The 54343-nt window shown below is 71.0% G+C and carries 58 protein-coding genes and 1 tRNA gene (1 of these 59 cut by a window edge); 28 read left to right on the top strand and 31 right to left on the bottom strand.

Features of this window, described 5'->3' with window-relative positions:
• The 3 genes from ABZ342_RS26145 to ABZ342_RS26135 all read left to right on the top strand — a co-directional run.
• Positions 1-1385: the 3' portion of an NAD-dependent succinate-semialdehyde dehydrogenase gene (locus ABZ342_RS26145; RefSeq protein ID WP_360477931.1), read on the top strand. The gene continues 79 nt to the left of window position 1, outside the view; the window shows 1385 of its 1464 coding nt (coding positions 80-1464); its start codon lies off the left edge, out of view; the stop codon is at positions 1383-1385.
• Complete coding sequence (locus ABZ342_RS26140) at positions 1382-2440, top strand: tartrate dehydrogenase (RefSeq protein WP_360477928.1); 1059 nt, start codon at positions 1382-1384, stop codon at positions 2438-2440. The genes ABZ342_RS26145 and ABZ342_RS26140 overlap by 4 nt, the downstream gene beginning before the upstream one ends.
• Before the next feature lie 61 nt (positions 2441-2501).
• The gene (locus ABZ342_RS26135; RefSeq protein WP_360477925.1) at positions 2502-2966 is read left to right on the top strand and encodes a DUF4262 domain-containing protein; all 465 of its coding nucleotides are present in this window, start codon (positions 2502-2504) and stop codon (positions 2964-2966) included.
• 184 nt (positions 2967-3150) lie between these two features.
• Here the strand turns inward: ABZ342_RS26135 and ABZ342_RS26130 are convergent, their stop codons facing one another.
• The 3 genes from ABZ342_RS26130 to ABZ342_RS26120 are packed head-to-tail and all read right to left on the bottom strand — an operon-like array spanning position 3151 to position 5418.
• Complete coding sequence (locus tag ABZ342_RS26130; protein ID WP_155541206.1) at positions 3151-3870, bottom strand: GntR family transcriptional regulator; 720 nt, start codon at positions 3868-3870, stop codon at positions 3151-3153.
• Position 3871: 1 nt separating this feature from the next.
• Complete coding sequence (locus ABZ342_RS26125; protein WP_155541207.1) at positions 3872-4618, bottom strand: aspartate/glutamate racemase family protein; 747 nt, start codon at positions 4616-4618, stop codon at positions 3872-3874.
• A 59-nt stretch (positions 4619-4677) separates the two neighbouring features.
• Positions 4678-5418: an Asp/Glu/hydantoin racemase gene (locus ABZ342_RS26120; protein ID WP_155541208.1), complete on the bottom strand. Its 741-nt coding sequence runs from the start codon at positions 5416-5418 to the stop codon at positions 4678-4680.
• Positions 5419-5522: 104 nt separating this feature from the next.
• Between ABZ342_RS26120 and ABZ342_RS26115 the strand changes: the two genes are divergently transcribed.
• The 4 genes from ABZ342_RS26115 to ABZ342_RS26100 are packed head-to-tail and all read left to right on the top strand — an operon-like array spanning position 5523 to position 8712.
• Positions 5523-6521: a D-2-hydroxyacid dehydrogenase gene (locus ABZ342_RS26115; RefSeq protein WP_360477921.1), complete on the top strand. Its 999-nt coding sequence runs from the start codon at positions 5523-5525 to the stop codon at positions 6519-6521.
• On the top strand, positions 6518-7900 hold the full coding sequence (locus ABZ342_RS26110; protein ID WP_360477918.1) for an amidase: 1383 nt from the start codon (positions 6518-6520) through the stop codon (positions 7898-7900). The genes ABZ342_RS26115 and ABZ342_RS26110 overlap by 4 nt, the downstream gene beginning before the upstream one ends.
• A gap of 58 nt (positions 7901-7958) precedes the next feature.
• On the top strand, positions 7959-8216 hold the full coding sequence (locus ABZ342_RS26105) for a hypothetical protein (protein ID WP_360477915.1): 258 nt from the start codon (positions 7959-7961) through the stop codon (positions 8214-8216).
• Between the two features lie 46 nt (positions 8217-8262).
• Positions 8263-8712, top strand: coding sequence for a MaoC family dehydratase (locus tag ABZ342_RS26100; RefSeq protein WP_360477912.1), 450 nt, complete (start codon positions 8263-8265; stop codon positions 8710-8712).
• On the opposite strand, the gene ABZ342_RS26095 is transcribed toward ABZ342_RS26100, so the two are convergent.
• From ABZ342_RS26095 to ABZ342_RS26060, 8 genes are all read right to left on the bottom strand, one after another.
• On the bottom strand, positions 8690-9922 hold the full coding sequence (locus tag ABZ342_RS26095; protein ID WP_360477909.1) for an MFS transporter: 1233 nt from the start codon (positions 9920-9922) through the stop codon (positions 8690-8692). The genes ABZ342_RS26100 and ABZ342_RS26095 overlap by 23 nt on opposite strands.
• 144 nt (positions 9923-10066) lie before the next feature.
• Entirely contained in the window at positions 10067-10579 is a 513-nt protein-coding gene (locus ABZ342_RS26090; protein WP_360477906.1) for a helix-turn-helix domain-containing protein, read from the bottom strand.
• A 46-nt stretch (positions 10580-10625) separates the two neighbouring features.
• The gene (gene pqqB, locus ABZ342_RS26085) at positions 10626-11453 is read right to left on the bottom strand and encodes a pyrroloquinoline quinone biosynthesis protein PqqB (RefSeq protein ID WP_360477903.1); all 828 of its coding nucleotides are present in this window, start codon (positions 11451-11453) and stop codon (positions 10626-10628) included.
• Entirely contained in the window at positions 11450-12514 is a 1065-nt protein-coding gene (gene pqqE / locus ABZ342_RS26080; protein ID WP_360477900.1) for a pyrroloquinoline quinone biosynthesis protein PqqE, read from the bottom strand. The genes pqqB and pqqE overlap by 4 nt, the downstream gene beginning before the upstream one ends.
• The gene (gene pqqD, locus ABZ342_RS26075) at positions 12505-12771 is read right to left on the bottom strand and encodes a pyrroloquinoline quinone biosynthesis peptide chaperone PqqD (RefSeq protein ID WP_155541217.1); all 267 of its coding nucleotides are present in this window, start codon (positions 12769-12771) and stop codon (positions 12505-12507) included. The genes pqqE and pqqD overlap by 10 nt, the downstream gene beginning before the upstream one ends.
• The gene (gene pqqC, locus ABZ342_RS26070) at positions 12768-13451 is read right to left on the bottom strand and encodes a pyrroloquinoline-quinone synthase PqqC (RefSeq protein WP_155541218.1); all 684 of its coding nucleotides are present in this window, start codon (positions 13449-13451) and stop codon (positions 12768-12770) included. Before pqqC ends, pqqD begins: the two co-directional genes overlap by 4 nt.
• 3 nt (positions 13452-13454) lie before the next feature.
• Positions 13455-13541: a pyrroloquinoline quinone precursor peptide PqqA gene (pqqA, locus tag ABZ342_RS26065; protein ID WP_086864059.1), complete on the bottom strand. Its 87-nt coding sequence runs from the start codon at positions 13539-13541 to the stop codon at positions 13455-13457.
• Positions 13542-13650: 109 nt separating this feature from the next.
• Positions 13651-15015: a wax ester/triacylglycerol synthase family O-acyltransferase gene (locus tag ABZ342_RS26060; protein WP_360477896.1), complete on the bottom strand. Its 1365-nt coding sequence runs from the start codon at positions 15013-15015 to the stop codon at positions 13651-13653.
• An 80-nt stretch (positions 15016-15095) separates the two neighbouring features.
• On the opposite strand from ABZ342_RS26060, the gene ABZ342_RS26055 reads away from it, so the two are divergent.
• The 7 genes from ABZ342_RS26055 to ABZ342_RS26025 all read left to right on the top strand — a co-directional run bounded on the left by ABZ342_RS26055 (position 15096) and on the right by ABZ342_RS26025 (position 24404).
• Positions 15096-16274: an FAD-binding oxidoreductase gene (locus ABZ342_RS26055; protein WP_360477893.1), complete on the top strand. Its 1179-nt coding sequence runs from the start codon at positions 15096-15098 to the stop codon at positions 16272-16274.
• Between the two features lie 44 nt (positions 16275-16318).
• Positions 16319-17941 (top strand): thiamine pyrophosphate-binding protein, encoded by a 1623-nt coding sequence (locus tag ABZ342_RS26050; protein WP_360477890.1) that lies wholly within the window; start codon positions 16319-16321, stop codon positions 17939-17941.
• Positions 17938-19959, top strand: a complete 2022-nt coding sequence (locus tag ABZ342_RS26045; RefSeq protein WP_360477887.1) for a hydantoinase/oxoprolinase family protein — start codon at positions 17938-17940, stop codon at positions 19957-19959. The genes ABZ342_RS26050 and ABZ342_RS26045 overlap by 4 nt, the downstream gene beginning before the upstream one ends.
• On the top strand, positions 19956-21656 hold the full coding sequence (locus tag ABZ342_RS26040) for a hydantoinase B/oxoprolinase family protein (RefSeq protein WP_360477884.1): 1701 nt from the start codon (positions 19956-19958) through the stop codon (positions 21654-21656). The genes ABZ342_RS26045 and ABZ342_RS26040 overlap by 4 nt, the downstream gene beginning before the upstream one ends.
• A gap of 1 nt (position 21657) precedes the next feature.
• Complete coding sequence (locus ABZ342_RS26035) at positions 21658-22443, top strand: SDR family oxidoreductase (RefSeq protein WP_360477881.1); 786 nt, start codon at positions 21658-21660, stop codon at positions 22441-22443.
• Positions 22444-22447: 4 nt separating this feature from the next.
• Positions 22448-23170 carry a GntR family transcriptional regulator gene (locus tag ABZ342_RS26030; RefSeq protein ID WP_360477878.1) on the top strand — a complete coding sequence of 241 codons (723 nt, stop codon included), beginning with the start codon at positions 22448-22450 and terminating at the stop codon, positions 23168-23170.
• Between the two features lie 256 nt (positions 23171-23426).
• Entirely contained in the window at positions 23427-24404 is a 978-nt protein-coding gene (locus ABZ342_RS26025) for a DUF5937 family protein (RefSeq protein ID WP_360477875.1), read from the top strand.
• A gap of 283 nt (positions 24405-24687) precedes the next feature.
• On the opposite strand, the gene ABZ342_RS26020 is transcribed toward ABZ342_RS26025, so the two are convergent.
• A complete protein-coding gene (locus ABZ342_RS26020; RefSeq protein WP_360477872.1) occupies positions 24688-26646 on the bottom strand; it encodes an NPCBM/NEW2 domain-containing protein in 1959 nt (652 codons plus the stop codon).
• A 126-nt stretch (positions 26647-26772) separates the two neighbouring features.
• Here ABZ342_RS26020 and ABZ342_RS26015 point away from each other — a divergent pair, with 126 nt between their 5' ends.
• Both ABZ342_RS26015 and ABZ342_RS26010 read left to right on the top strand, forming a co-directional pair.
• Entirely contained in the window at positions 26773-27975 is a 1203-nt protein-coding gene (locus ABZ342_RS26015; protein ID WP_360477869.1) for a CoA transferase, read from the top strand.
• 265 nt (positions 27976-28240) lie between these two features.
• Complete coding sequence (locus ABZ342_RS26010; RefSeq protein ID WP_360477866.1) at positions 28241-29509, top strand: aspartate aminotransferase family protein; 1269 nt, start codon at positions 28241-28243, stop codon at positions 29507-29509.
• A gap of 60 nt (positions 29510-29569) precedes the next feature.
• Here ABZ342_RS26010 and ABZ342_RS26005 read toward each other — a convergent pair whose 3' ends face one another.
• From ABZ342_RS26005 to ABZ342_RS25975, 7 genes are all read right to left on the bottom strand, one after another.
• Positions 29570-30007 (bottom strand): VOC family protein, encoded by a 438-nt coding sequence (locus ABZ342_RS26005; protein WP_360477863.1) that lies wholly within the window; start codon positions 30005-30007, stop codon positions 29570-29572.
• Complete coding sequence (locus ABZ342_RS26000) at positions 29986-30183, bottom strand: hypothetical protein (protein WP_155541228.1); 198 nt, start codon at positions 30181-30183, stop codon at positions 29986-29988. The genes ABZ342_RS26005 and ABZ342_RS26000 overlap by 22 nt, the downstream gene beginning before the upstream one ends.
• 121 nt (positions 30184-30304) lie before the next feature.
• Positions 30305-30808, bottom strand: coding sequence for a GNAT family N-acetyltransferase (locus tag ABZ342_RS25995; RefSeq protein WP_360477860.1), 504 nt, complete (start codon positions 30806-30808; stop codon positions 30305-30307).
• 31 nt (positions 30809-30839) lie between these two features.
• Positions 30840-31634 carry a helix-turn-helix domain-containing protein gene (locus ABZ342_RS25990; protein WP_360478022.1) on the bottom strand — a complete coding sequence of 265 codons (795 nt, stop codon included), beginning with the start codon at positions 31632-31634 and terminating at the stop codon, positions 30840-30842.
• A 120-nt stretch (positions 31635-31754) separates the two neighbouring features.
• Complete coding sequence (locus tag ABZ342_RS25985; RefSeq protein WP_360477857.1) at positions 31755-32450, bottom strand: family 16 glycoside hydrolase; 696 nt, start codon at positions 32448-32450, stop codon at positions 31755-31757.
• Between the two features lie 81 nt (positions 32451-32531).
• The gene (locus tag ABZ342_RS25980) at positions 32532-33992 is read right to left on the bottom strand and encodes a PH domain-containing protein (RefSeq protein WP_360478019.1); all 1461 of its coding nucleotides are present in this window, start codon (positions 33990-33992) and stop codon (positions 32532-32534) included.
• A 74-nt stretch (positions 33993-34066) separates the two neighbouring features.
• Complete coding sequence (locus tag ABZ342_RS25975) at positions 34067-34579, bottom strand: PH domain-containing protein (protein ID WP_360477854.1); 513 nt, start codon at positions 34577-34579, stop codon at positions 34067-34069.
• Between the two features lie 174 nt (positions 34580-34753).
• Between ABZ342_RS25975 and ABZ342_RS25970 the strand changes: the two genes are divergently transcribed.
• The 3 genes from ABZ342_RS25970 to ABZ342_RS25960 are packed head-to-tail and all read left to right on the top strand — an operon-like array spanning position 34754 to position 37243.
• Positions 34754-35671 carry a PAC2 family protein gene (locus ABZ342_RS25970; protein ID WP_155541233.1) on the top strand — a complete coding sequence of 306 codons (918 nt, stop codon included), beginning with the start codon at positions 34754-34756 and terminating at the stop codon, positions 35669-35671.
• A complete protein-coding gene (locus ABZ342_RS25965; protein ID WP_360477851.1) occupies positions 35671-36402 on the top strand; it encodes a class I SAM-dependent methyltransferase in 732 nt (243 codons plus the stop codon). Before ABZ342_RS25970 ends, ABZ342_RS25965 begins: the two co-directional genes overlap by 1 nt.
• A gap of 19 nt (positions 36403-36421) precedes the next feature.
• Complete coding sequence (locus ABZ342_RS25960) at positions 36422-37243, top strand: class I SAM-dependent methyltransferase (RefSeq protein WP_360477848.1); 822 nt, start codon at positions 36422-36424, stop codon at positions 37241-37243.
• Here ABZ342_RS25960 and ABZ342_RS25955 read toward each other — a convergent pair.
• The 3 genes from ABZ342_RS25955 to ABZ342_RS25945 all read right to left on the bottom strand — a co-directional run bounded on the left by ABZ342_RS25955 (position 37230) and on the right by ABZ342_RS25945 (position 39849).
• A complete protein-coding gene (locus tag ABZ342_RS25955; protein ID WP_360477845.1) occupies positions 37230-37580 on the bottom strand; it encodes a YciI family protein in 351 nt (116 codons plus the stop codon). The two genes, ABZ342_RS25960 and ABZ342_RS25955, sit on opposite strands and share 14 nt — an antisense overlap.
• A gap of 22 nt (positions 37581-37602) precedes the next feature.
• Positions 37603-38589 (bottom strand): MCE family protein, encoded by a 987-nt coding sequence (locus tag ABZ342_RS25950; protein ID WP_360477842.1) that lies wholly within the window; start codon positions 38587-38589, stop codon positions 37603-37605.
• A gap of 69 nt (positions 38590-38658) precedes the next feature.
• Entirely contained in the window at positions 38659-39849 is a 1191-nt protein-coding gene (locus ABZ342_RS25945) for an FAD-dependent monooxygenase (protein WP_360477840.1), read from the bottom strand.
• A gap of 114 nt (positions 39850-39963) precedes the next feature.
• Between ABZ342_RS25945 and ABZ342_RS25940 the strand changes: the two genes are divergently transcribed.
• Positions 39964-40626 (top strand): TetR/AcrR family transcriptional regulator, encoded by a 663-nt coding sequence (locus ABZ342_RS25940; RefSeq protein WP_155541238.1) that lies wholly within the window; start codon positions 39964-39966, stop codon positions 40624-40626.
• Here ABZ342_RS25940 and ABZ342_RS25935 read toward each other — a convergent pair.
• Positions 40623-40898, bottom strand: coding sequence for a YggT family protein (locus ABZ342_RS25935; protein WP_360477836.1), 276 nt, complete (start codon positions 40896-40898; stop codon positions 40623-40625). The two genes, ABZ342_RS25940 and ABZ342_RS25935, sit on opposite strands and share 4 nt — an antisense overlap.
• Positions 40899-40959: 61 nt before the next feature.
• Positions 40960-41874 (bottom strand): MBL fold metallo-hydrolase, encoded by a 915-nt coding sequence (locus ABZ342_RS25930; RefSeq protein WP_360477833.1) that lies wholly within the window; start codon positions 41872-41874, stop codon positions 40960-40962.
• A gap of 81 nt (positions 41875-41955) precedes the next feature.
• On the opposite strand from ABZ342_RS25930, the gene ABZ342_RS25925 reads away from it, so the two are divergent.
• Both ABZ342_RS25925 and ABZ342_RS25920 read left to right on the top strand, forming a co-directional pair.
• Entirely contained in the window at positions 41956-42834 is an 879-nt protein-coding gene (locus ABZ342_RS25925; protein ID WP_360477830.1) for an AraC family transcriptional regulator, read from the top strand.
• Complete coding sequence (locus ABZ342_RS25920) at positions 42831-43424, top strand: hypothetical protein (protein ID WP_360477827.1); 594 nt, start codon at positions 42831-42833, stop codon at positions 43422-43424. Before ABZ342_RS25925 ends, ABZ342_RS25920 begins: the two co-directional genes overlap by 4 nt.
• Before the next feature lie 30 nt (positions 43425-43454).
• Here the strand turns inward: ABZ342_RS25920 and ABZ342_RS25915 are convergent, their stop codons facing one another.
• The 3 genes from ABZ342_RS25915 to ABZ342_RS25905 are packed head-to-tail and all read right to left on the bottom strand — an operon-like array spanning position 43455 to position 45405.
• Positions 43455-43850 (bottom strand): putative quinol monooxygenase, encoded by a 396-nt coding sequence (locus ABZ342_RS25915; protein ID WP_360477824.1) that lies wholly within the window; start codon positions 43848-43850, stop codon positions 43455-43457.
• Positions 43847-44602, bottom strand: coding sequence for an MBL fold metallo-hydrolase (locus ABZ342_RS25910; RefSeq protein WP_360477821.1), 756 nt, complete (start codon positions 44600-44602; stop codon positions 43847-43849). Before ABZ342_RS25910 ends, ABZ342_RS25915 begins: the two co-directional genes overlap by 4 nt.
• Before the next feature lie 17 nt (positions 44603-44619).
• Entirely contained in the window at positions 44620-45405 is a 786-nt protein-coding gene (locus ABZ342_RS25905) for an alpha/beta hydrolase (RefSeq protein WP_360477818.1), read from the bottom strand.
• Between the two features lie 92 nt (positions 45406-45497).
• On the opposite strand from ABZ342_RS25905, the gene ABZ342_RS25900 reads away from it, so the two are divergent.
• Complete coding sequence (locus tag ABZ342_RS25900; protein ID WP_155541245.1) at positions 45498-45920, top strand: MarR family winged helix-turn-helix transcriptional regulator; 423 nt, start codon at positions 45498-45500, stop codon at positions 45918-45920.
• A gap of 230 nt (positions 45921-46150) precedes the next feature.
• On the opposite strand, the gene ABZ342_RS25895 is transcribed toward ABZ342_RS25900, so the two are convergent.
• Positions 46151-46223: transfer RNA gene (locus ABZ342_RS25895), tRNA-Arg, on the bottom strand.
• Between the two features lie 150 nt (positions 46224-46373).
• Here ABZ342_RS25895 and ABZ342_RS25890 point away from each other — a divergent pair.
• Positions 46374-47474: an epoxide hydrolase family protein gene (locus ABZ342_RS25890; protein ID WP_360477815.1), complete on the top strand. Its 1101-nt coding sequence runs from the start codon at positions 46374-46376 to the stop codon at positions 47472-47474.
• Here the strand turns inward: ABZ342_RS25890 and ABZ342_RS25885 are convergent.
• Positions 47471-48301 carry an SDR family oxidoreductase gene (locus ABZ342_RS25885; protein WP_360477812.1) on the bottom strand — a complete coding sequence of 277 codons (831 nt, stop codon included), beginning with the start codon at positions 48299-48301 and terminating at the stop codon, positions 47471-47473. The genes ABZ342_RS25890 and ABZ342_RS25885 overlap by 4 nt on opposite strands.
• Before the next feature lie 106 nt (positions 48302-48407).
• Here ABZ342_RS25885 and ABZ342_RS25880 point away from each other — a divergent pair, with 106 nt between their 5' ends.
• Positions 48408-48827, top strand: a complete 420-nt coding sequence (locus ABZ342_RS25880) for a MarR family transcriptional regulator (RefSeq protein WP_155541248.1) — start codon at positions 48408-48410, stop codon at positions 48825-48827.
• Between the two features lie 154 nt (positions 48828-48981).
• Positions 48982-49902, top strand: coding sequence for a cation diffusion facilitator family transporter (locus tag ABZ342_RS25875; RefSeq protein ID WP_155541249.1), 921 nt, complete (start codon positions 48982-48984; stop codon positions 49900-49902).
• Here the strand turns inward: ABZ342_RS25875 and ABZ342_RS25870 are convergent, their stop codons facing one another.
• Positions 49903-50613: a DUF305 domain-containing protein gene (locus ABZ342_RS25870; protein WP_360477807.1), complete on the bottom strand. Its 711-nt coding sequence runs from the start codon at positions 50611-50613 to the stop codon at positions 49903-49905.
• Positions 50610-51437 (bottom strand): DUF3105 domain-containing protein, encoded by an 828-nt coding sequence (locus ABZ342_RS25865; protein WP_360477804.1) that lies wholly within the window; start codon positions 51435-51437, stop codon positions 50610-50612. The genes ABZ342_RS25870 and ABZ342_RS25865 overlap by 4 nt, the downstream gene beginning before the upstream one ends.
• A gap of 196 nt (positions 51438-51633) precedes the next feature.
• Between ABZ342_RS25865 and argS the strand changes: the two genes are divergently transcribed.
• Together argS and lysA are read left to right on the top strand one after the other, a co-directional pair.
• Entirely contained in the window at positions 51634-53289 is a 1656-nt protein-coding gene (gene argS / locus ABZ342_RS25860) for an arginine--tRNA ligase (RefSeq protein WP_360477801.1), read from the top strand.
• Positions 53290-53292: 3 nt separating this feature from the next.
• A partial coding sequence (gene lysA, locus ABZ342_RS25855; RefSeq protein WP_360477798.1) for a diaminopimelate decarboxylase occupies positions 53293-54343 on the top strand: 1051 nt, incomplete at its 3' end.

Genomic DNA, 54343 nt, shown 5'->3' with positions numbered 1-54343 from the left:
AGTCGGGGAAGACGTTCCCGGTGGTGGACCCGGCCACCGGCAAGGAGCTGTGCCAGGTCGCCGACGCCTCGCCGGCGGACGGCGTCACCGCCCTGGACGCGGCCGTCGCCGCGCAGGCGGACTTCGCGAAGATGGCGCCCCGCGAACGCGGCGAGATCCTGCGCCGCGCGTTCGAGCTGTTGATGAAGCGCCAGGATGAGCTCGCCCTGCTCATGACGCTGGAGATGGGCAAGCCGCTCGCCGAGTCGAAGGGCGAGATCGCCTACGCCGCCGAGTTCTTCCGCTGGTTCGCCGAGGAGGCCGTCCGGATCGACGGCGGCTTCGCGACCGCGCCGAACGGCGTGGGCCGGTTCCTCATCACGAAGCAGCCGGTCGGGCCGACGATCCTGATCACGCCGTGGAACTTCCCGATGGCGATGGGCACCCGCAAGATCGGCCCGGCGGTCGCCGCCGGCTGCACGATGGTGATCAAGCCCGCCGCGCAGACGCCGCTGTCGATGCTCGCGCTCGCCGGCATCCTCGCCGAGGCCGGGCTGCCCGAGGGTGCGCTCAACGTCCTCACGACCAGCGATTCCGGCGGCGTGATGGAGCCCCTGATCCGCGACGGCCGCGCCCGCAAGCTCTCGTTCACCGGCTCCACCGGCGTCGGCCGCAAGCTCTTGGAGCAGTGCGCCGACAAGGTGCTGCGGACGTCGATGGAGCTGGGCGGCAACGCGCCGTTCCTGGTCTTCGACGACGCCGACATGGACGCGGCGATCGAGGGCGCGATGCAGGCGAAGATGCGCAACATCGGCGAGGCGTGCACCGCGGCCAACCGGTTCTACGTGCAGCGCGGCGTCGTCGAGGAGTTCTCGCGGCGGCTGACCGAGCGGATGCAGGCGCTGCCGATGGGCCGCGGTACCGAGAAGGACGTCGTGGTCGGCCCGTTGATCGACGACAAGGCTGTCGACAAGGTGAAGGAGCTGGTCAAGGACGCCACCGAGCGCGGCGCGAAGGTGCTCACCGGCGGTTCGGCCGTCGACGGGCCGGGTCACTTCTACCAGGCCACCGTGCTCACCGACGTCCCGCAGGAGGCGCGGCTGACGCACGAAGAGATCTTCGGCCCGGTCGCGCCGATCACGCCGTTCGACACCGAGGAAGAAGCGGTGGAGAAGGCGAACGACACCGAGTTCGGCCTGGTCTCCTACGTCTTCACCAGCGACCTCAAGCGGGCGCTGCGCGTCTCCGAAGCTCTGGAAGCCGGGATGATCGGGCTCAACCAGGGCATCGTGTCGAACCCCGCGGCGCCGTTCGGCGGGATCAAGCAGTCCGGGCTCGGCCGCGAAGGCGGCTCGGTCGGCATCGAGGAGTTCCTGGAGATCAAGTACATCGCGGTCGCCCTGTGACGGCCTACCGCATCGCGAGCATCCCCGGCGACGGGATCGGCGTGGACGTCACGGTCGAGGCCCGCAAGGTCCTCGACCGGGCGTCCTCGCAGTTCGGCTTTTCGCTGGAGTGGACGGAGTTCGACTGGAGCTGCGAGCGGTACGCGCAGGCCGGGTCGATGATGCCGGACGACGGCGTCGAGCAGCTCTCGGCGTTCGACGGGATCCTGCTCGGCGCGGTCGGCTTCCCCGGCGTCCCGGACCACGTTTCGTTGTGGGGCTTGCTGATCCCGCTGCGACGCGCGTTCCAGCAGTACGTCAACCTGCGCCCGGTGCGGCTGCTGCCGGGCACGACGTCCGTGCTGGCCGGGCGGAAGGCCGAGGAGCTGGAGCTGGTGATCGTCCGCGAGAACTCCGAAGGGGAGTACTCCGCGATCGGCGGCCGGCACAACGCCGGGCGGCCGGACGAGTTCGTGCTGCAGGAGTCGGTCTTCACGCGCGTCGGCGTTTCGCGGATCATCCGGTACGCCTTCGAGCTGGCGCGGACGCGGTCTTCGCGCGTGTGCTCGGCGACGAAGTCCAACGGGCTCATCCACTCGATGCCCTTCTGGGACGAGATCTTCGCCGAGGTCGCGGCCGAGTACCCCGATGTCCACAGTGAACAGATGCACGTGGATGCCTTGGCGGCGCGGATGGTCCAGGCGCCGGACCGGCTCGACGTCATCGTGGGGTCGAACCTCTTCGGCGACATCCTGAGCGATCTCGCGGCCGCGATCACCGGCGGGCTTGGCATGGCGCCGTCCGGCAACATCAACCCATCGGGTGAACATCCGTCGATGTTCGAGGCGGTCCACGGGAGCGCTCCGGACATCGCGGGGCAGGGCATCGCCAACCCCGTGGCGCAGATCCTGGCGGCCGCGATGCTGGTCGAACACCTGGGTGAAACCGTTGCCGCGCAAGCGATCCGAGCCGCGGTGGACCGGGTGCTCGACGAGGGCCGCGTGCGCACCCCGGACCTCGGCGGCACGGATACCACAGAACGGCTCGGCACGGCGGTGGCCGAAGCGCTGGGCTGAGTTTTTGTCGGTGCCCTCCGGCACGGTGGTCCCCAGTCCACCGAGGGGGAGGAGCCCACCGATGTGCGTCGAATGCGAGAACCCGGACAGATCCGGTTACCTGGAACGGCTTCGTGACGGAGTGGCCGACCGGGGCTGGCTCGTGCAGGGAGTCGAGAGCGGCGGGTCGTACCCGCCATGGGCCTACACGATCGGCCTGAGCGGGTACGGCCTGCCCGAGCTGGTCGTGACCGGCCTTCCGGTGCCGGAGGCCGCCGGGCTGCTGAACGACCTGGCCGCCCACTCCCTGCACGATTCGCCGCCGTCGCCGGGCGAACGCGTCCCGCTGCGAAGCGGCATGGTGATCGAGGCGGTCCCGCTGGCGGAGCCGTCGGCGCACCTGATCTTCGCGGTTGCGTTGTACGGCCCGGAAATCCGTGCGCTCCAACTGGTCCACGCGGACTCGCAGGGGCGCTTCCCGTGGTCCGCGGACTACCTCGACGGCCGCGGCGGCCAGCCGGTCCTGGGAGCTCGCCATGGCGATTAGCTGCGGGTGCTCTCCGCCGTCCAACTGCTTCCCGATACCCGTGCGGGCCGTCCACGTACGCCTGCCGGCCGACCCGGAACCCGAGCCGGTCGTCCAAGTGCGACTACCGCCCCGGCGGCGGGTGCACGCGCCTGTCTACCGGTCACGCGCGTGGGCCGTCAGGCCGCGGCTGCCGGACCTTCGCTCACGCGTTGCCCGGCACCGGCGGGACGTGCCCCTCGATGAGGCTCGTCCCCGGCGCGAGGCGCTGAACCGCGTCCTCCATGTGGGAGTCGAGAAGGGCAAGCGCCGTTTCCTCGTCGCCGTCGCGCAGGGCCTGGATGAGTTTCGTGTGCTCCTCGACTCGTTCCTCGACCCGCTGATAAGTGCTCTGCAGCGCGGTCAGGCACATCCGCGTCTCGATGAGGAGGGTCCGGGCCATCCGGACGAGCCGCTTGCTGCCGGATGCGTTGATGAGGGCCTCGTGGAACCTGAGGTCCGCGGTGGAGAGCGCGCTCGGGTCGTCTTCACTCGCGGCCGTCGCCATTTCCGCGACGGTCTGTTCGAGCAAGTCGGCGATCCGGGCGCGGTCCCCGCCGCGCACCGCACGGATCATCGCGGCCCGTTCGATCGCCGATCGAGCTGCATAGATGTCGTAGACGTCGCCGGGCTCGAGGTCGATCACGAAGAGCCCGCGGTGCCGTTCGCTGCGGAGGAGCCCTTCGGACACGAGATGCTGCATGGCCTCCCGGAGTGGCCCCCGTGACACCTGGAACCGGGACGCCAGCTCGGTCTCGCCGAGCTGGGTCCCGGGTGGGAGTGCGCCGGTCATGATCGCGTCGCGCAGCTGACGCGCGATGACCGCGGCCGTCGACTCGCGGCTGACCGGTTCGATCTCGGGCAGCATGCCCGGTGGCAGGGCCATGTCACGCGCTCCCGTCCGGCAGGTGCCGGAACAACGCGCCGAGGGAGCGGACGAGCCGGTGCCGTCCGGTCAGGCGCAGGCCTTCCCAGACGGTCACCTGGTTGGCGGTCAGCACGGGCTTCTTCAGGGCGGCTTCGACGATGTTGATCTCCTGGAGCGTCCGCATCGCGGTGTCGGGCACCAGCACCGCGTCGGCGTCCGGGTGGTCGTTGCGCACGGCGAGTTCGACGACGGCTTCCGACGTCATCGCGCCGACCTCGGCGGCCGTGACGATGTCGGCGCTGGCCATCGAGACGACCTCGATGCCGCCGGCCTTGAGGAAGTCCACGAACAGCCGGGCGATGTCGTCCGGGTAGCTGGCCGCGACGGCGACCCGCTTGACGTCCAGGGCACGTGCGGCGTGCACGAACGCGAAGGAGGTGCTGGAGGCCGGGACTCCGGCGACGGCGGCGAGACGGTCGGCCTGGTCGCGGGCGCCGTCCCAGCCGTAGACGAAGCTGCCGCTGGTGCAGGCCCAGACGACCGCGTCCGGCTCGTGCTTCTTGAGCAGGGCGGCGCCGTCGGCGAGGCGGGCCTCGCTGCCGAGGTCCAGCAGTTCGGCGACCGCGTGCTTGTCGGTGCCGTAGATGTGCTCGACCGCGAGGCGGATGTCGCCCTCGTCAGCGGCCGCGCCGCCGAGCAGCTGCTCGGCCAGCGGGTAGTCGTCTTCGGCCGCGTGGTCGGGGTAGATGAAGCCGATGGTGGTCACGAAACCTCCGGAGGGGCGCAAATTGTCGACAATCCTAGAGGCAAGGTCAAGGAAAACCTTCACGACACGTCACGAAGCCACTTCCCGGGTCCGACGATCGGCAGGTTCATCCGGCGCAGGCAGGCCCACATGGTCAGCTGGTTGGCGGTGAGCACCGGCTTGCCGAGTGCGGCTTCCAGCGGCTCGATCAGGTCGTACGTCGGCAAGTTGGTGCAGCTGACGAAGATCGCTTCGGCTTCGCCGTGGTCGGCGGCGAGGATGCGTTCGGCGATGGTGCGGTAGCTGACCTTCCAGATGCCGCCGCCCAGCCCGAGGTGGTCGCTGGCGACCGTCTCGACGTTCAGCTCGCCGAGGAAGTCGTGCAGCGCGCCGGTGAGGTCGGCGTCGTACGGCGTAAGCACCGAGACGCGGTGCAGGTCGAGCTGGTGCAGCACCTCGGCCAGTGCGCCCGAGGTGGTCACGGCGTCCGGCGCGCCGGCGTCACAGATCGCCTTGGTCAGCGAGCGCTCGTAGTCGACGCCGTTGACGAAGCTGCCCGACGTGCAGAGGTAGGCGACGACCTCGGGCTCCACGTGCAGCACGTCGCGAGTCGCGCTGGCGAGGTGGTGGCTGTCGCTGACGAGGCGGGCCATCTCCATGCTGACCGGCACCGGCTCGTACGGCGTCCGGGCGAGGTGCAGCGACACCTCCATCGGCACCCAGCGCCAGAGCTCGCGCTCCAGCGCGAGGTCGAAGGGGGCGATCACCCCGATGCCGCGTTGCGCCAGCGGGCCGTCGAACGCCAGGAAGTCGAAATCCAAGGCTCAGCCTCCGGAATACGTCTGAACTTGATGACACGTCCGGTGCTCCGGGGGTCGTTCCTCGGATTGTTGACAATCATACGAGTGACTTTTACCGTGTCAACGTGATCGCCTCGGAAACCCAGGAAACCCCGGTCCTGGCGGTGCTCTGCGGCGAGTCCCGCCTACCGGACATGCGTGCTGTCGAATCCGGTGCCGTGGTGCGTTACACGGACGCGGCGGGCCTGCCCGAAGCGTTGTCCGGAGCCGACGCGCTCTTCGTCTACGACTTCCTCTCCACGGCCGTGCCGGACGCCTGGTACGCGGCCGATCGGCTGCGCTGGCTGCACATCGCGAGCGCGGGCGTCGACCCGGTGCTGTTCCCCGGGCTGGTCGAGAGCGACGTCGTCTTGACCAACTCGCGGGGTGTCTTCGACGACGCCATCGCGGAGTACGTGCTGGGTGTCGTCCTCGCTTTCGCGAAGGACTTCGCGCGGTCGCACGATCTGCAGCGCGAGGGTCGCTGGCTGCACCGCGAGAGCGAACGGATCGCCGGGCGCGAGGTGGTGGTCGTCGGCACCGGGCCGATCGGCCGGGCCATCGCGCGGCTGCTGCGCGCGGCCGGGATGCGGGTCAGCGGTGCCGGCCGCCGCGAGCGCACGGGCGACCCGGACTTCGGCGTCGTGCACGAGTCTTCGCAGCTCGACGCGTTCCTGCCGCGCGCCGACTACGTCGTCGCCGTCGCGCCGCTGACCGAGCACACCAAGGGCATGTTCGACGCGCGCGCGTTCGCCGCGATGAAGCCGTCGGCGCGCTTCGTGAACGTGGGACGGGGCGAGCTGGTCGTCACGTCCGACCTGGTCGCGGCGCTCGAAAGCAAAGCGATCGCCGGTGCCGCCCTCGACGTGTTCGACACCGAGCCGCTGCCGCCCGGCCACCCGCTGTGGACCATGCCGGACGTGCTGGTCTCGCCGCACATGTCCGGCGACTTCATCGGCTGGCGCACCACCCTCGTCGAGGTGTTCAAGGAGAACTTCCGCCGCTGGCGGGCTGGGGAGCCGCTGCGCAATGTCGTCGACAAGACGCTCGGCTACGTGCCGTCGGGGAACCAGGGAGCCGGATGAACGACAGGATGCTGACCGCCAGCGAGCTCGTCGCCGCCTACGCGACCGGTGAGCTGTCACCGATCGAGGCGACGCAGAACGCGCTGCAGGCCATCGAAGACCGCGACGGCGAGTGCAACGCGTACTGCCTCGTCGACGCCGACGGGGCGCTGGAACAGGCCAAGGCGTCGGAGGTCCGCTGGCGGGACGGCAACCCGATCGGGTGGCTCGACGGCGTGCCGTCCTCGATCAAGGACATGTTCCTCACCCAGGGCTGGCCGACCGTCCGGGGCTCGAAGAGCATCGACCCGGACCAGCCGTGGGACGTCGACAGCCCGGTCGCCGCGCGGATGCGCGAAGCCGGCCTGGTCTTACTGGGTAAGACGACCACGCCCGAGATCGCGTGGAAGGGCGTCACCGACAGCCCGCTGCGGGGCATCACGCGCAACCCCGCCGACCCGTCGAAGACGGCCGGCGGGTCGAGCGGTGGCAGCGCAGCGGCCGTCGCGGCGGGGATGGGCGAGCTGTCCGTCGGCACCGACGGCGGCGGCTCGGTGCGGATCCCGGCGTCGTTCTGCGGGATCGTCGGGCTCAAGCCCACGCACGGCCGGATCCCGTTGTTCCCGGCGAGCCCGTTCGGCCCGCTCTCGCACGCCGGCCCGATGGCGCGGTCGGTGGACGACACCGCGCTGCTGCTGGACGTCCTGTCGCTGCCCGACCACCGCGACCCGGCCGCGCTGGCGCCCCCGGTGGCGTCGTTCCGCGAGGCCGTCCGCCGGGACGTGCGCGGCCTGATCGCGGCGTTCTCTCCGACGCTCGGCTACGTCGACGTCGACCCGGAGATCGCGGCGGTCGTCGCCGCGGCGGTGCGCGCGCTCGGCGACGCCGGTCTGCACATCGAGGAGACCGACCCGGGGTTCGCCGATCCCAAGCCGGCGTTCGACATCCTGTGGTCGTCGGGAGCGGCGAAGCTGCTCGACTCGTTCCCGCCCGGGTCCGAGGAGCGGACGGACCCGGGCCTGCGCAAGGTCTGGGAGCTCGGCCGGACGTGGTCCGCGAGCGACTACCTCGACGCGACCGCCGAGCGGGCCGCGCTGGGCATCCTCATGGGCGAGTTCCACACGCGCTACGACGTGCTGATCACCCCGACCGTCCCGATCGCCGCGTTCGAAGCCGGGCACGACGTGCCGCCGGGCAGCGGGCTGAGCGAGTGGCCGGAGTGGACGCCGTTCACGTACCCGTTCAACATGACCCAGCAGCCGGCGATCAGCGTGCCCGCCGGCCACACCTCGGCGGGGCTGCCGGTGGGCCTGCAGATCGTCGGGCCGCGGCACTCGGACGACCTCGTGCTGGCGGTGGCGAGGCTCCTGGAGGAAGTGCGGCCCTGGGCGCCGGCCTGACCACACGTGAGGGTGAAACCCGGGCCGGGGCGGGGCGAGCTGTGCCACTGTCGGCCCCGTGAACGCTGAAGGCTGGCGGTACGAGCGCGCCATTCCGACCGTGGACGTCGCCGGAGAACCGACCCGGGTGGTGGTGGGCCTGATCGAGCAGGGCGACCGCCTGACGGCGGCACTCCGGGTGGACGACGGCAAAGCGGCCCTGGTTCCGCTGGAAATGGGCGGCGAGCTGCTGAAGGCGCTGCGGGAGACGCTGGAGAGCTGGTGGCGCCTCGACGGCCACCGCGACCTGACCCCGGAACCCCGGGCCGGCCGCTGAAGCCGGTGTTAGCCGGGTGCGTCCGGTCCTGTGGCACGCTGCGGCCATGAGCGATCGCTACTTCGAGGACTACGTCCCCGGCGCCACCCACGACTGCGGCAGCGTCGAGGTGACCGAGGCCGACATCCTCGACTTCGCCCGTCGCTACGACCCGCAGAGCTTCCACGTCGACGCCGCCGCCGCGGCGGACGGGCCGTTCGGCGGGCTGATCGCCAGCGGCTGGCACACCGCGAGCCTGATGATGCGGCTCTACGCCGATCACTACCTGTCCACTGTGTCCAGTTTGGGCAGTCCGGGCGTCGATGAGCTGAGGTGGCCGCGGCCCGTGCGGCCGGGCTCGGTGCTGCGGCTGCGCGCCACCGTCGCCGAGGCCCGGCTCTCGCGTTCGAAGCCGGACCGGGGGCTGGTGCGCACGCACGTCGAGTTCGTCGACGGCGGGGACGACGTCGTCTTCAGCGCGAGCCTGCTGAACCTCATCCTGGTGCGGCCGGGCTGATCGGCGCGCGGCGGACCAGGCCGCGCACCTGCGGGTTGAGCAGCACGATCGCCGTCGCGCCGACGACGAGGGCCGCGCCGCCGAGGAGCGTCGCCGAACGTCCGGCGTGCTCGGCCAGCGGACCCGCGGCGATCTGGCCGAGCGGCATCGCGACGAACGAGCCGAGCATGTCGTAGGAGTAGACGCGGGCGAGCTTCTCGGGCGGCACGTTCTCCTGCAGCGACACGTCCCAGGCGACGCCGAACTGCTCGATCGCGAAGCCCGAGAAGAACATCGCGAACAGCATCGGCAGCAAGTACGGCGTCTCGCCGAGCGCGAGTATCGGCAGCGCGTCGACCGTCACGAGCGCAACTCCGAACAGCAGCATCCGCCGTGGCAGCCACCGCGCGGCGAAGACTCCGCCGAGCAGCGCGCCGGCGGTCTGCACCGCCAGCGCGAGGCCCCAGCCGGTGCGGCCGAACGTGTCGTCGGCGACCAGCGGGCCGATCACCCGCAGCGCGCCCGCGTTCACCGCGTTGACGATCATGAACTGCAGGACGACCAGCCACACCCACGACCGGGCCCGGAACTCCCGCCAGCCTTCCGCGAGCTCGCTGAGGGGGCGGCTGCCCGGGACGCGCACGCTGTGCGGCAGGCGGATCCGCCGGTAGGAAAGCGCGGCGGCGAGGAACAGGACGGCGTTCCCGGCGAGCGCCCACCCCGAGCCGGCGAACGCGACGAGGACCCCGGCGAGCCCGGCGCCGGCGATGCGGCCGACGTTGGACAGCAGCCGGACCAGCGCGTTCGCCTGGGCGAGCAGCGGCGTGGGCACGGTCAGCGGCGTGAGCGACGCGGCCGCGGGCAGCGAGATGGCCGAGACGGCGCCGTTGACCAGGCTGAGCCCGACCAGCAGCGGAACGGACGCGAATCCGCAGAGGACACTCGCGGCGATGGCGGCCTGCGTGAGCGCGGCGGCGGTCTCGGTGCCCTGCAGGATCACCGACCGCGGCAGCCGGTCGGCCAGCATCCCGCCGAAGAGCACGAGCAGCACATTGGCGATCGACCGCGCCCCGACGACGATCCCGAGATCCACGGCCGACCCGGTCAGATCGACGACGGCGAAGGCCAACGCGAAGGGCGCGACGGCGTTGGCGAAGTCGGCGAAGGTCCGCCCGGTGACGAGGGCGCGAAAGCGAGGTTCGCGAAGCGGGGCGAGGAGCGGGGAAGTCATGAGAGCAGCTCCGGCGGGACGGTGGGAGAGTGACGTGGTCGTGTGGACGGGCTTGCGTTGCCGGCAGGCCGGTATGGCCTGGCTCGGTCGCCCGGCGGCGTGAACCGGCCGGTCAGCCGTGGGGCGACAGATCCGGCGGCGCCCTCATCGCGCTTCCTCCGACAGCTCGAACAACGCCACGCTCGCGCTGACCCGCACCGTTCCCGGTGACCGAGGCGGCTGCGCCGCCGCGTGGAGTTCCTGGCTCAGTCGCGATGCCTGCTCGAGGAGGCGTTCCCAGAGCGCGGGGTCCACCCACAGCTCCGCGTCCGTCAACGAGGCTCGGCGGCCCGGTGCCCGTGACCCCGCCCGCCGCAGGAGTTCGCCCGCGACCGCCTTGGTCAGCAGCTGCTCCTCCGCCGGGTCGCGGGTGGTCAAGCGGCGACCCGAGTCCGGGTCGTGGCGGTACCGTTTCGCGCGGCCGCCGCGGATCGTCACCTCTTCGGCCACGTCCAGGAGGCCCGCCTCGTGCAGGCGGCGCAGGTGGTAGCTGATGTTCGCCTGCGTTTCGCCCAGCTCGCGCGCCGCCTCGGCCGCGCTCATCGGGGCTCCCGTCAGCAGCGACAGGATCCGCATGCGCAGCGGGTGCGCCAGTACGCGCAGGTTGTCGTGGGGCATGGCGCCAGTCTGCCACCACCGTCAAAGAGTTATTTGGGGGTCTCGCCTAGAGCGAAAACTCCGTCCCGTCCGCCGGAAGCGACGCGCCGGCCGACAGCACCGCGGCGTGCTCTTCCGACGCCGGATCCAGCACCGGGTTCGTGTTGTTCAGGTGTGTGAACGCCCACCGCCCGGGCCGTCCGGAGATCCGGGCCAGGCTCGCGGTGATCGGCAGGTGCCCCATCGCGAGCTGGTCCGGCCCGCCGACGCCGGCCATCTCGTCCGGCGCGTAGAACGTGCCGTCGAGCAGCACCAGCGAAGCACCCTCCACAAAGGAATCGAACCCCTCGGGCCAGCTCTTCAGGCACGGCGCGTACACCAGCGACCCGCCGGTCGCGAGATCCGTGATGCGGTAGGCGACCACCCACGGACCGTCTCCTGTGGACGAAACGTACTTCGGTCTCTTGTCGCTCACCGGTAGCGAAGAGATCCGCAGTCCGGGAAGGTCCGCAAGGGACGTCCAGCCGCCGTAGCCGTCGACGATCGCGCGGAACGGGGACAAAGCGTCCAGCACCGTGTCCGGCGCGTACACCGGGAGCCCGCCGGCCTCGCGCAGCATCAGCAGGCCCAGCGAGTGGTCGAGTTCGGCGTCGGTCAGCAGAACTCCGCGCAACGGCGTCTCCCGCGGACCTGGCCCCGCACGCAACGGCGGGGTGGAAAGGATCTGCGACCGGATGTCCGGTGAGCAGTTCAGCAGGTACCAGCCGACGCCGTCCGCGCTGATCGCGACGCAGTCCTGGGTGCGAGGCGCCAGCGTGGAAGTGCAGAACGGACACGCGCAGTTCCACTGTGGACATCCGCCGCCCGCCGCGGTACCGAGCAGGATCACCTTCATCGGCGCATGACCAGGTCGGACTCCGGAGGCCGGGCGAGGACGAGATCGACGACGGAACGCCGTGGCGACCGCGAGCACACCGGATCGGTCGCCGCGGCGTCGCCGGTCAGCAGGAACGCCTGGCAGCGGCAACCGCCGAAGTCGACCCCGCGGCGGTCGCACGTCCGGCACGGCTCGGACATCCAGTCCTCGCCGCGGTAGGCGTTGAACGACGACGAGCCGTACCAGATCTCGGCCAGCGGCTTCTCCCGCACGTTGTCCAAAGTCAGCGTCGAGATCGCCGACGCCGCCGGGCACGGCAGCACCGTCCCGTCCGGCGCCACGGTCAGCTGCCGCGCACCCCAGCCGTACATGCACGGCTTCGGGTACGGCTCGTAGTAGTCGGCGACGACGTAGACGATCTCCATCGTGCCGCGCAATCGCGATACGGCCGCGCGCACCACCGGCTCCGCCGCGGCGAGCTGGGACGGCGTCGGCATCAGCGCCTCGCGGTTGCGCAACGCCCAGCCGTAGTACTGGGTGTTCGCCAGCTCCAGCCGGTCCGCGCCCATCCGCTCGGCCAGCTCGATGATCCCGGCCAGCTGGTCGTGGTTGCGCCGGTGCAGCACCACGTTCAGGGACAACGGCAGCCCGGACGCCTTCACGAGCGCGGCCGCGGCGAGCTTGTGGTCGAACGCTCGCGCGCCGGCCAGCAGGTCGGCACGCTCCCGCGTCGCGCCCTGCGCCGACAGCTGGACGTGCGCGAGCCCGCGCGAGACCAGGTCGTCGAGCCGCGCCGCGGTCAGGCCGAGGCCGGAGGTGACGAGGTTGACGTAGCAGCCGAGCGAGCCGGCGTGCTCCACCAGTGCGGACAGGTCCGGCCGGGCCAGCGGTTCGCCACCGGACATGTGCACCTGCAGCACGCCCAGCTCGCGCGCCTGCGAGAGCACCGATGTCCAGTCCGAAGTGGACAGCTCCGCGGCGCGGGAAACGAGTTCGACCGGGTTCGAGCAATAAGGACAGTGCAGGGGGCAGCGGTGGGTCAGCTCGGCCAGCAGCCCGAGCGGCGGGCTCACGTCCATGCGACGACCCGCCGTTCGCCCAGTCGCGACAGCACGTCGAGGACGTCCTGCTCCCGGACGCCGGTGAAGCGCTTTCCCAGCACCTCGGTGATGTCGGTGACGGTGCGGGCGCCGTCGCAGAGTTCGAGCACCGCGGCCGCGGTGGTGTTCGGCACCAGTACTCCCTCGGGGAACAGCAGGACGTGCGTCTCCCGGACGTGGTCGAAGGACAGCCGCACGCCGCGGCGCAGCTCGGGAACGGAGCCGGCGGCGATCATGCGCGCTCGATCGCGTCGAGCATCGACCACAGGACGTCGCACTTGAACGACAGTGCCGCGATCGCGCGGTCCTGCTGCTCGCGCGTGACGCAGTGTCTGACCACGATGTCCAGGGTGTCCTTGCCTTCGCCGGAGACCTTGTCGATGCGGTTGGTGAAGTAGTCGAGGTCCGCCCGCGCGATCCACGGGTAGTGGGCGAGCATGTCCGCGACGCGCTGCTGCATCAGGTGCCCGGCGAACATCTCGGTGAGCCCGGAAGCGACGGCCTCCCACCACGGCTTCGTCCGTGCGAAGGTCACGTAGGCGTCGACGGCGAACCGGACACCGGGCGCGACGTGCCGCTCGTCGAGGACCTCGTCACGCTCCAGGCCGACGGCCTCGCACAGCCGCAGCCACCGCTCGATTCCGCCGGTGCCGGCGTTCGGGCCGTCGTGGTAGACGATCCGGTCGAGCCACTGACGGCGGATTTCCGGCAGCGGGCAGTTGCTGATGATCGCCGCGTCCTTCTGCGGCAGCTGACACTGGTAGTACCAGCGGTTGGCCGCCCAGATCCGCAGCCCGCGCTCGTCGAGCTCGCCCGCGTGCAACCGCCGGTGGAACGGGTGCGTGCCCCAGTACCGGTCCGAAAGACCGCGCAGGGCTCCGATGAATGCGCTTTCCGCGAGCGGCTCGACGGGCACCGGTCAGTCCGCCATGCGGGCCGCGTAGGCGGTCACCTCCATGGGTGTTTCGTATTCGACGAAGTCGGGAGTCGTCCACACCTCGGTCATGTCGTGCTCCTTTCCGTGAACCGTCACGGTAGGAGCGAGACGAGCGGACTGACCAGAGCAGTTCGGAAAGTTTCCTTCCGATGGCCCAGTGGGGTGCCGATGACCGGTGCTACTTCACCGCCGCTTCCAGCTCGACGAGCGCCGTGTCCAAATGGGTCAGGATCCGCTGCAGGTGCGGCACGCTGCGGCGGCAGCCCGTGACGCCGAAGTCGAGGTGGTCGCCGTTGCTGGTCAGCGTGATGTTGACGGCCTGGCCGTCGAGCAGCACCGACGCCGGGTAGATGCCGTCGAGCTGCGCGCCGTTCCAGTACATCTGCTTGCGCGGCCCGGGCACGTTCGAGATCACCAGGTTGAACGGCGGCCGCGTGTTGTTGACGACGCCCGGGATCGGCGATACGCCGAGCTGTGCGACGTTAACGGCCGATAACAGCAGCGTCTGCAGCGGCGTCAGCTCCGAGAACAGCCGCTTGCCGTTGCGCATCGACTGGTGGATCGTGACGAGCCGCTTGCCCGCGTCCGGCAGGTCGGTGGCCAGGTTGCACAGCAGCGCGCCGATGTTGTTGCCCGCCGCTTCGCCCGGGTCGTTCTGGCGGCGCAGCGACACCGGGACCATCGCGACCAGCGGCGCGTCCGGCAGCGCGCGCTGCTCGATGAGGTAGTCCCGCAGCGCGCCCGAGCACATCGCGAGCACGACGTCGTTGCGCGACACCCCGGCGGCCGTCGCCACCTGGCGCACGCGGTCGAGCGACCACGACTGCGCCGCGAACCGCCGCGCGCCGCCGATGGGCACGTTGAACATCGTCCGCGGCGCCTGCCCCGGCAGGGTCACCGTGTGCTCGCCGAACGCCTCGCGCGCGACCTTGATCGCGGCCGGCGCCAGCCCGGCGAGCTGGCCGGCGGTCTTGCCCGCGGTCTGCAGGAACGACCGCGGGCTCTTGACGCGGGCTTCGCCCGGTTTGCGCCGGCTGCCCCACCACGGCGGGCAGTCCAGGTCCGCCGGGTCGTCCGACAGCGTGCCCTGCAGCTGGCGCAGCGCCGAGACGCCGTCCATCAGCGCGTGGTGGACCTTGGTGTAGACGGCGAACCGGCCGTCGGCCAGTCCCTCGATGAGGTGCGTCTCCCACAACGGGCGATGCCGGTCGAGCAGGGTGCTGTGCCAGCGCGACGTCAGCTCCAGCAGCTCGCGGATGCGGCCCGGCTGCGGCAGTGCCGAGTGCCGGAAGTGGTAGTCGAGCTCGAGATCGGTCTCCGCGCGCCAAGCCACGTGACCCATCGTGTTCACCGGCCGGGCCGGACGGCGCCGGAACACCGGGCGCATGTTGTCGGACTCCAGCAGCGAACGGCGGACGTCGTGCAGGTAGTCGTCGCCGGCGCCCTCGGGTTTCTTGAACAGCTGCAGACCGCCCACGTGCATCGGATGCTCGCGCGTTTCGACCAGGAGGAACATCGAGTCGGTCACGGGCATCATCGCCATGGGACATCACCTTCCGCACTCGGCACGCCGACTGTACGCGCTCGGCGGCCGTGGGTGGATCACGTTCTACATTGGCGAGTATGACCGTCCGCGGGCCGGGGGAAACGTCCCTGCCACCGATGGCCGAGTGCGTCGTGATCGGTGGCGGTGTGATCGGTGTGAGCTGCGCGTTCCGCCTGGCGGAAGCCGGCGTCGACGTCCTGCTGCTGGAGCGCGGCGGGCTCGGCGAGGGCTCGACGGCGAAGGCCGCGGGCGGCATCCGGTCGTCGTTCACGAGCCGCGTGAACGCCGAGCTGGGACTGCGCGGGCTCGCGGCGTACAGCGCTTTCTCGCGCGACTTCGGCGTCGAGATCGACTTCCGCCGCGACGGCTACCTGTACCTGCTCACCGACCCCGCGGACGTGGCCGCAATCGGACATTGCGCGGAGCTGCAGCGGTCTTACGGCGTAAGGAGCCACCTGCTGGACCCCTCCGAAGTGCGGGACGTCCTCCCGCTGCTCGAGACGGACGGCATCGTCGCCGCACTGTGGTCGCCGGACGACGCGAAGGCGACGCCGGACGCCGTCGTCCAGGGCTATGCGAGGGCGGCGAGGGCGAGCGGCGCGAAGCTGCGGACCGCCGTCGAGGTCACCGGCATCGAGCGTGACGGCGACACGTTAACCGGCGTTAACACGACTGCGGGGTTCGTCCGGACCGGCGCGGTCGTGTGCGCGGCGGGCGCGTGGTCGGGGCGGGTCGGCGAGCTGGCCGGCCTCGACCTGCCGGTGCGCCCGTTCCGGCGTCAGGTGGTGTTCACCGGGCCGGTGCCCGGGCTGCCGGACGCGGTGCCGCTGACCATCGAGATGCCGTCGGCGTTCTACTTCCACCGCGAGGGCCCGGGCCTCGCCATGTCGTTCTGCGAGGACGACGGCTTCCCCGGCTTCGACACGCACTACGAAGCCGGCCAGTGGCTGCCGCGGCTGGCCGAGCTGGCGGACCGGCGCATCCCGGCCGTCCTCGACGCCGGCATCCGCACCGCCTGGGCCGGGCTGTACGAAGTGACGCCCGACCGCAACCAGATCGTGGGGGAAAGCGTCCTGCTGTCGCGGTTCTTCTACGCGACCGGCTTCTCCGGGCACGGGTTCCAGATGGGCCCGGCGGCCGGCGAGCTGATCCGGGACCTCTACCTGGGGCGACAGCCGGCGGTGGACATCGCCGAGCTGGACGTCCGGCGCTTCGAGGGCTCCGTTACCGCACCGGTGGAGCGGCACATCGTCTAGGGGTTGATTGCCAGATCGTTCAACGATCTGGCAGTATCCGGGCCGTGGCTGTGAGTGGTGCTCGGGAGCTGGTGGACGCGCTCGAAGGGCTGGGGACGGAGATCGTTTTCGGCCTCCCGGGGGTGCACAACCTGCCGTTGTGGGAGGCGCTCGCCGAGACCCGCATCAAGCTCGTCGGGGTCCGTCACGAGCAGACCGCCGGGTACGCGGCCGACGGCTACGCGCGCGCGACCGGCAAGCTCGGCGTCGCCCTCGTCACCACCGGGCCGGGTGCGGCCAACACTCTCGGCGCGGTCGGTGAAGCGATGGCGTCCGCGGCTCCGGTGCTGATCATCGCCACCGACATCCCCTCGACGCTGCGGCGCCCCGGCGTCGTGCGCGGCGTGCTGCACGAGACGTCCGACCAGCAGGCGATCTTCGCGCCGGTGACCAAGGGTGTCTTCACCGTGCGGGCCGCCGACCAGATCGGCACCACCGTGCACCGCGCGGCGCGGCTCGCGCTGGAGCCGCAGAGCGGCCCGGTCTACCTCGGCGTGCCGACCGACTACCTGCGCGAGACCGTGCCGCACCGGCGCCCGCCCGCGCCGCACCGCAAGCCCGACGGCGACGTTCCCGATCTCGCCCGCGCGGAAGCGATGCTGTCCGACGCGAAGAACCCGCTGATCTGGGCCGGCGGCGGCGCGCTGCGGTCCGGGGCCGGGGACGCCATCGGCGCGCTCGCCGAGAAGATCGCCGCGCCGGTCATCACCACGTTCGGCGCCCGCGGCCTGCTCCCGCTCGACCACCCGTGCCTCGCCCCGAACCCGGTGCACACCCCGGAGGTCGGCGAGCTGTGGGACGAGGCCGACGTCGTGCTCGCCATCGGCACCGACTTCGACGGCCTGATGACGCAGAACTGGCGGATGCCGAAGCCGCGCAAGCTGGTCGCGATCAACGTCGACGCCGACGACGCCGCCAAGAACTACCCACCGGACCTGACGCTGGTCGGTGACGCGCGCGCGATCGTCGAGCGGCTGCTGCCGAAGGAACGAGCCGGCTTGGACGACATCACGTTGCGGCTGGCCGGCATCGGCCGCCGCGTGCGCCAGCGCATCCGGGACGAAGAGCCGCAGGCGTACGACTTCCTGTCCACTTTGGACGAGGTGTTGCCGACGAATGCGGTGCTGGTGTCCGACATGTGCGTCGCCGGGTACTGGGTCGGCGGCTTCCACCGGGTGCGGGCGCCGCGCAAGCTCGCCTACCCGATGGGCTGGGGCACCCTCGGCTACGGCTTCCCGGCGTCGCTCGGCGCCGCCGCGGCCGGGGTCGGGCGCGCCATCTGCATCACCGGCGACGGCGGGTTCCTCTACGGCTGCGGCGATCTGGCGACGCTCGCGCAGGAGCAGCTGCCGGTCACGGTCGTCCTCGTCGACGACGGCGGCTACGGAATGCTGCGCTACGACCAGGAGCGCGAAGGGCTTCCGCGGCGCGGGGTCGACTGGGACAGCCCGGACTTCGTCGGCCTGGCCCGGTCCTTCGGCGTGCACGCCGACCGCGTCTCCGGGTTCGGGCGCGCGTTCCGGCGGCTGCTCGGCGAGTTCGTCGAGTCGGACGAGCCGAACGTGCTGGTGGTGAAGGCCAAGCTGAAGCCGCCGCTGAACACGTCGCCGCGGTGGTACCGCACATGAGGATCGGCGTCGACATCGGTGGCACGTTCACCGACCTCTGCGCGGTGGACGAGACCGGGATCGTCGCGGTCGGCAAGGTTCTTACGACGTACGACGAGCCCGCGCGCGCCGTCGAGGAGGGCCTCGCCGCATTGCTCACCGACCCGGGGGCCGTCGAGCAGGTCGTCCACGGGACGACGCTGGTGACGAACGCGCTGATCGAGCGCAAGGGCTCGCGGACCGCGCTGCTCGCCACCGCGGGCTTCCGCGACGTCCTGGAGATGCGGCGCGAACACCGGTACGAGCTGTACGACCTGCACCTCGAGCTGCCCGCGCCGCTGGTTCCGCGGCACCTGCGCTTCGACGTCCCGGAGCGAATTCTCGCCGACGGATCGGTCCGGACCGCGCTCGACGAGGCTTACGTTGTAAGGCTCGGGCGGGAACTGGCGGACCGCGGGATCGAAGCGGTCGCCGTCTGCTTCCTGCACTCGTTCACGAACCCGGCGCACGAGCGGCGCGCGGCCGAGATCCTGGCCGAGGTGGCGCCCACGCTCAGGGTCGCGCTGTCCTCGGACGTCGTCCCCGAGATCCGCGAGTTCGAGCGGATGTCGACCACGGTCGCGAACGTCTACGTCCAGGACCTGACCGAGCGCTACCTGCGCGACCTCGAACACCGGCTGCGGCGGATCGGGATCACCGGCGCGCCGCACATCATGCTGTCCAACGGCGGATTGGCCACTGTGGACACCGCGGCCCGGCACCCGATCCGGATCCTCGAGTCCGGCCCCGCCGGGGGTGCGCTGGCGGCGGCCGCGATCGGGCCGGCGGACCTGCTGGCCTTCGACATGGGTGGCACGACGGCGAAGCTGTGCCTGATCGCCGGCGGTGCGCCGCTCGTCACGCACCAGTTCGAGGTGGACCGCAAGTACCGGCTGCTGCCCGGGTCCGGGCTGCCGGTGCAGGTGCCGGTCACCGACATGATCGAGATCGGCGTCGGCGGCGGGTCGATCGCCCGGATCGACGCGCTCGGCCTGCTGACCGTCGGGCCCGATTCGGCCGGGTCCGAGCCCGGCCCGGCCTGCTACGGCCGCGGCGGCACCGAACCGACGGTGACCGACGCCGACCTCGTGCTCGGCTACCTCGACCCCGGCTACTTCCTCGGCGGCGGCATGGAACTCGACGCGGAAGCCGCGCGGTCGGCCATCGCCGAACTGATCGCCGGGCCGCTCGGCGTGAGCGTCGAGGAAGCCGCGTGGGGCATCCACACGAGCGTCAACGAGGACATGGCGAACGCCGCGCGCGTGCACGCCGTCGAGCGCGGCCAAGATCCGGCGATGCTGCCGATGTACACGTTCGGCGGCGCGGGCCCGGTCCACGGTGTCGGGGTCGCCCGCGCGCTCGGAGCGCCGTCGGTCGTCGCGCCGCCCGCCGCCGGCGTGCTCAGCGCGGCCGGGTTCCTCACCGCGCCGCTGGCGTTCGACTTCGTCCGGTCGGCCCGCGCGGCCGTGCACGACTTGGCGTGGGAACAGGTCGACGCGCTGTTCGCCGAGATGGAAGCCGAGGGCGCGGCGCTGCTCGCGAAGTCCGGTGTGGACGAAGTCACGCACCGCCGCGTCGCCGAGATGCGCTACGCCGGGCAGGGCTACGAGATCCGCGTCCCGGTCCGCGGCGGCCGCTGGCCGGACGCGCTGATCGACGAGTTCACCGCCACCTACCGCGCGCTGTACCGGCGCACCGGACCCGAGGTCGGCGTCGAGGTGCTGAACTGGCGGGTGGTGTCGAGCGGACCCAAGCCGGACGTCACGCTGCGGCTGACCACGCAGGCCACCGGGGGTGACGCGCGCAAGGGCACCCGCGAAGCCTATTTTCCTTCGGCGGGGGGATTTGTCGACACGGCAGTGTTCGACCGGTACCTCCTGACGCCGGGCGAGCGGGTCGCCGGACCGGCCATCGTGGAGGAACGCGAGTCCACTGTGGTCGTCCCGCCCGGTGCGCACTGCGTCGTCCGAGGTGACGCGGCCCTGGAGGTGACGGCGTGAGCGTCGACCCCATCCTCGTCGGGCTGTTCGGCAACCGCCTGCACTCCATCCTCGCCGAGCAGCAGAACGCGCTGGTCAACACGGCCTTCTCGGCCGTGGTCCGCGAATCGCTCGACCTGGCCTGCGCGGTGTTCGACTCGCGCGGCGAGATGATCGGCCAGTCCGTCGGCGGCACGCCGGGCCACATCAACGCGATGGCCACCGGTATGCACCACTTCGTCGCCGCTTACCCGCCGGAGACCCTCGAACCCGGCGATGTGCTGCTCACCAACGACCCGTGGCAGACGGCCGGGCAGATCAACGACATCACCGTGGTGACCCCGGTGTTCCGGGACGGCCGGCTCGTCGCGTGGTTCGCGTCCTGCTGCCACGCGCCGGACATCGGCGGCCGGCTCGTTTCCGCCGAAGCCCACGAGGTCTTCGAAGAGGGCCTGCGCCTGCCGATCATGAAGTTCCTGAACGCGGGGGTCGTCAACGCCGATCTGGAACGGCTGATCCGGGCCAACGTCCGGACGCCGGAGGAGACGATCGGGGACCTGTACGCGCAGGTCACCGGTAACGAAGTCGGCGCGGCCGGCCTGCTGAAGCTGCTGGACGAGTTCGGGCTGGACTCCCTCGACGACGTCGCCGCCGAGATCATGAACCGCTCCGAGAAGGCGTTGCGAGACGCGCTGCGAGCGCTGCCGGACGGCGTCTACACCAACGAGATCGTCACCGACGGCTTCGACGACGAAGAGATCGTCCTCCGTGTGACGGCCACTGTGGACGGTGACGGGATCCACCTCGACTTCGCGGGGTCGTCGCCGCAGAGCCGTCGCGGGATCAACGTCGTGCTCAACTACACGCGGGCGTACGCGTCGTTCGCGGTCAAGGCGGCGATCTCGCCGGAGGTGCCGCACAACGCCGGCTCGTTCCGGCCGGTGCGCGTCACCGCGCCGGAAGGGTCGGTGCTGAACTGCCTGCCGCCCGCGCCGGTCGCGTCCCGGCACCTGATCGGCCACTTCCTGCCGTCGCTGCTGATCGGCGCCCTGCCCGCCGCCGCGATCGCGCCGAGCGCGGACGCGCTCTGGATGACGATCTGGCGTGGCCCCGGGTTCATGCTCAACGTCTTCCAGACCGGCGGCATGGGTGCGCGGGCGGACAAGGACGGGCTGAACACCACCGGTTTCCCCAGTGGCCTGCGCTCGACGCCGACGGAAGTCATCGAGACGATGGCGCCGCTCGTCCAGCACGCGCGGGAGCTGCGCGTGGACTCCGGTGGTGCTGGGCGTCGGCGCGGTGGCCTGGGCCAGGTGACGACGATGGCCGCGCGCGGCCAGGACTCCTGGAGCGTCAACGGGAACGTCGACCGCGTGCGCGCTGCGGCGTCCGGAGTGGACGGCGGGGGGTGCGGGGCGGTCGGACGTTTCGGGCTGCAGGCAGGGGACGACCTGCCCGCGAAGAGCCGGGTGACGCTGACGCCCGAGTCCGTTGTGGACGTCACGCTGCCCGGTGGTGGTGGTTACGGGCCTCCGTTCGAGCGACCGGTGACGAGGGTGCTCGACGACGTCGTCGAGGGGTACGTCTCGGTGGCGGCGGCGCGCGAGGTGTACGGCGTCGAGGTGCGGTACCTCGGTGACCCGCGTGCGCTCGTCCGGCTGCCCGGGGACTACGCGGTGGACGAAGAGCAGACAGCACGACTGAGAGCGGGGAAGTGACATGGGTCGGTTGGCCGGCAAGGTGGCGGTCGTCTTCGGCGGCGCGCGGGGCATCGGCCTCGCCACGGTGAAGGAGTTCCTCGCCGAGGGCGCGACGGTGTTCGCTTCCGACATCCGCGAGCCCGCGGAAGACGTCGACGGCTACCGGCACTCCATTGTGGACGCGACGGACGAGGACGCCGTGGCGGCGTTCGTCGACGGCGTGCTCGCCGAAGCCGGCCGCGTCGACGTGCTGGTCAACAACGTCGGCATCCACCTCGGCAAGCCGCTCGCCGACACCACGCTGGCCGAGTTCGACAACATCTTCGCGCTCAACGTGCGCGCCGCCTTCCTCGGCACCCGCGCCGTGCTGCCGCACATGATCGAACAGAAGGCGGGCAGCATCATCACGACGTCGTCGAACGGCGGCGTGATGGGCCGCCCGGGCGACCCGGTTTACAACGCCACCAAGCACGCGCTGGTCGGGCTGACGAAGTCGATCGCCGTCGCCCACGCCCACCAGGGCATCCGCGCCAACACGGTGAACCCCGGCGCGATCGACACCGACATGCTGCGCAGCACGCTGAACTCACCCGAGGAGTTCGAGACCAAGCAGCACCAGCTGGTCGCGAGCACGCCCGCGGCGCGCGTCGGCGAGGCGTGGGAAGTCGCGAAGGCCATCGTGTTCCTGGCGAGCGACGAGTCCCGGTTCATCAACGGCGTCGTGCTGCCGATCGACGGCGCGAAGGCCGCGGGGGCGATGCCGGGCAACCGCTACAGCCTCGACTTCGAACTCGGCGTCAGGTAGCGCCGTGTCCGTCGATCCCTCGGGGCTGGAGAGCGAGCGGCACCTGCTCGAGCGCAGCGGCACGGCCGAACGGGTCGCCGCGATCCTGCGGCAGTACATCACCGACGGCGTCTTCGCCCCCGGCGAACGGCTGTCCGAGCCGGTGATCAGCTCGGCGCTCGGCGTCTCGCGCAACACGCTGCGCGAATCGTTCCAGCTGCTGGCCCACGAGCGGCTGGCGGTGCACGAGCTGAACCGTGGCGTGTTCGTGCGCGAACTGACCACGGAGGACATCGAAGACCTCTACGTCGTCCGCCGCGCCACCGAATGCGGGGCCCTGCGCCGGGCGGCTGAGCTGTCCACTGTGGACCTGATGCCGGTCGAGCAGGCGCTGCGGGATGGTCGCTCGGCGGCGGTGGCCGAGGACTGGTCCGCGGTCGGCACCGCCAGCATCCACTTCCACCAGGCGCTGGCCGACCTGGCCGGCAGCGAGCGCATCTCCGCGACGATGCGCCAGGTTCTCGCCGAGACGCGGTTGTTCTTCGTCCTCAACGACAACACGCGCGAGTTCTACGAGCCGTTCCTCGACTGCCACGAGCAGATCCTGCGCGACCTGCGGCGCGGCCGGTTCGGGGTCGCGGAAGCCGCGCTGGACCGCTACCTCCGCGACGCCGAAGCCCTGCTGCTGGCGCTCAGCGAGCCCGGCGCCGTCGCGAACACCACGGTGAACGAGCGCGGCACGCGGTAGGTGGTGACCCGGTACGTCCCGTCCGCGGCGGCCGACCAGTGCTGCCGGACCACCGTGGTGACGACTCGGGTCACGGCGTAACCGGCGGCCGGGGGTTCGGCCTCGGCGGCCGGCGCCCCGGCGATGAGCAGCGCGGCCACGGCGGCGGCGGTTCTCGCTCGGGGCACCATGGGTCCACTGAACCGTCCGGGAGCACGCGGGCGGAAAGGATTCGAGCCGGTTCAAATCCGCCGCACCGGCTGCTAGCGTCGATCGGGTGTTCACGCTGCGGGTCGACGCCGAGACGGTGGCCAGGACCCGCTTTTCGCCGTCCCCGGCGTCGGAGTCGCTGGCGTGGCTGAAACTCACCGCCGCTTTGGGGCGTCACCCGGTGTTCGGGGACCCCGGCCCGCTCGCCCGCGCGTCCCTCGCCCACCCGGACGTCGCCCTGGTCGTGGACCTCCTGGCGCGCACGGGCGACGTCTACACCCCCGACCTGCTCACGCCGCAGCCCGGCACGGCCACCCGGCCCCGCGACCTGCTCGACGAGCAGATCGCGCGGATCGAGGCGACCACCCAGGACGACGTCGAGGCGCAGGTCATCGCCGCCACGCAGGCCCACTGGAGCAGACCATTGGCGGCCGCGACCCGCCGGGCCGCGGACTCGGGCACGATGCCGCGGCGGCTGGCCGCCGGCCTCGCCCGGTTCTGGCGGGACGCGCTGGCCGAGGGCTGGGCCGGACTGCACTCGGTCATCGAGCGGGACATCACCCACCGCGCGAAGACCATCGCCCGCCACGGTGTCGGCGGAGTGCTCGGGTCGCTGCACCCCGGCATCGGCTGGGCGGGCGACGCGATCACCTTCGACGCGACCTGGGACGGCGAGATCGACATCGCCGGCCGCGACCTGGTCCTCGCGCCCGGCGCGCTGAGCTGGCCCGGCTTCGCCGTCCAGGTCGACGTCCCCGACCAGCTCGTCCTCTACTACCCGGCGCACCGGGTCGGGACCGGCTCCGGCCACCGGCCCGGGACGATCGCGCAGGTCGTCGGGGCCGCGCGGGCGTCGCTGCTGGCGGACCTCGCCACCGCCCGCTCGACCGCGGAGCTCGCCACCCGGATCGGGTACACGGCGGGCACCGTCTCCTACCACCTCGGCGCCCTGCACCGCGCGGGTCTGGTGAGCAAGGTCCGGGACGGCCGCTTCGTGCTGTACCAGCAGACCGCCCAGGCCGTGGTCCTCCTGGAAGAGGCCTGAGCCAGCAGGTGAGGTTCGGCGCGATCCACCCGCTGTGCAGGCCGAACTGGAGTCCGTTGGCGTGGACATACGCTGTAAGGCTGGAAGCATGTCCGGGTACTTCGCGATGTCCGATTGCAGCATGTCGACGGCGGCGCGGACCTTCGCGTCGCCGATCCGCGACCACGAGATCCCCCACGGCGGGGCCGCGGACGAAGATCACCGGGGTAACCGGCGCAAGGGAGAAAACGCCGCCCCCGGATGCGTGGCCGGGGGCGGCGCGGTGTACGTGACTCTCCCGCTCTCAGCAGTTGATCGCGGCGTCCGCCCAGTCGGCGTGGTCGGAGTCGTTGGTGTCCCCGCCGTCGGTGACGACGAGGTCGAGCACCTGGACGCCGGCGAGGTTCGCCGCGAGCTGCTGCGCGGGCAGGCCCGCCGTCATGACGGCGGTCTCGGCGAGCGTCTTGCCGTCGCCGAGGACCTGGAACGCGACGCTGCCCTTGGCCTTTTCGTCGTCGTGGCCGACGGACGCGCCGAACGTCGTGCAGCCGCCGCCGAGGTAGAACCGGACGCGTGACGGCGCGTGCACGCCAAGGCCGTCGGCGTAGGTCACGCCGCCGATGGTGATCGGGTGCCCGTCACCGGCTTTGGACTCGCCGTTGCTCGTGCCGCGTTCGACCGGGCCGTAGCCGTTTTCCGCGGAGAGCCAGGTGGCCTTCGACAGCGGCGTCACGCCTTGCGCCGGCGGGACCACGATCGGCGCGCCGCCGTCGGCGGTTAACGAGCGTTTACCCCAGGCCGTCCAGTAGTTCGCCGTCGCGGTCAGGGTGACGCGGTCGCCGCTGGGAGCGTCGGGGCGCACGGTCCAGGACTTCTGCCAGGACCGGCCCGGTGCCACCGCCGGCACGAGTGCGTCGCCCCGGCCGTCGAGCTTCCAGCCGGCCGGGGCGGTCAGCTTCACCTGCGCGGCGACGAGCGGGGTGCTGCCGTCGTTGGTCAGCTTCAGCGTCGCGGTGAACGGCTTCGCGGCGTCGGCGAAGTCGGGTGCCTGCACGGTGAGCGTCGAGAGCGGCGCCGCGTTCGGGAACTTCGCGGGCCAGACGCGGAAGACGGCGGCGCCGTGGCTCGGCACCGACGCCCGGAGCGTGCCCGTCGTCTCGGTTTCGGTGCCGGTCCACAGGTCGCGGACGCGGTAGTCGCGGGCCTTGCCGAGACCGAGCTCGGTCGTGGTGGCCGACATCGGCGCCGCGGTCAGGCCGCGGTTGAAGAGCACGACCGCCGCCGAGTCGTCCGACATCGGCTTGGTCCAGACCTCGGTGTCGCCGTCGTCGCGGAGCTTGTACCCCTGCTTGCCCGCCCAGTCCTGGTCGAGCGCGACGATGTCCTTGTTCTCCAGGATCTTCTTCGTGGTGTCGGACATCGAGCGCAGGTCGTTGCCGGCGAGCAGTGGCGCGTTCATCAAGGCCCACAACGCGAAGTGCGCCTGGTACTCGGTGGTCGTCATCTTGCCGTTGCCGACCTCCAGCATGTCCGGGTCGTTCCAGCCGCCCGGACCCGAGTACCCGGCCAGCGGGACCTGCTTGTCGAGGATCCCGGTCATGCTGCTCCAGCTGTCGCTGATGTCGCCGGTGGTGCGCCACAGCTGCGCGCCCGCGTCCTTGCCCCAGAGCCACGGCTGGTTCTGGCCCCATTCGCAGAGCGCGTAGAGGATCGGGCGGCCGGTCTTCTTGATCGCCTCACCCATCTTCGTGTAGCGCTCGATCGCCGGGCGGCTCTGGTTGTTGCAGTTGTCGTACTTGAGGTAGTCGACACCCCAGTCGGCGAACGTCTGCGCGTCGACGTCCTCGTGGTCGAGGCCGCCGGGCATGGTCTTCTGGCAGGTCAGCGTGCCGGCGCTGGTGTAGATGCCGAGCTTGAGCCCGCGGTCGTGGACGTAGTCGGCCAGCGCCTTGATGCCGCTGGGAAAGCGGGTGTGGTTGGCCTCGAGCTTGCCGTCGGCGGTGCGGTTCTGTTCGGCCCAGCAGTCGTCGATGTTGACGTACTGGTAGCCGGCGGCTTTCAGGCCGGAGCTCACCATGGCGTCGGCCGTCTCGCGGATGAGCTCTTCGTTGATGTCGCAGTGGAACTTGTTCCAGCTGTTCCAGCCCATCGGCGGGAGCTGGCCGAGCTGCTGGGCGTCGGCCGGCTCGGCAGCTCGGGCGGGTGGCGGAGAAGCGATCGCGGCGGCCACGACGGCGGCCGCGAGCCCGACAAGAAGACGCATGTTCCCTCCAGGAGTGCGCAACTCTGCACAAACTCACTCAACAACAAACACCATGAAGAGGTCGGATGTCTACGGCCGTTAGGAGGAACACCTTGCGGTTTCCGGCCCGGTGGGAGACAAAGGGCCGTGACTTCGCTGCCTGCTGACCACAACGGATTCCGCCCCCTGGACGGGATCAAGGTCGTCGACCTGTCCCGCATCCTCGCTGGGCCGTACTGCACGCAGTACCTCGGCGAGATGGGCGCGGACGTGGTGAAGGTCGAGCCGCCCGGCCACGGCGACGACACCCGCGGCTGGGGGCCGCCGTTCGTCGGCGAGAGCGACGAAGCCGTGTACTACCTCGCGGCGAACCGGAACAAGCGCGGGATCGTGCTCGACCTCAAGAGCGACCGCGGCCGCGAAGCCCTCCGACGTCTGGTCGCCGATGCGGACGTGCTCGTCGAGAACTTCCGGCCGGGGACGCTGGAGAAGTGGGGGCTGGGCTACGCGGCGTTGTCGGATCTGAACCCGCGGCTGATCCACGTGTCGATCACCGGGTTCGGGCAGACGGGCCCGTACCGCGACCGCGCCGGCTACGACCTGGTGGCGCAGGCGCTCGGCGGCGTGATGTCGCTGACCGGCGAGCCCGACGGCGCGCCGGCGAAGGTCGGGCTGCCGGTGGCGGACCTGAACGCGGGGACCTGGGCGATCATTGCGGTGCTGATGGCGTTGCAGGCCCGGCACACGACCGGCCGCGGGCAGTACCTCGACGTGTCCCTTTTGGACAGTCAGCTGGCTTGGCACGTGTACGCCGCGGGCGCTGTGTTCTACGACGCGCCACGCCCGCGCCGGATGGGCTCGGCGCACCCGAGCATCGTCCCGTACCAGGCGTACCACGTGTCGGACGGCTGGCTGATCATCGCGGTGGGCAGCGAAAAGCTGTGGCACGCGTTCTGCGGGGTGCTCGACCTGGACATCGCTTCGGACTCGAGGTTTTCGTCGAACGCTCTCCGGGCCGCCCACCGTGACGAGCTGAACGCGCTCTTGGAACCGGTGCTGCTGACCCGCGCGGCGGCGGACTGGATGAAGTCCTTCGACGCGGCGGGCATCCCGGCGGCCCCGATCAACGAGATCGACGACGTGTACGCGGACCCGTGGACGGCGGCTCGCGGCCAGGTCGTGCGGTTGCCGCACCCGACGGTGGGAACGTACGTGGGGACGGGGTTTCCGGTGAAGGCGTCGGAGACCCCGGCTCGTCCTACGTCGGCACCGCCGACCTTGGGGCAGCACACCGCGGAGGTGCTGGCGGAGCTGGGGTACTCGGCGGAGGAGATCGCGGAGCTCGGGTGAGGCTCAGCTTCCCGGCCCGGCGGCTCGGCGGTCGACTTGCGGAGCCACTTCTCGTACCCGATCCCGCCGGGGACGTGCGGGGCCAGCTCGGTCCGGATGTACAGCGAGACCCGCTCGACCAGCCGCTGGCACAGCACCCAGCGAGCGCGGCCGTTACAGGTTGCGCTGCCATCCGGTCCAGTCCCGCGTCGCGAAGTGTGCACGATGGAGTGTTCGCGCTCTCGGCTTCGCCCTGGTAGGGATGGGGGAGGATTGAGGAGGACCGATGTCAGCACAGCACGCCCTTTGGCACCCGTTCGCCGACATGGGTGCGGTGGACGGCGACCGGATGGTCATCACACGTGGTGAGGGCTCCTACGTCTGGGACGACGCCGGCCGCCGGTACTTCGACGCCACCGCGTCGCTCTGGTACGCGAACTTCGGCCACGGGCGCCCCGAGATCACCGAGGCCGTCACCAAGCAGCTGCAGAAGCTCGACTCGTACAACCTGTTCGGCTACAACGCGAACGAGCCGGCGATCGAGCTGGCCGACCGCGTCGCCGCGCTGGCGCCGACCCCGGGGTCGAAGGTCTTCTTCGGCTCCGGGGGCGGGGATGTCATCGACACCGCCGTGAAGCTCGCGCGGGCGTACTTCGCGCAGACCGGACGGCCGGAGAAGGCGCACGTCATCGGCCGGACGCAGGGCTACCACGGCACGCACGGCTTCGGCACGGCCGTCGGCGGCATCCCGGCCAATGCGGCCGGCGTCGGGCCGCAGCCGCCGGAGTTCTCGCACGTGCCGTTCGACAGCGCGCCGGCGTTGGAGGCCGAGATCGCCCGCGTGGGCGCGTCCCGGGTGGCGGCGTTCTTCTGCGAGCCGGTGATCGGCGCGGGTGGCGTGCTGCTCCCGCCGGACGGTTACCTCGAGGAGGTGGCCGCGATCTGCCGCCGTCACGACGTGCTGTTCGTCGCGGACTGCGTGATCGCGGCGTGGGGACGGCTCGGGACGTGGTTCGGCATCGACCGCTGGGCGGTGGAGCCGGACATGATCACGACGGCGAAGGGCATCACCGGCGGCACGATCCCGCTGGGCGCGCTGGTGGTGGCCCCGCGGGTGGCGGAGCCGTTCTTCACGGGCGCGCCGGGCGCCCCGATCTTCCGCCACGGCGCGACGTACGCGGGCCACCCGGTGGCGTGCGCGGCAGGCTTGGCGACGCTGGACATCTACGAGCGCGACGGCCTGATCCCCCGCGGCCGCGAGCTGGAGAAGCCCCTGGCCGACGCGGTGTCGGCGGCGGCCGGCCACGAGCTGGTCGCGGAGGTCCGGGCGGGCCTGGGCTTCGTCGCGGCGGTCGAGCTGACGGCGGAGGTCATGGACGCGAACCCGGGAGCCCCGGTGAAGCTGCAGCGAGCGTGCCGGGACGAGGGCGTGATCGTGCGGAACCTCGGCCGCGGTGTCGCGGTGTCGCCGCCGCTGATCGCGAGCGAGCCGGAGCTGGACCTGCTGGCCTCCGCGCTGCCCAAGGCGTTGGACCGCCTGGCTGCCCAGGCTTGACCCGCGGTGAACGGCTCTTTCCTGTCCTCCGACGGCAGGAAAGAGCCGTTCACGCGCCGCTCACGAAATGCAGAACTCGTTGCCCTCCGGGTCCGCCATCGTGACCCAGCTGTGCGGCCCCTGCCGCCCGCGGTGCAGGAACTTCGCCCCGCGCGCCGTCAGCTTTTCCAGCGTCGCCTCGACGTTGTCCGCGCCCACCCACACGTCGATGTGGAGCCGGTTCTTCACCGTCTTGGGCTCCGGGACCTCCTGGAACAGGATCCGCCGGGGTGGACCGTCGGGTGGCGAGTCCGGGTGGCGGATCGCCGCCCCGGTGCGCCACACCAGTGATCCGTTGTACGTCCGGGTTTCCTCTTCCTGCGCGTACCCCTTCGCGAGCATCTCGCGGATGAAGTCCGCGTCGGTCGGTTCCACGGGCCAGCCGAGCGTCTCGGCCCACCAGTCGGCGAGCACGTGCGGGTCGGCCGTATCCACCACTACCTGGAAGTCATGCGCCATACGGGCACGTTAACGACGGAGTCCGACATTTTCCGGAGCATCGACTCCTCGGGCACGACCGTGAAGCGCCACTTGTCGACGCCGCCGCCCATGATCTCGGCGTAGCGGCGGGCGCCGTCGGCGTTGGCGAAGCGCACCTGTTGGCCGTTCGTCAGGTGGGTGATCTTGACCGCCATGACAACCTCCGAAGTCTGTGGGCCGGCCCAGGAGCTTCCCCCTCCGAGGCCGGCGAGCACAGTAGAACACATGTTCGACCGAGTGCGCCAGTGGATCCCCCACGCAGGTGAGAAGGCCAGGTCAGAGCGGTCGGATCAGCGCCACGCGCGGCCAGGTGTCCAGGCCGCGGGCCGCCTCCGCGCGGCGGATCGCGCGCAGTCCGTCGCCGATCTCCGCGTCCGCCATGACCCGGAATCCCAGCCGCTCGTAGTAGGGCGCGTTCCACGGCACGTCCGTGAACGTGGTGAGCGTGAGCGCCGGCAACCCGCGCGCGACCGCCCATTCGGCGAGCGTCTCGATCAGCGCGCCGCCGATCCCGCGGCGCGCGTGCGATGGCCGCACCGAGACCTGCTCGACGTGCGCGCCCCCGTCGACGACCTCGGCGACGAGGTAGGCCACCGGCCGGTCGGCGTCGTCCACGCTCACCCAGGCCCGGCCGTCGGACTGGTACACCGCCAGCTCGGCCACCGAACCCGGGTCGTCGTCGGCGATCGCGGCCATGTCGAGGGCGCGGAACAGGCTGCCCGCTTCGCGTTCGACGTCGATCAATGCGGGCAGGTCGTCGGGGCGTGCGAGCCGGATCACGAACGCATTCGTACGCGGCCGGCCGGGATTTTCACAGCGAATAAGACGAAATCGACCGCTGGATGCGGGTCGCGTACCCCTGCAGGGCGGTGATCGCGGTGTGCCGGGCCTCGTCGGTGATCCGCGCCGCCGGGCCGGCCAGGGTCAGCACGGTCGGCCGCCGCCCGTAGGCCTGCACCGGCACCGAGCACGCCCAGACGCCTTCGTCGATTTCCCCGGAGCTGACCGAAAACCGGTTCTCCAGCGCGTGCTTGAGCTCGTCGCGCACGATCGTGCCGCGCTGCTCGACGATCGGCGCCAGCCGCCGGTCGCGCTCGATCTCCGGCAGGAGCGCGAGCAGCATCTTGCCCGAAGCGCCGAGGCCGAGCGGCAGCGAATGCCCCGGCTCGAACGTGAACCGCATGGCGCGGTCGCACTCGACGCGGTCCGCGCACACGGCGGCGTCGCCGAACTGCTGGAAGAGCATCACCGTCTCGCCGAGCTCGCGCGCGGCTTCCTCCATCGACGGCTTCGCCAGCCGCACGAGGTCGTTCGCCAGCTGCGCGGCGCGCGCGAGCGGCATCACCTGGCTGGTGAGGTGGTAGTGCCCGGCGCGGCCCTCTTCGAGCAGCTGCAGCTCCTTGAGCAGCGCGACGTAGCGGTAGGTCGTCGCGACCGGGGTGCCGATCGTCGCGGCGAGCTCGGCGACGCTGGCCTCCCAGCGTCTTTCGGAAAAGGCGAGGAGCAGCTGCAGGACCTTGCGGGAACTGCTGGCGCCGGGGGTACGGCGCGGTGCGGTGGTGGCGGAACCGTCAACGGCACTGGCGGCACTGACGGCAGGCGTCATCATGACCTCTCGGTGAGACAAAAACGACCTTCGCTATCACACGGGGTGAATAAATTAGCACGTAGTGTTAAACGAAGGCCAGTATTCCGCCGACGGCCCGCCCCACGGAAAACCCGCGGATCAGAGCGTGAGGAACTCTCCCGGTTTCGTCACCACGGGTGACTCGACGTAGAGGCCGCGGTACTCGTCCTGGATCCCGGAGTTGTGCACCTGCAGCGCGAGCGGCCCGACGCGCCCGGCGGTCTTGTCGGTGAACCGCAGCACTTCGACGCCCTTGCAGGTCACGGCCGTCCCGGTGAGCGGGCAGCAGGCCATCCGGGCGATGCCGGTGGTCATGTCCCCGATCAGCTCGCACTGGGCCCACTTCTTGATGTCGATCGTGGTGTGCGACAACTGCTTGAACAGTTTGCCGCCACCGTCGTTGTGGCCGGGCCGGTAGTCCCAGTGGCCGCCGTTCGGCGGCTGGAACTGGATGGCGCTCAGCGCGTCGCGGATCGGGTCGGTGGTGCCCCAGATCAGCACGGTCGGTTTGTGGTTGCCCTTGACCTGCCGGACATTGAATATCCACCGAAACGTGCCGACCTGAGATTTGTTGTAGTACAACCAGCCGCGCGCGGTGCCATTACCGTGGATGACGCCGTTCTTCGCCGACCACAAGCCGGGTTTCGACGATGTCCAGGCGCTCAGATCGGTCCCGTCGAACATCGGCACCAGGTTCGGGTCGCCGTAGGGGTTTTCGGCGGCCGCCGCGGCCGGCGCCAGCGCCGAACCCACGACGATCCCCGCGGCCAGCACACCAAGGAGTTTGCGGAACATCCTGCCGTCCTCTCGTGAACGCGAACTGCGGTCGAGGTGTCGGACGGCGGGTTTCACGCTACGAACCGGACGGGTGGAGCGTCAACCTCGATCCCGCTGATCGGTCAAGAACGGGGTCAGCAGACCGGGAACGGCCCGGTCGGCGAGCGCGAGCCCGTCGGCCTCGCCGACGTCGAGCACGCGGTAGTGGCCCTTGCCCGCGGCGACCGGCGCGATGATCGTGACCAGCCCGGCGCGGCGCTGGAAGTACGAGCGTTCGACGACGATCCCCGTCATGCCGTCGCAGCGGACCGCCGCGGTGCCGCGGTCCAGCGAACCCGAGCGCGTCACCAGGTAGCGGCCGGTGAAGGCGTGCCCGAGGCCGCGGTAGCGGTCCCAGCCGACCAGCGCGGCGACCGGCACGAGCACGAGCGCGACCTGCCACGGCCAGTCCGGCAGCGCGCCGAGCCACGCGAGGCCGTACAACGCGGCAGCGAGCAGCAGCACGCTGACGACGGCCCGGGAGAGCCGCCGGTACAGCGCCCGGCGCGGGTGAGGCGTCAGCGGCGTCGCGACCGGGTCCTCGCCGAGCACCTCCGCGACGACCTCGTGCGCTTTCGCGAGCGGCGCGGGTGGGAGCAGCAGCCCGCCGCTCTTGTCCGCGCCCTTGCCCTCGCGCAGGCCACCGGCGATGGCGACGCAGCGGGCGCCACCGGCCAGCCGCAGCGGCAGCGGCTCGCGGATCTCCACGCCCCGCAGGCGGTCCTCCTCGATCGACACCGAGCGCGTCGTGATCAGGCCGCGCCGGATGTGCAGCGTGCCCGCCGGTTCGCGGGTGAGCCGGAAGTTCCAGAACGACAGCACGTACCCGCCGATCGACAGCAGCGAGACGAGCACCAGCAGTCCCGCGGCGGCCAGCACCAGGCTCACCCATGTCGGAGTGTCGGCGAAGTGCCCGACGACCGTCTGGACCAGCGAGAACTGGATCGGGTCGAAGTGCAGTTCGTGCGCGAAGTGGTAGACGGTGCCGACGGCGGCGCCGACCACCGCGATGCCCGAGAGCGTGAACGGCGCGTACCGCAGCCACTTCTTGTCGACCGCGGCCACCAGCTGCTCCGGCGGCGGGGAGGCCTCTTCGGAGGGGGTAGCAGCCTTACGGCGTAAGAGCAGCGTCCGCAGCCGCTGGGCTTCCGCGATCGTGACGGCGTCGAGGACCAGCTCGTCCTTGCCCGGCCCCTTGCCGCCGGAGTGCCGCCCGGTGCCGATCCGCGCCGCGGCCAGCGAGAACAGCCGGTGCTTCGGCTCGGAGGTGACGTCGACCGTGCGGATCCGGTCGCGGGGCACGGCCCGCTGCTTGCGCAGCAGCAGCCCGGTGTGCCACTCCACCTGCGTCTCGGTGATCCGGTACCGCGAGGTCAGCACGTGCGAGACGCCGGTGAACACGGCGATCGCGGTGAAGACCAGGCCGATCCACTGCCACGGCTCGCCGCGGCCGACGAGCAGCGCGCCCAGCAGCACCGGCAGCGACCGCACCAGGTCCAGCACCGGCCGGATGAGCAGCATGCGCCGGTCGAGGCGGTGCCACGGCGCCTCCGGCGTGCCCTCGGCGGGCGGGGTCACGACGACTTCGGGGCTGCTCACGTCGCGTCTCCCCGGACCGCCTGCGTCGTCTTCGTGAGCTCGTCGGCCAGCTCCAGCGCGCGGCCGTGCGCCAGGCCCGCGATGCGCAGCGGGCCGGCCGCGGACGCCGTCGTCACGGTGATCTTCGCCAGCCCGAAGAGCTGCTCGAAGGGGTCGCGCTCGATGTCGACGGTCTGGATCCGCGACACCGGGGCGATCCGCCACTCCTGCTTCAGCCAGCCGGCCTGCGTGTAGACGGCCTCGCCGGTGACCTCCCAGCGGTGCACGCGGTAGCGCCACCGCGGCATCACGATCAGGTGCAGCGGCGCGAGCACGCACGAGATCACCAGCGTGACGTCGAGGAACGCCGGCGGATCGTCGCTGGTCACGACGATGACGGTCTGCACCCCGATCAGCACGATCCAGAGGAGCGCGGCGGTTGCCGCCCAGTAGCCGATGGCCCGGCGGCTGACCTGGTGCGCGGGCGGCCGCAGCCGCGGCGCCACTGTATTCGTGCTGTGTTCGCTCACAGGTCAAGCGTGCCCGATCGGCGCCTTGCGTGCCCACGACAAGTGTCACGATGCCGATCCGGTCCGGTCCCGGGTCGCATGCCGTTACGATCGGCCACACCGTCGGAGGAATGGATTCGCCGCCGGGGTGTGTTGTGCTTGAAGGATTGGCATGCAGGAGAGCAGGAGGATCCGGTGGGACTCGATCCCGACGACCTGTACGAGGTGGACTCGGACGTCCCCGACCTGACCGGGGCGGTGCTGATGCACCACTTCGAAGGGTTCATGGACGCCGGCTCGGCGGGCCGTCTGCTGGCCGAGCACCTGCTCGGCGGCGAGCACCGGGTGATCGCGCGCTTCGACGTGGACCGGCTCATCGACTACCGCTCGCGGCGGCCGACGATGACCTACGCCGTGGACCACTGGGAGGACTACGACGCGCCGGAACTGGTCGTCCACCTGCTCCACGACGCCGACGACACGCCGTTCCTGCTGCTGTCCGGCCCGGAGCCGGACCACGACTGGGAGCGGTTCTGCCGCGCCGTCCGGAACCTGGTCGAGCGCTGGGGCGTCCGGCTCACGGCCGGCTTCCACGGCATCCCGATGGGCGCGCCGCACACCCGCCCGCTCGGGGTCACCGCGCACGCGACCCGCAAGGACCTGGTCGGCGAGCACCAGCCGCTGCCGAACCGGCTGCAGGTGCCGGGCAGCCTGGCCGCGCTGCTGGAGTACCGGCTCGGCGAGTGGGGCCACGACGCCGTCGGGTTCGCCGCACACGTGCCGCACTACCTGGCGCAGTCGACGTACCCGGCCTCGTCGCTGGTCGTGCTCGACGCGCTAGGCCGCTCGACCGGGCTGAGCCTGGCCGAGGGCGAGCTGCGTGCGGCGGCGGAGCTGGCCGACGCCGAGATCAACCGCCAGGTCGCCGAGTCCGACGAGGTCGCCGACGTCGTCCGCGCACTCGAGCGGCAGTACGACACGTTCATCGAAGCGTCCGAGCGGGGTTCGCTGCTCGCGGAGTCGGTCGAGCACATGCCGACCGCGGAGGAGCTGGGGTCCCAGTTCGAGCGGTTCCTGGCCGAGCAGAACGGCGGCGACGGACCCGAGCGCTGATGACGCGCTACGACGAGATCGGCATCGGCTACGCGCGGGGGAGACGCACCGACCCGCGCTGGCTGACGCCGGTGCTCGACGCGCTCGGCCCCGCTGCTTCCGTGCTCGACGTCGGCTCCGGGACGGGGTCCTACGAGCCGCCCGGCCGCCAGGTCGTCGCGGTGGAACCGTCGGCGGAGATGATCCGGCAGCGGGCTCCGGGTGCCGCGCCGGTCGTGCGTGCGATCGCGGAGGCGCTGCCGTTCGCCGACGGTGCGTTCGACGCGGCGCTGGCGGTGCTGACCGTGCACCACTGGCGGGACTGGCGACGGGGTCTCGCCGAGCTTCGCCGGGTCGCGCGCCGTCAGGTGGTCCTCGCCTACGACACCGCGCTGCACAACGACTTCTGGCTCGTGCGGGAGTACGTGCCGGAGGTCGCTTCGCTGGAGTCGTCCCGGCCGTCGGCGCCGGAGATCGCGGCCTTCCTCGGCGCGTCCTCGGTGATCGGGCTGCCGGTGCCGTGGGACTTCACCGACGGCGTCTTCCCGGCTCACTGGCGCCGCCCGGAGGCGTACCTGGACCCGGCGGTGCGGCGATCGTGCTCGGCGCTCGCGCAGACGTCGCCCGCGGCCGTCGAGCGCGGGATCGCCCGGCTGCGAGTCGACCTGGAATCGGGACGCTGGCACGCCGACCACACGGAGCTGCTGGACCGGACGGAGTGGGACGCGGGGTTCCGGCTCATCCTGACCTGAGCCGAGGTACCGTCCCGAGATGAACGACACGAAAAACCGTTCACCCGTAACGAAAATCCTGCGGCGCACCCTGGGTAACCTGCTGCACCAGGCTGCCGCGAAAGTGCACGATCCGTACACCGATCAGCTGAACCGGATGGCCACCGAGCTCCGTGAGGAGATCGTCCGTCAGGGTGACCGAGTCCTCGATCGGGTGGTGGAGTTCGAGATCCGCAGCCGGCGTGACATCGTCTACGCCGGCGACCAGGACGCCGCGCTGGAGAGCAACGTCTTCGCCCGCGAGAACCTCGTCGGCGCCCGGCACTTCGGCCGTCCGAAGGAGACACTCGAGTACGCGCTTTCCCTGGCGCCGCAAGGCGGGATGGCGCTCGAGTTCGGCGTCGCGTCCGGCAATACGCTGCGGACGATCGCCCGTGCCCGGGGCGGCCGGGAGGTCTACGGCTTCGATTCCTTCGACGGGCTGCCCGAGGCATGGCTCAACGGCATGCCCGCCGGCGCCTTCGCCCGCGACGACCTGCCGGACGTCCCCGGCGCCGAACTGGTCGTCGGCTTGTTCTCCGACAGCCTCCCGGGCTTTCTCGAGACGCACGAAAAGCCCGTCGACTTCCTGCACGTCGACGGCGATCTCTACAGCTCCGCGAAGACCGTGCTCGACCTGTGCGGGCCGCGGCTGCGCGCGGGCAGCATCGTGCACTTCGACGAGTTCTTCAACTTCCCCGGCTGGAAGCGGCACGAGTACCGCGCCTGGACGGAGTACGTCGAGCGCACCGGCGTCGAGTTCGACTATGTCGCCTACACCTACAGCGACAACCAGGTGACGGTGAAGATCACGAAGCCGTAGGCGGCCCGTCGGGAATCTCGCGCAGCTCCAGCGTGCCGACTTCGGCCCACGGATGCCGGGACGCGACCTCGAGCGCCGTCGAGCGGTCCGCGCACTCGAGGATGTTGTAGCCGCCGACCTGCTCCTTGGTCTCGGCGAACGGGCCGTCGGTCAGCAGCACTTCGCCGTCGCGGACCCGGATCGTCTTCGCCTCGGCCGGCGGGTGCAGGCCCGTGCCGCCCTGCCGGACGCCGCGCCGTTCGGCCTCGGCGGCCCATGCGTGGCAGCGCCGGGCCATCTCGGGGCCGGCCGCCGCGGCCGCGGACTCGTCACCGCACAGCAGGAGCAGGTATCGCACGGCGCCAGCATGCCACGCGGGCTCAGCCGTGGCAGCCACCTTCGTTCAGCGGGCCGAACGACGGCAGGAGCAGCCCGCACAGGTAGCCGTCGACCCACCGGCCGTTCCCGGTGAGGTTGGTGCCGAGCCGGACCAGCGGCGCGAACCCCCGGATGCCGGCGGCGAGCGAGTCCTGGTTGCGCTGCAGCATCGACGTCAGCTGGTCGAGCTGGGTGAGCAGCGGGCCGACCTGCGCGTCGTTGTCGCCGATCAGCCCGGACAGCTCGGTGGCGAGCCGGCGCGAGCCGTCGAGCAGGGAGCTGATCGCCTGTTCACGGTCGTTAACCTCGGCGAGCAGCTGGTTCCCGTCGGCCAAGATCCGCTGCACGGCGGCATCGCGGTCGACGAGCGTCTGCGAGACGACCCGCGTGTTGCCCAGCAGGGTGGCGAGCTGCTGGTCGCGGGAGGCGAGTGTGTCCGACAGCCGCGACAGTCCGGTGAGCGCGGCCCGGACGCTCTGCGGCGTGTTCGCGAGCGTCGCCGACAGCGTGTCGAAGCTCTTCGCCAGCCGGGTGGTGTCGATGCTGTCCACAGTGGACGAAAGCTCGCCGAAGGCCGTCAGTACGTCGTAAGGCACGGTCGTGCGCGACCGCGGGATCGGCTGTCCCGGGTCGAGCGTCCCCTCGCCCCGCGGGTCCAGCGCGAGGTACTTCTGGCCGAGCACGGTCTTGAGCCGGATCGCCGCGCCCGACGCGTCGCCGAGCCACGCGCCCTTGACCCGGAAGGAAACCAGCACGCGGTCGCCGCGCAGCCGGACGTCCGAAACGCGGCCGACCTCGACGCCGGCGATGCGGACGTCGTTGCCCTCGAACAGCCCGGCCGCCTCGCTGAACTCGGCGGCGTAGGTGGTGCCGTCGCCGATGACCGGCAGGGAGCGTGCGTTGAGCGCCGTGAGCACGCCCAGGGCCAGGACGGTCAGGCCGATGAGCGCCGTCCTGACCGGGACGTCGGCGGCCCGACGTATTGACATGGCGTCAAGAGTGACGTACGCCACGCCGGGTCGCCAGCCGAGTCCCCCGATGAGACGAAGATCGTCGCCTCACGCGGACGTGAGCGCGGGGTACTCACGATATTCCAGCGCGTTGGCCGCGCGATCGGTCATCCAGGTGAACACCTTGCCGAACACCCGGGTGCTCAGCATCCGGTAGGCGCGGTTGCGGCTGCGGATCTTCGCGGCGGTGCGCGGGGCAAGGAAGTTGCCCGAGCCCTTGCCGTTCTTCTGCCCGACGGTGGCCGGCTTGCGGAGGCGCTCCTCGTACTTGGCGTACGCCGTAAGGTGGTCGCCGCCGGCCGCCGCGAGTTCGCCGGCCAGCACCTGCGCGCCCATCATGGCGAGCCCGGTGCCGGACCCGCCGGGGCCGGCGCACCAGGCGGCGTCGCCGAGCAGCACGACCCGGCCCTTCGACCAGCGGTCGAGGTGGATCTGGCTGATCGAGTCGACGTACAGGTCGTCCGCTCCCGGCAGTGCCTCGAGCAGCTTCGGCGTCTCCCAGCCGGTGTCCGCGAAGAGCTGGGCGACCAGGGCGCGCTGCTCGTCGGGGGTACGACGGCGGAACTCGACGCCGTCGGCGGCGAAGACCAGGCTGACGTGCAGCCGGTCCGGGAGCCGGTGGCTGCCGACGGTCAGGCCGCGGCCGGGTTCGTTGTACATCACGCTGGTGTGGTCGAGGCCGAGGTGGTTCGGCGCGGTGAACCCGGCGATGCCGAAGCCGAGGTCGCGCCGGAAGTCCGGCTCGGGCCCGAAGGCGGCGGCCCGCACCCCGGAGTGCACGCCGTCGGCCCCGACGACGAGGTTGAACCGCCGCGGCGCGCCGTGCCGGAAGGTGACGTCGACGCCGTCGGTGGTCTCGGTGAGGCTCGTGACGCGATCGCCGAAGACGTACTCGGTGTAGTCCTTGGTGTGGTCGTGAAGGATCCGCGCGAGGTCGCCGCGGAGGATCTCGACCTCCCCGCTCCAGGCGGCGCCGGCCACGGTGAGCCGGGGCCGCGCGTCGAGGCCGAGCACGGTCTGGTCGCCCATGGCGGTCTCGAGCCGCCGGACGTCGTCGAAGATGCCCATGGCCTTCAGGAGCTTCACCTGCTCGCCCCGGAAGTCGACGGCCTGCCCGCCGGGCCGCAGGGCGGGCGCGGTCTCGACGACGGTCACGCGGTAGCCCTGGCGGTGCAGCCAGTAGGCCGCGGACGGGCCGGCGATGCTGGCCCCGGACACGAGCACGGTCTTGGCGGTCATCGGAAGTTCCTCTCGGAGTCGTTGCTTGACGACCCCAAGCTGCCCGGCCGCGCTGACGGTCCGCGCACGATCCGCTGACCGTTCGGCCGGTGGTGTCCGGTTCGAGTGGCTAGCATGACGCGCGTGGACCGCTCCGCCGAAGACCGGATCCCGCAGGACGGCGAGGAAGCCGCCGTCGAGGCGCGCATCCTCAGCGCCGCCGCGCACCTCATCGCCGACGAGGGGTTCGGCCGGCTGAAGATCGGGGCCGTCTGTGCCCGCTCCGGCTACGCGCGGTCGGTCATCTTCCAGCACTTCGGCGACAAGGACGGCCTCGGGAAGCGGCTGGTCGAGTACGCCGTCGAGGAGTTCACCAACTCCTACAGCGAGGCCGTCGCGGCCCGGACCGGCTCGGCCACCGCGACGCCGATGGACCTGCTGCGCGCGCTGGTCGACATCATCTTCGAGCTGATCCGCACGATGCCGACGCTCAACCAGGCCTTCCTGGCCCTCTGGGGCGACGCGGCGGCCGAGTACTCGGCCCTGCGCGGCGCGCTGACCGAGGCCGACCGCCGGTTCCGGTTCGCCATCGCCCAGACCCTGGCCAGCGGCGTCGCGGACGGGTCCATCACCGGCGTCCGCGACGCGGACGCGTACGCGTCGGCGATGCTGGCACAGCTGCGCGGGATCTCGATGCAGGCCTTGATCGACCCCGACGGCATCGACCTGCGCGGCGTCCGCACCGAGCTGGAGCGCGGCATCGACCGGCTCGCGGCCGGCTTCCGCGGCAGCCTTTAGAGCGCGAACACGATTCCGCGCAGCACGATCACCCCGATGAAGACCAGCGTGAACGCGAGGTCGAGCGAGATCCCGCCGATCCGCACCGGCCGTACGACCCGCCGCACCGGCCCGATGACCGGCTCGGTGGCCGAGTAGGCGAGACTCCGCGCCCGCCGCGTCCACGGCGGGCTGTCGGCCAGCATCCCCACCCAGTCCAGCACCATCCGCGCGATCAGCACGAGCAGGTACAGGCTCAGCGCTAAGCCGAGCAGCGTCCCTAGTGCACCCATGGTTCCTCCTTGTCCCCCTGACAACGTCCGGAGGTGCCCCGCGGTGCCGGATCCGTCCGGTTCACAGGTTTTCGACAGGATCGCCCGCCCAGCGGCTGATGGCGAACCGGCTGCCGTCGCGCCGCACCTCGGCGGCGCCGGGACCGGCGAAGTGGGCCGGGACGACGAGCTCGTGCTCGTCCGCGGCGCGCTCGAGGACGCGGCGCCGGGTGACGGCCGCCTGCTGTTCGTCTTCGCAGAAACAGCTGCTGTGCCGGGGTTCGAGAATTTGGACGGGGCTGTGCAGCAGGTCGCCGACGAACACGGCGCGGTCCCCGCCCGAGGCCAGGCGCACGACGGACGAGCCGGGCGTGTGGCCGGGCGCGGGTTCGAGCGTCAGGTTGCGGTCGATGCGGTGGTTTCCCTCCCACAGCACGGCTTTGCCGAGCACCGGCGCGACGCTGTCGGCGTAGACGAGCAGGCTGCCTTCGCGGCGCAGCCGGTCGTGCTCGGTGCGCGGGGCAGGGCGCCGGTGGGCGTTGCGCGGGTCGAAGTACGTCTGGTCGGCGCGGGGGATCAGGTAGGTGGCGTTGGGGAAGGCCGGAACCCATTCGCCGTTGCGCCGCAAGGTGTTCCAGCCGACGTGGTCGTAGTGGATGTGGGTGTTGACGACGACGTCGACGTCTTCGGGCCGGACACCGGCGCCGGCGAGCCGGTCGAGGAAATCCGTCGCGAGGTGGTCGAAGAGCGGGATCTGCGGGCGGTTCCGGTCGTTGCCGACACCGGTGTCGACGAGGACGACGCGTCCTTCGCTGCGCAGCACCCAGGTCTGGACCGTGCCGCGGTAGCCCCCGGTCTCCGGGTTCCAGTGGTCGGGCGCGAGCCAGTCCGCGTTGTCCTGCCAGAGCTCGGGCGGGCTGGGGACGATGGTCCGCGCGGGGGCGATCTCGCCCTGCCACTCGAGGACCTTCACGACTTCGACGTCACCGATGTGCATGTCTCCACTCTGCAGCTCATCAATGAGCATTCCAATGCTTCAATCACTCATTTTGATGCGCGAACGTCTTATAGTGGTGCTGTGGACCTGTTGAGTGACGCGATCGCGGCGGTCCGGATCGGGCAGCCGACGTCGAACCGGCTGCGCGCCGGCGCCGAGTGGTGTTACGGCTTCGCGCCGTACGAGGGCGCGGGCTTCCACGTGCTGCTGCGCGGCACCGGCTGGCTGATCCCGTCCGACGGCGAGCCGGTGGCCTTGGGTGCGGGCGACGCGGTCCTGGTCCCGCACGGCAGCGCGCACACGCTGTCGTCGCGGCCGGACGCGTCGGGTGCGGTGCCGTTCGAGACGGCGGTGCCCGAGCCGGACGGCCGCACGGAGTTCCTGTGCGGCAAGTACCGCTTGTCCCGCGCGCGCCGCCATCCCGTGCTGGCGAGCCTGCCGGAGGTGGTGCACATCCCCGCCCGGGTCGGCGGTTCTCCGGAGCTGCGGTCGGCGATCGACCTGCTCGGCGCGGAGGTGACGTCTTCCCGGCCGGGCTCGGCCACGGTCCTGACGGGACTGCTGGATCTGTTGCTGGTCTACCTGATCCGCGTGTGGCTGGCGGGAAACCCGGGTGAGAGCTGGCCCCAGGCGTTGCGCGACCCGGCGATCGCGGCGGCGCTGGCAGCGTTGCACGAGAACCCCGAGGCGCCGTGGCGAATCGAGGACCTGGCGGCCAAGGCAGGCCTGTCCCGCGCGACGCTCGCCCGCAGGTTCACCGCGTTGACCGGCCGGTCGCCGATGGCGTACCTGACGTGGTGGCGCCTCACGACGGCGGCGGGACTGTTGCAGGACACGGATCTTCCCCTGCCGTCGATCGCGTCGAAGGTCGGCTATGGCTCGCCTTTCGCGTTCTCGCACGCGTTCAAGCGTGAGTTCGGTGCCGCGCCGGGAAGCTACCGGCTGGGGTCCCGATCATGAAGCCGGTCTCCGCCGCTGATCTCGACGCGGCCATCGCCAGCCTGGCCGGGGGTTTGCGCCCGGCGGCGTCGAAGGACTGGACGACCGCGGCGGGCACGGGCGACCTGGACGCCTGGCACACGGCGGAGCACATCGGCGACTGCTTGCTGTCGTACGCGGCTCAGCTCGTCTCACGCCGTCCGAGCGGGTACCTGCCTTTCCTGGCTTCGTTGGCGAAGGATGCGTCATCGGCCGACGCGCTGGAGTTCGCGTTGGCGGGCAGCGCAATCCTCGCGGCGGTGGTCCGGACGTCCCCGCCGGAGGCCCGCGCGTACCACCCGACGGGCACGGCGGACCCGGGTGGCTTCGCGGCAATGGGCTGCGCGGAGGTCTTGGTCCACGGGGAAGACGTGGCCCGTGGCCTCGACTTGGCACTGGATCCGCCACGCGAGGTCTGCGCGCGGACGGTGGCCCGGCTGTTCCCGCACCTGGGCGACGTCTCGGACCTGGATCCGTGGACGGCGTTGTTGTGGGCTATGGATCGGGTAGAGGTCCCGGGCCGCGCGAAGCAGGCAGGGTGGCGTTGGCGCGGGGCCCCGCCGGAAGAGTGAGCCGCACCTGGGCCGCGGCCGCGGGGATTTCTACCGCTCGTCGTCTTCGTTCGCGTGACCGGCGGGCACGGTCCGAGATCCGGGTGCGGGCAACTCGGCGAGCTGGGTCAGCGCGCCGGCGTCGGAGGTGCTGTGCTGGGCCAGTTCGGTGAAGAAGTGCGCCACGTGCGCGGTCTCGAGGTGGGCCCGGAACGCGTCGGTGTCGGCGTAGATCTCGTAGAGGTGAAAGGTTCCGGGGTCACCGATGTCCCGGAACGACCGGAATTCCACGCAGCCGGGCTCGCGCCGCACCGCGGTGGTGAGCACCGCGATGGCGGCGGCGAGCCGGTCTTCGTGGCCGGGGATCGCCCGGACGACGGCGATCATCGGCCGCTCGCCGGGCGGGAGGTCGTCGCCGACCTCGGGCGTGAACCGCCGGTCGGTCACGGGACCACCACCGTGGTCCCGGGCAGAACCAGGCGGACGTCGATCTCCGGGGCGAGCCGGGCGACCGCGTCGGCGTAGTGCCGGGGGTCCCGGTCGCCCTTGGTGATCATCTGGTCGCCCAGGCGGCCGCTGTGGAAGGCGTAGTGGTGCGGCACGGCCATCGCCGGCTTCAGCGCGGCGGTCAGCCCGGCTGCTTCCTCGGCGTCCATGACCACCTGCGCGAGGTTCATCGGCCGGATGCACAGGCCGTTCGTCGGCAGGATGGCCAGGTCGACGGGGCCGAACCGGTCCGGGATGGTGTCGAGCTCCGGGACGCGCAGCGAGTCGCCGCCGAAGAAGACGGTGCGGCCCCCGGACTGGAGGACGAAGGTGACTTCGTGGACGCCGTGCTTGCCCGGGGTGGCGGTCACGGTGAGGTCGCCGACCGTGGCGGCTTCCCAGGCCTCGACGACGCGGACGTCGCGGAAACCCTTGTCCCGCGCGATTTTCGCGACCGTGCCGGGGCCGATCAGCGGGGTGGTGAGGTCGAAGCCGCCGGTGACGAGGGCGTCGAGGTCGCAGTGGTCGTAGTGCTCGTGGCTGATGACGACCGCGTCGAGACGGCCGAGGGCTTCGACGGCCGAGCTGACCGGTTCGCCCTGGTAGTAGGTCGCGGCCTGGGTGAACCACGGGTCGGTCAGGACGCGGATCCCGCCGATCTCGATCAGCTGGCAGGCGTGCCCGATCCGGGTCACGGTCAACGAGGTGCTCATGCTGGTTCTCCTGGAGGTCAGTTGCCGAGGTCGAGCAGTGCGCCCAGCAGTTCTTCGGGTGTCTCGACCTGGGGCAGGTGGCCGGTGCGGGGAAGCAGGGTGAACGTCGCGAGCGGGATCGCGGCAGCGTAGGCCTTCCCGTATTCGGGGTCGACGATGCCGTCGCTTTCGCCCCAGAGCACGTGGACCGGGATGTCGATGGCGCCGAGCCGGTCGGCGAGCGTCGGGTCGGCCATGGCCGGGCCCGTGTAGCCGATCAGGGCCAGGACGTCCGGGCTGGGCCCGGTGCCGCCGCCCGGCGGGACGGGCGCCTTGCTCGGGTCGTGGAAGGAGTGCGCGCGCAGCTCGGCGGGGGAGAGGCCGCTGACGTCGGTCAGCGGGTGGCCGTCGACCTCGATGCCGACCCCGTCGATGATCACGGCGCCGCTGACCCGCGGGCTTTTCCGCAGGGCGATCTCGGCGGCCAGCCAGCCGCCGAAGGAGTTGCCGATCACGGTGACGCCGGTGAGGTCGAGCTCCTCCAGCAGCGCGACGTACGCCTGCGCCAGTTCGGCGACGCCGGTCAGGCTGTCGTCCTTCGGGGTGCCGCCGAAACCGGGGTGGGTCGGCAGCAGCACCCGGGAGTGCGTGCGCTCGGCGAGCAGATCGGCGAAGCCGGCCATCGTGGCGACGCCACCGCCGCCGTGCAGGAGCAGGAACGGCCGGGTGCGGTCGCGGTCCTGAAGGGTCACCTCGACCGTGCCGACGGTGTGGGTTTCGGTGCGGGTGGGCCGGAGTGAGCCGGCCGTGGGGAGAGTCGCCATGGGTCCTTCTCGGTCGTGGACTCGCTACCTAAGGAACCTTATATAAGGTTCCTTAGATAAGCAAGCTGTCTCCGGCCGGTTAGGGTGTACGCATGAAGTACCGCCCCGGTGATGTCTCGTTGGCTGTGAAGCGCCTGCAGTACCGCCACCACCGCGCGCTGAGCCGCGCCCTGGCGCCGCTGGGGCTGTCGCTCGTGCAGTGGGACACGCTGCGCCACCTGCACCGCGAGCCGGACGCGTCACTGCACGACCTGGCGGTGCTGACGTTCCAGACCGACCAGTCCTTCGGTTCGCTGGCCGCGCGGATGGCCGAGCGGGGCCTGATCGAACGGGTGCCGGGCCCGGGCCGGGCGGTGCGGCACCGGCTCACCGAAGAGGGTGCGCGCCTGCGCGCCGAGGGGCAGAGCCTGGTGGACGCCGTCGCCGAGTCCTCGTTTCGCGACCTGTCGGGCGCGCAGCTCGACCAGCTGGGCGAGCTGCTGGATCGCGCCCTCGGTCCCGACCCGACGGTTTGAGGGGGGCGGACCGCTTGTCGTGGGAGAACGGCGGGCGAGACGGTGGCTGTCCCGCTTTCGGCGATAGGCCGCCGAGCGGGTGCGGATAGATCTTTGGCCGCAAGTCGTCGGCCGGGGAGTGCGTCGCGGACCTGCTGCCGTGGGCACGAATCGGGTGCGGACGGAGTGGTCGAAGAACCGCTGGGAGTGTGAAAACGGAAATGGGAAGCGGTTTCCCGCTTCAAAAGAGGTGCCCTCGGCAGGATTCGAACCTGCGACACCTGCCTCCGGAGGGCAGTGCTCTATCCCCTGAGCTACGAGGGCCCATCGCTGGGCGACTCCAAAAGCTTAGCGCATCCTCCGGACCCCTCGCGGGCAGGTGGCCCCAGTAAAAGATCCGCTGGTCAGAGCTATAAAAGTTGATCCTTTCGCCGGGACGTCGCTAGCGTGGGAAGCCCGCTTGAAGGAGCCGAGATGGTCAAGCCGTTCCAGGTCTCTCTCGATGAAGCCGATGTCGCCGACCTGCGGGAGCGGCTTCGGCGGACTCGGTGGCCGGAGGCCGAGACCGTCGGGGACTGGTCGCAGGGTGTTCCGCTCGCCTATGTCCAGGAGCTCTGCCGGGACTGGGGTGAGGAGTACGACTTCGGGTTCGCCGCCCGGCTCAACGCCTTCCCGCAGTTCCGGGCCGAGGTCGACGGGGTCGGGCTGCACTTCGTGCACCTGCGGTCGCCGGAACCGGATGCGCTGCCGCTCGTGCTGTCGCACGGGTGGCCCGGGTCCGTTCTCGAGTTCCTCGATGTCTTCGGTCCGCTCGCCGATCCCGCGAAGCACGGCGGGGATCCCGCCGATGCCTTCCACGTCGTCGCTCCGTCGCTGCCCGGGTTCGGGTGGAGCGACAAGCCCGCCTTGAAGATCGCGCGGGTTGCCGAACTCTTCGACCGGCTCATGCAGGAGCTCGGGTACGACCGCTACGGCGCCCAGGGCGGCGACTGGGGTGCCGCCATCACGAACGCCCTCGCGCGGTCCGGGCGGGTCGCCGGGGTGCACGTCAACTTCGCGCCCGTGCGGATGACGCAGGACGATCCGACGCCCGGGGAGCGGCGGGCCCTCGCCGACCTCGAAGAGTTCCGGCGTTCCGGGGCCGGCTACTCCGCCCAGCAGGGGACCCGGCCGCAGACGCTCGGTTACGGCCTCACCGACTCGCCCGCCGGCCAGGCCGCCTGGATCGTCGAGAAGTTCTGGGCCTGGACCGACAACAAGGGCCACCCGGAGGACGCCGTCGACCGGCAGAAGATCCTCGACGACATCTCGGCCTACTGGTTCACCGCGACGGCGGCGTCGTCGGCGCGGATGTACTGGGAGAACAACGACCGGGACTTGTCCACTGTGGACGTTCCGGCCGGGGTTTCGGTGTTTCCCAAGGAGATCATGCGGCCCTCGCGGCGGCAGGCCGAGCAGCGCTACCCGGATCTGCGGTGGTTCGAGGAGCTGCCCGTCGGCGGGCACTTCGCCGCGCTGGAGCAGCCCGGGCTGTTCGTCGAGCAGGTCCGCGGGTTCTTCCGGCTGGTGCGCTAGGCGAGCCAGCCGGTCGTCAGGCGCTGGACGGCCGAGCCGTCGAGGTCGGCGAACTTGAGCCCGACGAACTCCTCGGCCTGCTTCGACGTCTGGATGCGGAAAGCCGGTGCGTCGGCCGTCATCGCGTCCAGGATCACCGCGGCGACCTCGTCGGCCGTCTGGGCGCCCTCGAACGAGTTCGTGACGTTCGCGATGTACTTCCCCAGGGACTCCGCGTAGGGGCCGGCGTCGGCGAAGAGCTGTTCTCCGACGCCGATGTTGTTCACGAACTCCGTCGCGACCGCGCCCGGCTCGACGACGCACACCGTGACGCCCTGGGCCGCGGCGACCGGCGCGAGGGACTCCATCAAGCCTTCGACGGCGAACTTCGCCGCGCAGTAGGCCTCGTTGAACGGCTGGCCGACCGCGCCGCCGATGCTGGTCACCGTGATCACGCGGCCGCCGCTCGCGCGCAACGCCGGCAGCGCGGCCTTCGTCGTCTCGACGACGCCGAAGAAGTTGACCTCCATGGTCTCGCGCACCGCCGAAACCGGCTCCTGCTCGAGCGTGCCGACGTGCCCCGCGCCGGCGTTGTTCACCAGCACGTCGAGCCGGCCGTAGTCGGCGAGGACGCCCTCGAACGCCGTGCGGACGGACGCGGGATCGGTCACGTCGAGCGCGCGGATGTCCAGGTCCAGGTCGCCGGCCTCGCGACGCAGGCGGTCGGCGCGCGCGGGGTCGCGCAGCGTGGCGACGGTCCGGAAGCCCGCGCGGGCCGCCCGGACCGCGGTGGCGAGGCCGATCCCGGTGGACGTGCCGGTGATCAGGGCGACGCGGTCGTTGCTCATCTGAGGACCTCGATGTGATTCAGGGGGATGATGATTAATGTAGTGAACTAAAATGACTATAGGCATGGATGGTTCATGTAGTCAACTATCGGCTTACACTCGGCGGATGAGCGCTGACCCGATCACCGACGACGTCGTCGCCCTGCTCGCGCGGATCGTCGACCGGTTCGTCGGCTCCTACGAGTCCGCGGCGGCCGCGCAGGGGCTGACGACGGTGCAGGCCAAGGTGCTCGAAGCGCTCGGAGAGCCGCTGCCGATGCACCGGATCGCCGAGAAGCTGAACTCCGAGCGCTCGAACGTGACGGGGATCATCGACCGCCTCGAAGCGCGCGGCCTCGTCGAGCGCCGGTCCGACGAGCGCGACCGGCGGATCAAGAACATCGTGGCCACGCCCGCGGGAGCCGTGCTGGCGCGCGACTTCCGGCGCTCGCTGGGGTTCGCGGCCGAACCGCTCGCCGCGCTGGGCCCGGACGATCGCGTGCACCTGCGTGACCTGCTGCGGCGGATGGTCGACGTCGAAGCGTGACCGGTCCGCCGATTGGGAAACCCCGCCTGGTGGATTGGACGCCGCGAGCCCGGGGAGTAGCTTTCGGACGGGTGAACTTAGGGTTCCCTCTGTTGCACATATGCGCATCTGACTATATGTTTGGCCCCGACGGTGAACCGCGAACGGAGGCGTAATGGGACACGGCCACGGGCACGGCCAAGCGGTCGCGCCGGCGAGCGCGTCGGGCCGGTACGTGCGGAGCCTGACCATCGCCCTGTGCATCGGCTTCGGCTTCATGGTGCTCGAGTTCATCGTCGGCTTCACGACCGGCTCGCTGGCCCTGATCTCCGACGCGGCGCACATGTTCACCGACGTCCTCGGCGTCGGGATGGCACTCGCCGCGATCATCCTGGCGCGGCGCACGGGCCCCACGGTCAGCCGCACGTTCGGGCTCTACCGCGCCGAAGTGCTGGCCGCGCTGGCCAACGCGGTCCTGCTGTTCGGCGTCGCGGGGTACGTCCTCGTCGAGGCCGTCGGCCGGATCGGCGACCCGCCCGCGGTGCCCGGCCTGCCGGTGCTGCTGGCCGCCACGGCCGGTCTCGCGGCCAACCTCGTGTCGTTCGCCGTGCTGCGCTCGGGCGCGAAGGAAAGCCTCAACGTCCGCGGCGCCTACCTCGAGGTGCTGGCCGACCTGATCGGCTCGGTCGGCGTGCTGATCAGCGGCGCGCTGACGCTGCTGACGGGCTGGCGCTACGCCGACCCGATCATCGGCGTCGCGATCGGGCTGTTCGTGCTGCCCCGCACGTGGACGCTGGCCCGCCGCGCACTGCGCATCCTGTTCCAGCACGCGCCCCAGGGCGTCGACGTCGGCGCGATCAACGCCGAGCTGGCCGCGCTCCCGGGAGTGGCGGACGTGCACGACCTGCACGTGTGGACGCTGACGTCGGGCATGGAGGTCGCCTCGGCGCACCTGACGCTGGCGCCGCCCGCCCAGCAGTCGGACGTGCTGCTGGACGCGCAGAACCTGCTGTCTTCGCGGTACGCGATCGAGCACGCGACGCTGCAGGTGGAGGCACCGCACTGCGCCCGGCGGTGCCAGGAGCTCAGCTGGTAGCTAAGGCAGCGGCTGCGCGCCCCGGCCCGAAAGCATCAGCTTCATCTGATCCATCTCCGCACCTTGCGACGTAAGAATGCTGCGGACCAGCGCCTGCAGCGCCGGCATCGAGGAGTGCGACGCCGCGTACTGGGCCATCGCCGTGCCGCCCTGGTGGTGGCGGAGCATCAGCTGGAGGAAGTACACGTCCAGCTCCTTGCCCGACAGCGAGCGCAGCTTGGCCAGCTCCGCCTCGGTCGCCATGCCCGGCATCAGGGCACCGGCACCCGGGTTGACCGAGGACGTGCCCATCGCCATGCCGTCGTGGCCCGCCATCGGCTCGGTCATCCACTTCATCGGCGCGCCGATGGCCTGCTCCGGCTGGTCCCACAGCATGAGCCAGCCCTTCATCCGGCCGACCTGCTCGAGCTGCGTGCGCTCGATGTCGAAGGCGAGCTGGCGGATCTCCGGGTCGGTCGAGTGGTCGCGCGCCCAGCCGGCCATCGTGACGGCCTGCAGGTGGTGCGTCGACATGTCCTGGGAGAAACCGACCTCGACCGACCCCACCGCCGGAGTGGCGGCGGCGGGGTCGTCGTCGATGGTGCGGGTGAGGAACATCCCCGCCGTCGCGCCGATGAGCAGCACCGCGAGCAGCGTCCCGCCGATGATCACCCAGCGGGACCAGGTCGGCTGCTCGGGGGCGTCGGTCTCGACGTCGGCTTCGGTGCTCACTTGGTGGGCGTCGCCGAAGGCGCCGGGGCGCCGGTCGAAGGAGCGGGCTGCTGCTGGCCCATGCCGCCGGTCTGGTCGGCCTGCGCACCCGTGCTGCCCTTGTAGTCCATCGCCTTGGCGTCCGGGCCCGGCTTCGACGGGTCGAACGGCGGCGGGTTGTCCGGGTCGAACTGGCCGGGGCCGAGGGCGTCACAGGAGGCGCCGACCTCTGGGTAGACGCCGTTCGGGTTGCTGCGCAGCGCGGCGATGAACTCGTCGATCCGGGCGTCGTCGGCGGCGTCCAGCTTCAGCTGGTGGCCCCAGGACTGCAGCGAGATCGGCTTGTCGAGGCCCGGGTAGGGCGACAGCATCGTGTACGGCTTGCCTTCGGCGCGGACCTTCAGCAGGTTCAGCGCGTCCCCGGTGATCTGCTGCGGGTTGTAGGCGATCCAGACGGCGCCGTGCTCCAGCGCGTGGACCATGTTCTCGGTCCGGACGGCGTTCGGGTACACCGTGCCGGTGCAGGTGGCCCAGTAACCGTCGTGCGGGCCGCCGAACGGCGGGGTCTTGTCGTAGGCGACGCGCTCGGTCGGGAGCACGTGCACGCTGCCGGTGTAGGTGGCCGTCACCACGCCGGGGATGCGCTTGGAGGGGTCCGGGTCGGACGCCGTCGGCGCGAACGACGCGGCCGCGGCTTCGCGGTCCTTCTGCTCACGCTTCGGCGCGGACGCCACCATGTAGTAGGTGATCACGGCGCCGGCCAGTGCGACGATGGCCACGACGGCGATGATCGTGCCCCACGGCGTGCCCTTCTTGCTCACCACGGAACCGCGGGCCGCCTTCACCGCCGACCCCTTTTTCCGAGTTGTCCCGTTCGCCATGGCTCCCGCGTTCTCCCTCTGGTGGCTGCGGACGGATTCCCGCCCCGGCCAGTGTAGAGACCGGCCGTCTGATCACCGTTAACGCCTCACGTGGATGCCCGCCGTGACGTGGCCGAGACCGATGCGAGCGCCCCACCAGGGCACACCTAGAATTCGACGAGTGACTCCCGCCGCTCTCGCCGACCTGGTCCGCAGCTCCGCCGTGCAGGTGCTCGCCGCACGCGGCATCGACGACGCCGTGCTGCCGGAGCAGGTGACCATCGAACGCCCGCGCAACCCCGACCACGGCGACTACGCGACGAACCTGGCCCTGCAGGTGGCCAAGAAGGCCGGGCTGAAGCCGCGCGAGTTCGCCGAAGCGCTCGCCGAAGCGGTCTCCGCGGACGACGGCGTCGCCTCGGCCGAGGTCGCCGGCCCCGGCTTCCTCAACTTCCGGCTCGCCGCGGCCGCGCAGGGCGACATCGTCCGCCAGGTGCTCGAGGCCGGCGCCGCGTTCGGCCGCGGGGACGCGCTGGCCGGCACGAAGATCAACCTCGAGTTCGTCTCGGCGAACCCGACCGGCCCGATCCACCTGGGCGGCACCCGCTGGGCCGCGGTCGGCGACGCGCTGGGCCGGGTGCTGGGCGCGCAGGGCGGCGAGGTCACCCGCGAGTACTACTTCAACGACGCCGGCACCCAGATCGACCGGTTCGTCCGGTCCCTGATCGCCGCCGCGAAGGGCGAGCCCGCGCCGGAGGACGGCTATGCGGGCGGGTACATCAACGACATCGCCGCCGAGGTCATCAAGGCCGAGCCGAGCGCGCTCTCGCTGCCGGAGGAGCAGCGGCACGAGACGTTCCGCCGGATCGGCATCAACCTGATGTTCACCGAGATCAAGCAGAGCCTGCACGAGTTCGGCACCGACTTCGACGTCTACTTCCACGAGAACTCGCTGCACGAGTCCGGCGCGGTCGACGCCGCCGTCCAGCAGCTGAAGGACTCCGGGAACCTGTACTTCGAAGACGGCGCCTGGTGGCTGAAGTCGTCGGAGTACGGCGACGACAAGGACCGCGTCGTCATCAAGCAGGACGGCAACCCGGCCTACATCGCCGGCGACCTGGCCTACTTCAAGGACAAGCGCAACCGTGGCTTCGACCTGTGCATCTACATGCTCGGCGCGGACCACCACGGCTACATCGCCCGGCTCAAGGCCGCGGCCGCCGCGTTCGGCGACGACCCGGCGACGGTCGAGGTGCTGATCGGCCAGATGGTCAACCTGGTCAGCGACGGCAAGCCGGTGCGGATGTCCAAGCGCGCGGGCACCGTGATCACCATGGAGGACCTCGTCGAGGCCGTCGGCGTCGACCCGGCCCGCTACGAGCTGATCCGCTACTCCGTGGACTCCACTTTGGACGTCGATCTGGACTTGCTGCGCAAGCACTCCAACGACAACCCCGTCTACTACGTCCAGTACGCGCACGCGCGGCTGGCGTCCCTGCAGCGCAACGCGGCCGACCTCGGCATCAAATCCACTTCGGACGTCGACTTCGGACTCCTGACGCTGCCCGCCGAGGGCGACCTGATCCGCACCATCGGCGAGTTCCCGGAAACCGTGCGTCGCGCCGCCGAAATGCGGGAGCCGCACCGGATCGCGCGCTACCTCGAAGAACTCGCGGGCGCTTACCACAAGTTCTACACCGTGGGCCGGGTGCTGCCCATGGGCGACGAGGAGGCGACCCCTCTGACGTACGCCCGCCTCGCGCTGTGCGAGTCCGCCCGCCAGGTCCTGGCGAACGGCCTCGCGCTCCTCGGTGTCTCCGCTCCGGAACGGATGTAAGAAATGGCTCACCCCGCGGGCCCCAGGCACGCCGACGTCTACCCCCACGCCGACACCTCCGGGCTCCAGCCGTCGGGGGCCGAGGAGCTCGACAAGCTCCCCGCGAAGGTGTGGCCCCGCAACACCTTCCGCGCCGCCGACGGCGTCGTCCGGATCGCCGGGGTCGACGTCCGCGAGCTCGCCGAGAAGCACGGCACGCCCCTGTTCGTGGTCGACGAGGCCGACTTCAAGTCCCGCTGCGCCGACTACGCCGAGGCGTTCGACGACCCGACGCTCGTGCACTACGCGTCGAAGGCGTTCCTGTCCATCGAGATCGCCCGCTGGGTGGCCGAGCAGGGACTGAGCCTCGACGTCTGCAGCGGCGGCGAGCTCGCCGTGGCGCAGCGCGCGGACTTCCCGGTCGAGCGGATCACCTTCCACGGCAACAACAAGTCGCCCGCGGAGCTCGAGGCCGCGGTTGTCGCCGGGGTGGGCACGATCGTGCTCGACTCGTACTTCGAGATCGCCCGGCTGGCCGACATCGCCGCGCGCCACGACGTCGTGCAGGCGGTGCTCATCCGGGTCACCGTCGGCGTCGAAGCGCACACCCACGAGTTCATCGCGACCGCCCACGAGGACCAGAAGTTCGGGTTCTCGCTGGCCGGGGGCGACGCCGCGGAGGCGGTGCGCCGGGTGCTCAACGCGCGCTCGCTCAAGCTCGTCGGCCTGCACAGCCACATCGGCTCGCAGATCTTCGACGCCGACGGCTTCGAGGTCGCCGCCCGCCGCGTCGTCGGGCTGCTCGCCGACCTCGCGAAGGAGCACGGCCCCGAGCTGCTCGACCAGCTGATCCTGGTCGACCTCGGCGGTGGCTTCGGCATCGCCTACACCGAGAAGGACAACCCGCCGCCGCCGGCGCAGATGATCACGCAGATCCGCGAGATCGTCCGCAAGGAGTGCGCGTACGCGGGCCTGCCGGTGCCGCGCATCGCCGGCGAGCCGGGCCGCGCCATCGCCGGTCCCGGCACGGTCACGCTGTACGAAGTCGGCACCATCAAGGACGTCTCGCTCGGCG

Origin of the sequence: Amycolatopsis sp. NPDC005961 (assembly GCF_040629235.1) — a bacterium.
Lineage (GTDB): Bacteria > Actinomycetota > Actinomycetes > Mycobacteriales > Pseudonocardiaceae > Amycolatopsis > Amycolatopsis camponoti.
Note: the sequence above shows the minus strand (reverse complement) of the source record. Positions and strands in the feature narration are given on the sequence as shown.

Coding starts and splice junctions, on each gene's coding strand:
- ABZ342_RS25920 (WP_360477827.1), top strand. CDS start 42,831: ATGAAGCCGGTCTCCGCCGCTGATCTCGACGCGGCCATCGCCAGCCTG.
- ABZ342_RS26130 (WP_155541206.1), bottom strand. CDS start 3,870: ATGGCCCTGCCACCGGGCATGCTGCCCGAGATCGAACCGGTCAGCCGC.
- ABZ342_RS25935 (WP_360477836.1), bottom strand. CDS start 40,898: ATGGGTGCACTAGGGACGCTGCTCGGCTTAGCGCTGAGCCTGTACCTG.
- ABZ342_RS25940 (WP_155541238.1), top strand. CDS start 39,964: ATGACGCGCGTGGACCGCTCCGCCGAAGACCGGATCCCGCAGGACGGC.
- ABZ342_RS26035 (WP_360477881.1), top strand. CDS start 21,658: ATGGGTCGGTTGGCCGGCAAGGTGGCGGTCGTCTTCGGCGGCGCGCGG.
- pqqE (WP_360477900.1), bottom strand. CDS start 12,514: ATGGACGTGAGCCCGCCGCTCGGGCTGCTGGCCGAGCTGACCCACCGC.
- ABZ342_RS25985 (WP_360477857.1), bottom strand. CDS start 32,450: ATGTTCCGCAAACTCCTTGGTGTGCTGGCCGCGGGGATCGTCGTGGGT.
- ABZ342_RS26110 (WP_360477918.1), top strand. CDS start 6,518: ATGAACGACAGGATGCTGACCGCCAGCGAGCTCGTCGCCGCCTACGCG.
- ABZ342_RS25905 (WP_360477818.1), bottom strand. CDS start 45,405: ATGGCGACTCTCCCCACGGCCGGCTCACTCCGGCCCACCCGCACCGAA.
- ABZ342_RS26095 (WP_360477909.1), bottom strand. CDS start 9,922: ATGACTTCCCCGCTCCTCGCCCCGCTTCGCGAACCTCGCTTTCGCGCC.
- ABZ342_RS25950 (WP_360477842.1), bottom strand. CDS start 38,589: ATGTCAATACGTCGGGCCGCCGACGTCCCGGTCAGGACGGCGCTCATC.
- ABZ342_RS25990 (WP_360478022.1), bottom strand. CDS start 31,634: ATGACGCCTGCCGTCAGTGCCGCCAGTGCCGTTGACGGTTCCGCCACC.
- ABZ342_RS26005 (WP_360477863.1), bottom strand. CDS start 30,007: ATGGCGCATGACTTCCAGGTAGTGGTGGATACGGCCGACCCGCACGTG.
- ABZ342_RS25930 (WP_360477833.1), bottom strand. CDS start 41,874: ATGCACATCGGTGACGTCGAAGTCGTGAAGGTCCTCGAGTGGCAGGGC.
- ABZ342_RS25980 (WP_360478019.1), bottom strand. CDS start 33,992: ATGCTGCTCATCCGGCCGGTGCTGGACCTGGTGCGGTCGCTGCCGGTG.
- ABZ342_RS26000 (WP_155541228.1), bottom strand. CDS start 30,183: ATGGCGGTCAAGATCACCCACCTGACGAACGGCCAACAGGTGCGCTTC.
- ABZ342_RS26060 (WP_360477896.1), bottom strand. CDS start 15,015: ATGGCGATGATGCCCGTGACCGACTCGATGTTCCTCCTGGTCGAAACG.
- ABZ342_RS25880 (WP_155541248.1), top strand. CDS start 48,408: ATGAGCGCTGACCCGATCACCGACGACGTCGTCGCCCTGCTCGCGCGG.
- ABZ342_RS26055 (WP_360477893.1), top strand. CDS start 15,096: ATGACCGTCCGCGGGCCGGGGGAAACGTCCCTGCCACCGATGGCCGAG.
- ABZ342_RS26090 (WP_360477906.1), bottom strand. CDS start 10,579: ATGCCCCACGACAACCTGCGCGTACTGGCGCACCCGCTGCGCATGCGG.
- ABZ342_RS25875 (WP_155541249.1), top strand. CDS start 48,982: ATGGGACACGGCCACGGGCACGGCCAAGCGGTCGCGCCGGCGAGCGCG.
- ABZ342_RS25890 (WP_360477815.1), top strand. CDS start 46,374: ATGGTCAAGCCGTTCCAGGTCTCTCTCGATGAAGCCGATGTCGCCGAC.
- pqqB (WP_360477903.1), bottom strand. CDS start 11,453: ATGAAGGTGATCCTGCTCGGTACCGCGGCGGGCGGCGGATGTCCACAG.
- ABZ342_RS26135 (WP_360477925.1), top strand. CDS start 2,502: ATGTGCGTCGAATGCGAGAACCCGGACAGATCCGGTTACCTGGAACGG.
- ABZ342_RS26020 (WP_360477872.1), bottom strand. CDS start 26,646: ATGCGTCTTCTTGTCGGGCTCGCGGCCGCCGTCGTGGCCGCCGCGATC.
- ABZ342_RS26045 (WP_360477887.1), top strand. CDS start 17,938: ATGAGGATCGGCGTCGACATCGGTGGCACGTTCACCGACCTCTGCGCG.
- pqqD (WP_155541217.1), bottom strand. CDS start 12,771: ATGATCGCCGCCGGCTCCGTTCCCGAGCTGCGCCGCGGCGTGCGGCTG.
- ABZ342_RS25885 (WP_360477812.1), bottom strand. CDS start 48,301: ATGAGCAACGACCGCGTCGCCCTGATCACCGGCACGTCCACCGGGATC.
- pqqA (WP_086864059.1), bottom strand. CDS start 13,541: ATGACCGAGGTGTGGACGACTCCCGACTTCGTCGAATACGAAACACCC.
- ABZ342_RS25965 (WP_360477851.1), top strand. CDS start 35,671: ATGACGCGCTACGACGAGATCGGCATCGGCTACGCGCGGGGGAGACGC.
- ABZ342_RS25960 (WP_360477848.1), top strand. CDS start 36,422: ATGAACGACACGAAAAACCGTTCACCCGTAACGAAAATCCTGCGGCGC.
- ABZ342_RS25900 (WP_155541245.1), top strand. CDS start 45,498: ATGAAGTACCGCCCCGGTGATGTCTCGTTGGCTGTGAAGCGCCTGCAG.
- ABZ342_RS26010 (WP_360477866.1), top strand. CDS start 28,241: ATGTCAGCACAGCACGCCCTTTGGCACCCGTTCGCCGACATGGGTGCG.
- ABZ342_RS25910 (WP_360477821.1), bottom strand. CDS start 44,602: ATGAGCACCTCGTTGACCGTGACCCGGATCGGGCACGCCTGCCAGCTG.
- ABZ342_RS25945 (WP_360477840.1), bottom strand. CDS start 39,849: ATGACCGCCAAGACCGTGCTCGTGTCCGGGGCCAGCATCGCCGGCCCG.
- ABZ342_RS26100 (WP_360477912.1), top strand. CDS start 8,263: ATGAGCGATCGCTACTTCGAGGACTACGTCCCCGGCGCCACCCACGAC.